64 protein-coding genes and 1 pseudogene (2 of these 65 only partly in view) are annotated in these 57165 nt (G+C 51.1%); 55 read left to right on the top strand and 10 right to left on the bottom strand.

What is annotated here, in order from left to right; all coding sequences use genetic code 11:
* Positions 1-99, bottom strand: the 5' portion of a protein-coding gene (gene rpmB / locus IEW70_RS08790) for a 50S ribosomal protein L28 (RefSeq protein ID WP_188647545.1). Its footprint begins 90 nt before the window's first position; 99 of the gene's 189 nt are visible here — the first part of the coding sequence; its start codon is at positions 97-99; its stop codon lies beyond the left edge, outside the window.
* Positions 100-555: 456 nt separating this feature from the next.
* On the opposite strand from rpmB, the gene IEW70_RS08785 reads away from it, so the two are divergent.
* From IEW70_RS08785 to coaD, 10 genes are all read left to right on the top strand, one after another.
* Positions 556-921, top strand: coding sequence for an Asp23/Gls24 family envelope stress response protein (locus tag IEW70_RS08785; protein ID WP_188647544.1), 366 nt, complete (start codon positions 556-558; stop codon positions 919-921).
* 9 nt (positions 922-930) lie between these two features.
* The gene (gene fakA / locus IEW70_RS08780) at positions 931-2640 is read left to right on the top strand and encodes a DAK2 domain-containing protein (RefSeq protein ID WP_188647609.1); all 1710 of its coding nucleotides are present in this window, start codon (positions 931-933) and stop codon (positions 2638-2640) included.
* Positions 2641-2655: 15 nt separating this feature from the next.
* Positions 2656-3513: a DegV family protein gene (fakB, locus tag IEW70_RS08775; protein WP_188647543.1), complete on the top strand. Its 858-nt coding sequence runs from the start codon at positions 2656-2658 to the stop codon at positions 3511-3513.
* 40 nt (positions 3514-3553) lie between these two features.
* The gene (gene sdaAB / locus IEW70_RS08770; RefSeq protein ID WP_188647542.1) at positions 3554-4213 is read left to right on the top strand and encodes an L-serine ammonia-lyase, iron-sulfur-dependent subunit beta; all 660 of its coding nucleotides are present in this window, start codon (positions 3554-3556) and stop codon (positions 4211-4213) included.
* A 186-nt stretch (positions 4214-4399) separates the two neighbouring features.
* Complete coding sequence (gene sdaAA / locus IEW70_RS08765) at positions 4400-5287, top strand: L-serine ammonia-lyase, iron-sulfur-dependent, subunit alpha (RefSeq protein ID WP_188647541.1); 888 nt, start codon at positions 4400-4402, stop codon at positions 5285-5287.
* A 4-nt stretch (positions 5288-5291) separates the two neighbouring features.
* The gene (gene recG / locus IEW70_RS08760; protein ID WP_188647540.1) at positions 5292-7340 is read left to right on the top strand and encodes an ATP-dependent DNA helicase RecG; all 2049 of its coding nucleotides are present in this window, start codon (positions 5292-5294) and stop codon (positions 7338-7340) included.
* Between the two features lie 645 nt (positions 7341-7985).
* Positions 7986-8300 (top strand): hypothetical protein, encoded by a 315-nt coding sequence (locus IEW70_RS08755; protein ID WP_188647539.1) that lies wholly within the window; start codon positions 7986-7988, stop codon positions 8298-8300.
* 120 nt (positions 8301-8420) lie between these two features.
* Positions 8421-9050 (top strand): chromosomal replication initiator protein DnaA, encoded by a 630-nt coding sequence (locus IEW70_RS08750; RefSeq protein ID WP_188647538.1) that lies wholly within the window; start codon positions 8421-8423, stop codon positions 9048-9050.
* 326 nt (positions 9051-9376) lie between these two features.
* On the top strand, positions 9377-9943 hold the full coding sequence (gene rsmD / locus IEW70_RS08745) for a 16S rRNA (guanine(966)-N(2))-methyltransferase RsmD (protein ID WP_188647537.1): 567 nt from the start codon (positions 9377-9379) through the stop codon (positions 9941-9943).
* Between the two features lie 5 nt (positions 9944-9948).
* Complete coding sequence (coaD, locus tag IEW70_RS08740; protein ID WP_188647536.1) at positions 9949-10431, top strand: pantetheine-phosphate adenylyltransferase; 483 nt, start codon at positions 9949-9951, stop codon at positions 10429-10431.
* Positions 10432-10601: 170 nt separating this feature from the next.
* Here coaD and spoVV read toward each other — a convergent pair whose 3' ends face one another.
* On the bottom strand, positions 10602-11855 hold the full coding sequence (spoVV, locus tag IEW70_RS08735; protein WP_188647535.1) for a dipicolinic acid transporter SpoVV: 1254 nt from the start codon (positions 11853-11855) through the stop codon (positions 10602-10604).
* Between the two features lie 104 nt (positions 11856-11959).
* Between spoVV and IEW70_RS08730 the strand changes: the two genes are divergently transcribed.
* The 26 genes from IEW70_RS08730 (at position 11960) to IEW70_RS08605 (ending at position 33946) form a co-directional block, all read left to right on the top strand.
* Positions 11960-12724, top strand: a complete 765-nt coding sequence (locus IEW70_RS08730) for a patatin-like phospholipase family protein (RefSeq protein WP_188647534.1) — start codon at positions 11960-11962, stop codon at positions 12722-12724.
* Between the two features lie 24 nt (positions 12725-12748).
* On the top strand, positions 12749-13816 hold the full coding sequence (locus IEW70_RS08725) for a SepM family pheromone-processing serine protease (RefSeq protein ID WP_188647533.1): 1068 nt from the start codon (positions 12749-12751) through the stop codon (positions 13814-13816).
* A gap of 70 nt (positions 13817-13886) precedes the next feature.
* Positions 13887-14393: a YceD family protein gene (locus tag IEW70_RS08720; RefSeq protein WP_188647532.1), complete on the top strand. Its 507-nt coding sequence runs from the start codon at positions 13887-13889 to the stop codon at positions 14391-14393.
* Positions 14394-14433: 40 nt separating this feature from the next.
* Entirely contained in the window at positions 14434-14607 is a 174-nt protein-coding gene (gene rpmF, locus IEW70_RS08715; RefSeq protein WP_188647531.1) for a 50S ribosomal protein L32, read from the top strand.
* A 154-nt stretch (positions 14608-14761) separates the two neighbouring features.
* Positions 14762-15322 carry a transcription factor FapR gene (gene fapR, locus IEW70_RS08710; RefSeq protein ID WP_229751899.1) on the top strand — a complete coding sequence of 187 codons (561 nt, stop codon included), beginning with the start codon at positions 14762-14764 and terminating at the stop codon, positions 15320-15322.
* On the top strand, positions 15322-16320 hold the full coding sequence (gene plsX / locus IEW70_RS08705; protein WP_188647529.1) for a phosphate acyltransferase PlsX: 999 nt from the start codon (positions 15322-15324) through the stop codon (positions 16318-16320). The genes fapR and plsX overlap by 1 nt, the downstream gene beginning before the upstream one ends.
* A gap of 4 nt (positions 16321-16324) precedes the next feature.
* Complete coding sequence (locus tag IEW70_RS08700) at positions 16325-17314, top strand: beta-ketoacyl-ACP synthase III (protein WP_188647528.1); 990 nt, start codon at positions 16325-16327, stop codon at positions 17312-17314.
* 32 nt (positions 17315-17346) lie between these two features.
* Positions 17347-18282: an ACP S-malonyltransferase gene (fabD, locus tag IEW70_RS08695; protein WP_188647527.1), complete on the top strand. Its 936-nt coding sequence runs from the start codon at positions 17347-17349 to the stop codon at positions 18280-18282.
* A 46-nt stretch (positions 18283-18328) separates the two neighbouring features.
* Entirely contained in the window at positions 18329-19072 is a 744-nt protein-coding gene (gene fabG / locus IEW70_RS08690) for a 3-oxoacyl-[acyl-carrier-protein] reductase (RefSeq protein ID WP_188647526.1), read from the top strand.
* A 158-nt stretch (positions 19073-19230) separates the two neighbouring features.
* Positions 19231-19464: an acyl carrier protein gene (locus tag IEW70_RS08685; protein ID WP_188647525.1), complete on the top strand. Its 234-nt coding sequence runs from the start codon at positions 19231-19233 to the stop codon at positions 19462-19464.
* A gap of 96 nt (positions 19465-19560) precedes the next feature.
* Complete coding sequence (fabF, locus tag IEW70_RS08680; protein WP_188647524.1) at positions 19561-20802, top strand: beta-ketoacyl-ACP synthase II; 1242 nt, start codon at positions 19561-19563, stop codon at positions 20800-20802.
* A 27-nt stretch (positions 20803-20829) separates the two neighbouring features.
* Positions 20830-21525, top strand: coding sequence for a ribonuclease III (rnc, locus tag IEW70_RS08675; protein WP_188647523.1), 696 nt, complete (start codon positions 20830-20832; stop codon positions 21523-21525).
* A 251-nt stretch (positions 21526-21776) separates the two neighbouring features.
* Complete coding sequence (locus IEW70_RS08670; RefSeq protein WP_188647522.1) at positions 21777-22112, top strand: tRNA-binding protein; 336 nt, start codon at positions 21777-21779, stop codon at positions 22110-22112.
* Between the two features lie 195 nt (positions 22113-22307).
* On the top strand, positions 22308-25898 hold the full coding sequence (smc, locus tag IEW70_RS08665) for a chromosome segregation protein SMC (RefSeq protein ID WP_188647521.1): 3591 nt from the start codon (positions 22308-22310) through the stop codon (positions 25896-25898).
* 13 nt (positions 25899-25911) lie between these two features.
* Positions 25912-26895, top strand: a complete 984-nt coding sequence (ftsY, locus tag IEW70_RS08660) for a signal recognition particle-docking protein FtsY (protein WP_188647520.1) — start codon at positions 25912-25914, stop codon at positions 26893-26895.
* 224 nt (positions 26896-27119) lie between these two features.
* Positions 27120-27449, top strand: coding sequence for a putative DNA-binding protein (locus IEW70_RS08655; RefSeq protein ID WP_188647519.1), 330 nt, complete (start codon positions 27120-27122; stop codon positions 27447-27449).
* A gap of 36 nt (positions 27450-27485) precedes the next feature.
* Positions 27486-28835, top strand: a complete 1350-nt coding sequence (ffh, locus tag IEW70_RS08650; RefSeq protein ID WP_188647518.1) for a signal recognition particle protein — start codon at positions 27486-27488, stop codon at positions 28833-28835.
* A 35-nt stretch (positions 28836-28870) separates the two neighbouring features.
* Positions 28871-29143, top strand: a complete 273-nt coding sequence (gene rpsP / locus IEW70_RS08645) for a 30S ribosomal protein S16 (protein ID WP_188647517.1) — start codon at positions 28871-28873, stop codon at positions 29141-29143.
* A 40-nt stretch (positions 29144-29183) separates the two neighbouring features.
* Complete coding sequence (locus tag IEW70_RS08640) at positions 29184-29414, top strand: KH domain-containing protein (protein ID WP_188647516.1); 231 nt, start codon at positions 29184-29186, stop codon at positions 29412-29414.
* A 40-nt stretch (positions 29415-29454) separates the two neighbouring features.
* Complete coding sequence (rimM, locus tag IEW70_RS08635) at positions 29455-29982, top strand: ribosome maturation factor RimM (protein WP_188647515.1); 528 nt, start codon at positions 29455-29457, stop codon at positions 29980-29982.
* Between the two features lie 9 nt (positions 29983-29991).
* Entirely contained in the window at positions 29992-30741 is a 750-nt protein-coding gene (gene trmD / locus IEW70_RS08630; protein WP_188647514.1) for a tRNA (guanosine(37)-N1)-methyltransferase TrmD, read from the top strand.
* A 107-nt stretch (positions 30742-30848) separates the two neighbouring features.
* Complete coding sequence (rplS, locus tag IEW70_RS08625) at positions 30849-31196, top strand: 50S ribosomal protein L19 (protein WP_188647513.1); 348 nt, start codon at positions 30849-30851, stop codon at positions 31194-31196.
* Between the two features lie 95 nt (positions 31197-31291).
* Positions 31292-31846 (top strand): signal peptidase I, encoded by a 555-nt coding sequence (gene lepB / locus IEW70_RS08620; protein WP_188647512.1) that lies wholly within the window; start codon positions 31292-31294, stop codon positions 31844-31846.
* Positions 31847-31867: 21 nt separating this feature from the next.
* Positions 31868-32770: a ribosome biogenesis GTPase YlqF gene (gene ylqF, locus IEW70_RS08615; RefSeq protein ID WP_188647511.1), complete on the top strand. Its 903-nt coding sequence runs from the start codon at positions 31868-31870 to the stop codon at positions 32768-32770.
* The gene (gene rnhB, locus IEW70_RS08610) at positions 32745-33548 is read left to right on the top strand and encodes a ribonuclease HII (protein ID WP_188647510.1); all 804 of its coding nucleotides are present in this window, start codon (positions 32745-32747) and stop codon (positions 33546-33548) included. The genes ylqF and rnhB overlap by 26 nt, the downstream gene beginning before the upstream one ends.
* A gap of 5 nt (positions 33549-33553) precedes the next feature.
* Positions 33554-33946, top strand: coding sequence for a YraN family protein (locus IEW70_RS08605; RefSeq protein WP_188647509.1), 393 nt, complete (start codon positions 33554-33556; stop codon positions 33944-33946).
* A gap of 157 nt (positions 33947-34103) precedes the next feature.
* On the opposite strand, the gene IEW70_RS08600 is transcribed toward IEW70_RS08605, so the two are convergent.
* The 3 genes from IEW70_RS08600 to IEW70_RS08590 all read right to left on the bottom strand — a co-directional run bounded on the left by IEW70_RS08600 (position 34104) and on the right by IEW70_RS08590 (position 36162).
* Entirely contained in the window at positions 34104-34784 is a 681-nt protein-coding gene (locus tag IEW70_RS08600; protein ID WP_188647508.1) for a hypothetical protein, read from the bottom strand.
* Positions 34785-35079: 295 nt separating this feature from the next.
* Positions 35080-35664, bottom strand: a complete 585-nt coding sequence (locus tag IEW70_RS08595; protein WP_188647507.1) for a hypothetical protein — start codon at positions 35662-35664, stop codon at positions 35080-35082.
* A 237-nt stretch (positions 35665-35901) separates the two neighbouring features.
* Entirely contained in the window at positions 35902-36162 is a 261-nt protein-coding gene (locus IEW70_RS08590; protein WP_188647506.1) for a hypothetical protein, read from the bottom strand.
* A 433-nt stretch (positions 36163-36595) separates the two neighbouring features.
* Between IEW70_RS08590 and IEW70_RS08585 the strand changes: the two genes are divergently transcribed.
* From IEW70_RS08585 to IEW70_RS08560, 6 genes are all read left to right on the top strand, one after another.
* Positions 36596-37423: a sugar phosphate isomerase/epimerase family protein gene (locus tag IEW70_RS08585; protein ID WP_188647505.1), complete on the top strand. Its 828-nt coding sequence runs from the start codon at positions 36596-36598 to the stop codon at positions 37421-37423.
* A gap of 23 nt (positions 37424-37446) precedes the next feature.
* Positions 37447-38520: a Gfo/Idh/MocA family protein gene (locus tag IEW70_RS08580; protein ID WP_229751898.1), complete on the top strand. Its 1074-nt coding sequence runs from the start codon at positions 37447-37449 to the stop codon at positions 38518-38520.
* Between the two features lie 34 nt (positions 38521-38554).
* The gene (locus tag IEW70_RS08575; RefSeq protein WP_229751897.1) at positions 38555-39388 is read left to right on the top strand and encodes a helix-turn-helix transcriptional regulator; all 834 of its coding nucleotides are present in this window, start codon (positions 38555-38557) and stop codon (positions 39386-39388) included.
* A 76-nt stretch (positions 39389-39464) separates the two neighbouring features.
* Entirely contained in the window at positions 39465-40301 is an 837-nt protein-coding gene (locus tag IEW70_RS08570; RefSeq protein ID WP_188647504.1) for a sugar phosphate isomerase/epimerase family protein, read from the top strand.
* A gap of 55 nt (positions 40302-40356) precedes the next feature.
* Positions 40357-41847, top strand: a complete 1491-nt coding sequence (locus tag IEW70_RS08565; RefSeq protein WP_188647503.1) for a sulfatase family protein — start codon at positions 40357-40359, stop codon at positions 41845-41847.
* Between the two features lie 711 nt (positions 41848-42558).
* Positions 42559-43641, top strand: coding sequence for a YifB family Mg chelatase-like AAA ATPase (locus tag IEW70_RS08560; protein ID WP_188647502.1), 1083 nt, complete (start codon positions 42559-42561; stop codon positions 43639-43641).
* Here the strand turns inward: IEW70_RS08560 and IEW70_RS08555 are convergent.
* Both IEW70_RS08555 and IEW70_RS08550 read right to left on the bottom strand, forming a co-directional pair.
* Positions 43583-45199 carry a recombinase family protein gene (locus IEW70_RS08555; protein WP_188647501.1) on the bottom strand — a complete coding sequence of 539 codons (1617 nt, stop codon included), beginning with the start codon at positions 45197-45199 and terminating at the stop codon, positions 43583-43585. The genes IEW70_RS08560 and IEW70_RS08555 overlap by 59 nt on opposite strands.
* Positions 45196-45666 carry an ImmA/IrrE family metallo-endopeptidase gene (locus IEW70_RS08550; protein ID WP_188647500.1) on the bottom strand — a complete coding sequence of 157 codons (471 nt, stop codon included), beginning with the start codon at positions 45664-45666 and terminating at the stop codon, positions 45196-45198. The genes IEW70_RS08555 and IEW70_RS08550 overlap by 4 nt, the downstream gene beginning before the upstream one ends.
* Before the next feature lie 129 nt (positions 45667-45795).
* Between IEW70_RS08550 and IEW70_RS08545 the strand changes: the two genes are divergently transcribed.
* Positions 45796-46062 (top strand): hypothetical protein, encoded by a 267-nt coding sequence (locus tag IEW70_RS08545; RefSeq protein ID WP_188647499.1) that lies wholly within the window; start codon positions 45796-45798, stop codon positions 46060-46062.
* Positions 46063-46169: 107 nt separating this feature from the next.
* Here the strand turns inward: IEW70_RS08545 and IEW70_RS08540 are convergent, their stop codons facing one another.
* Positions 46170-46499: a helix-turn-helix domain-containing protein gene (locus tag IEW70_RS08540; protein ID WP_188647498.1), complete on the bottom strand. Its 330-nt coding sequence runs from the start codon at positions 46497-46499 to the stop codon at positions 46170-46172.
* A 162-nt stretch (positions 46500-46661) separates the two neighbouring features.
* On the opposite strand from IEW70_RS08540, the gene IEW70_RS08535 reads away from it, so the two are divergent.
* From IEW70_RS08535 to IEW70_RS08490, 11 genes and pseudogenes are all read left to right on the top strand, one after another.
* Positions 46662-46898 carry a helix-turn-helix transcriptional regulator gene (locus tag IEW70_RS08535; RefSeq protein ID WP_188647497.1) on the top strand — a complete coding sequence of 79 codons (237 nt, stop codon included), beginning with the start codon at positions 46662-46664 and terminating at the stop codon, positions 46896-46898.
* A 435-nt stretch (positions 46899-47333) separates the two neighbouring features.
* Positions 47334-47585 carry a hypothetical protein gene (locus tag IEW70_RS08530; protein ID WP_188647496.1) on the top strand — a complete coding sequence of 84 codons (252 nt, stop codon included), beginning with the start codon at positions 47334-47336 and terminating at the stop codon, positions 47583-47585.
* A 19-nt stretch (positions 47586-47604) separates the two neighbouring features.
* A complete protein-coding gene (locus IEW70_RS08525; RefSeq protein ID WP_188647495.1) occupies positions 47605-48435 on the top strand; it encodes a hypothetical protein in 831 nt (276 codons plus the stop codon).
* A gap of 640 nt (positions 48436-49075) precedes the next feature.
* Positions 49076-50026 (top strand): phage replisome organizer N-terminal domain-containing protein, encoded by a 951-nt coding sequence (locus IEW70_RS08520; RefSeq protein ID WP_188647494.1) that lies wholly within the window; start codon positions 49076-49078, stop codon positions 50024-50026.
* 3 nt (positions 50027-50029) lie between these two features.
* The gene (gene dnaB, locus IEW70_RS08515; protein WP_188647493.1) at positions 50030-51361 is read left to right on the top strand and encodes a replicative DNA helicase; all 1332 of its coding nucleotides are present in this window, start codon (positions 50030-50032) and stop codon (positions 51359-51361) included.
* A 457-nt stretch (positions 51362-51818) separates the two neighbouring features.
* Complete coding sequence (locus IEW70_RS08510) at positions 51819-52046, top strand: hypothetical protein (RefSeq protein ID WP_188647492.1); 228 nt, start codon at positions 51819-51821, stop codon at positions 52044-52046.
* A 107-nt stretch (positions 52047-52153) separates the two neighbouring features.
* Positions 52154-52303, top strand: a complete 150-nt coding sequence (locus IEW70_RS17870; protein ID WP_229751896.1) for a hypothetical protein — start codon at positions 52154-52156, stop codon at positions 52301-52303.
* Between the two features lie 5 nt (positions 52304-52308).
* Positions 52309-52887, top strand: a complete 579-nt coding sequence (locus tag IEW70_RS08505; protein ID WP_188647491.1) for a sigma-70 family RNA polymerase sigma factor — start codon at positions 52309-52311, stop codon at positions 52885-52887.
* 114 nt (positions 52888-53001) lie between these two features.
* On the top strand, positions 53002-53505 hold the full coding sequence (locus tag IEW70_RS08500; protein WP_188647490.1) for a Mic19 family protein: 504 nt from the start codon (positions 53002-53004) through the stop codon (positions 53503-53505).
* 454 nt (positions 53506-53959) lie between these two features.
* Complete coding sequence (locus IEW70_RS08495) at positions 53960-54580, top strand: LysE family transporter (RefSeq protein WP_188647489.1); 621 nt, start codon at positions 53960-53962, stop codon at positions 54578-54580.
* A 338-nt stretch (positions 54581-54918) separates the two neighbouring features.
* Positions 54919-55167, top strand: a pseudogene (locus IEW70_RS08490) (Tn3 family transposase); the annotation flags it as partial.
* A gap of 57 nt (positions 55168-55224) precedes the next feature.
* Here IEW70_RS08490 and IEW70_RS08485 read toward each other — a convergent pair.
* Both IEW70_RS08485 and IEW70_RS08480 read right to left on the bottom strand, forming a co-directional pair.
* On the bottom strand, positions 55225-55896 hold the full coding sequence (locus IEW70_RS08485; RefSeq protein ID WP_188647488.1) for a phosphotransferase enzyme family protein: 672 nt from the start codon (positions 55894-55896) through the stop codon (positions 55225-55227).
* Positions 55874-56152 carry an aminoglycoside phosphotransferase/kinase family protein gene (locus tag IEW70_RS08480; RefSeq protein WP_188647487.1) on the bottom strand — a complete coding sequence of 93 codons (279 nt, stop codon included), beginning with the start codon at positions 56150-56152 and terminating at the stop codon, positions 55874-55876. The genes IEW70_RS08485 and IEW70_RS08480 overlap by 23 nt, the downstream gene beginning before the upstream one ends.
* Before the next feature lie 140 nt (positions 56153-56292).
* On the opposite strand from IEW70_RS08480, the gene IEW70_RS08475 reads away from it, so the two are divergent.
* On the top strand, positions 56293-57165 hold the 5' portion of the coding sequence (locus IEW70_RS08475; protein WP_188647486.1) for a tyrosine-type recombinase/integrase. 222 nt of this gene lie beyond the right edge of the window; 873 of the gene's 1095 nt are visible here — the first part of the coding sequence; its start codon is at positions 56293-56295; its stop codon lies off the right edge, out of view.

Here is a 57165-nt window from a genome sequence, read left to right as displayed (position 1 = left end):
GACGTTGGCTCCCCATTTCCGTTTGTTTTTCCGGTTGGAGTGGCTCACTTTGTTACCGGTGTGCCCCTCTTTGCCGGTGACGTAGCAACGACGTGCCATTGATTTCCACCTCCTCGTGCGTGCTGCCGAGAAAAAGACAGATGACTCTCCGATGGAGAATCCTTCGGCAGAAAATGCCCGTTAACACCGATCCGCCATCCGGCGGCGATACCTAAACATTGTAGCATACGTCTTTCTCCCTTGCAAGAATGGGAAGGCTCAAGTAAGATAAGTGTGGATTCGTTTTTCTGTTGCAATAATATACTAGTAGAATCACCTTCACACCCCTAGGTGATCATAAGGAAATGATTAGCGCTGTGTAACTGGTAAGGGCTTTCTTTAAAAAGCTTTTTGTCCTGCGGTACATCTTTCTCGCAGGCGCTTACCGTCCGGTGATTGTACATCGCGTAGACAAACAAACGGGGTATAGCAGGAAGTTCGCTTAAGGCGGATAACCGGGGCACTGTACAATAAGTGCCGAACGATGAAAGCTATCGCTGTCAGGGAGGAATGGAAATGGCGATGGATGTTTCAACATCTTATGGTCAAATTGAAATCACGGATGAAGTGATCGCCACGATCGCCGGAATCGCAGCAATGGATTGCTACGGGCTGGTGGGTATGGCATCCCGCAGTCAGTTGAAAGACGGGATTGCGGAACTCTTGGGCCGTGAAAAACTGACCAAAGGAATTGAAGTGCGCACCAATAACAATGATGTGGAAATCGATATGCATATCATTGTCGGTTACGGGACCAAAATCTCGGAAGTAGCGCACAATGTGCAGTCCAAAGTAAAGTACACCTTAGATCAAATGGTGGGTATTAAAGTAAGCGATGTCAATATTTTTGTCCAAGGTGTACGGTTGGTGAACGAAGAGTAAGGGGGACCACTGTTGGTAAAGCAGATTGACGCTAAAGGATTTTCACAAATGATCCGCGCCGGCGCTGAAAGATTGAACAATAACGTGGACGCAGTCAATGCACTCAATGTTTTTCCTGTGCCGGACGGAGACACCGGAACCAATATGAACCTGACGTTGACGTCGGGAGCAGGTGAGCTGGAAAAGGCTTCCGCTTCCCATGATCATGTGGGACAGTTGGCACTGGCCTTGTCCAAAGGACTGTTGATGGGGGCCCGGGGCAACTCGGGTGTGATTTTATCTCAGCTGTTCCGCGGTTTCGGGAAATTCCTTTCCGATAAGGAAACGGTGAATGCCCGCCAACTGGCAGAAGCGTTGAAGCGCGGAGTGGAGACCGCTTATAAAGCGGTGATCAAACCCGTGGAGGGAACTGTGCTGACGGTTGCGCGGGAAGCAGCGGAAAAAGGGGTTTCCGTCTCTCGGCAGATAGAAGATGCCGCGAAGGTGATGGAGGCGGTGTTGGAAGAGGCGCGAGCCTCTTTGGCAAGAACGCCGGAGCTTCTTCCGGTACTGGCCCAGGCGGGAGTAGTGGATGCCGGAGGACAGGGACTGGTCTTTATTTATGAAGGGTTTTATGCGGCTCTCTCCGGAGAGGAAATTACGTATACGGTATCCGATACTCGGTCAAAAGGGAAGGAAGAAGAGTCTCTGGGTGAAATCGCCCACCGCAAAAGCGCCCAGTCGCAGTTTGAAACAGGTGACATTGAACACGGCTATTGCACCGAATTTATGGTCAAGCTGAAAGTGGTCGAAGACGAGGCTCCAGCTTTTGATGAAGAGAGCTTTCGCAAAGAGATCGGGGTTTTCGGAGATTCGCTGCTGGTCGTTGCAGACGAAGATTTGGTCAAGGTACATATTCATGCGGAACATCCGGGTGATGCCTTGAACTACGCCCAGAAATACGGGGATTTGACCCGCATCAAAATTGAAAACATGCGGGAGCAGCACACACACATTCTGGAGCAGGAGGCGGGCGGCGAAGCCGGCCAACCGGACAAATCCACGAAAACTCCGGAAGAGAAAAAGCCCTACGGGATCGTAGCGGTAGCCTTTGGGAAAGGTGTGGCTGAAATCTTTCGAAGCCTGGGTGTAGACGTGGTAATCGAAGGAGGGCAGACGATGAATCCCAGCACGGAGGAAATCGTGCGGGCTATCGAATCGGTCCATGCAGATCACATTATCGTCTTGCCGAACAATAAAAACATTATTTTGACCGCGGAACAGGTGGTCGATCTGGTAGAAGTTCCGATCACTGTCCTGCCCACCAAAACCATTCCGCAAGGATTGTCTGCCCTGTTGGCCTTTAATCCCGAGTCGGATCCGGAAGCAAACCGGGAACGGATGCTACAAGCGGTTCATCACGTCCAATCGGGTGAAGTAACTTATGCGGTGAGAAATTCCCAGTATGAAGGCGGAGAGATCAAAGAAGGAGACTTCCTCGGAATCCGCGAAGGAAAAATTGAGACGGTGGGTGACAGCCTGCTGGCGGCGTCCAGTGACTTGCTCACCAAGATGTTGGCGGATGGGGCTGATGTGGTCACGGTGATTTACGGACAAGATGTAACCGATGAACAGGTGAAGGAGTTGACGGATTTCCTGGATAAGGAGTATCCGGATGTAGAGTGTGAAGTTCACTATGGCGGACAGCCTTTGTACTTCTTCTTATTCTCAGTGGAATAAAATGGGGGTGCTCCAATGGCAAAAGTACATGTGGTAACGGACAGCACGGCTGACATCCCTGCGGAGTTGGCAGCGGAACTCGACATCACCATTGTACCGCTCAAGGTACATATGCAAGGGAAATCGTATTTGGACGGCGTAACGATTCAACCGGAGGAATTTTACCAGCGTCTGAAAGAAGTGAATGAGATGCCGACCACGTCCCAGCCTTCTCCCATCGATTTTGTGGAGGCTTACCGGGAAGCGGCGAAAGATGGAGATACGGATATCCTGTCCATCCATCTCTCTTCAGCCTTCAGCGGAACTTATCAATCGGCCCTGCTGGCACAATCGATGGTGGAAGATGAGTTTAAAGTGACAGTGCTGGATTCCAAAACAGCCACATATGCTATCGGATCGATTGTGGTAGCTGCTGCCCGGGCGGCCAAAAACGGCAAGTCCCTAGATGAGTGTGTGGCCATCGCCCAGAACATGATAGAAAAAGAGCGGGTCTTTTTCCTGGTGGACACCTTGGAATATCTGCAAAAAGGCGGCCGGATCGGTAAGGCTTCTGCCGTGGTCAGCTCCTTATTGAATATTAAGCCGATTTTGTCCATTACTCCGGAGGGAGAAGTATACGCAGTAGACAAAGTTCGGGGCAAAAACAAGGCGACCGTCCGTCTGTTTGAATTGCTGCAGGAAAATGTACCGGATGAGCCCTATGAGATCGCGGTATGTTATACGGACAATCGCGAGGAAGCAGAAACATGGGCAAAGCAGATTCGAGAACGTTTCGGTGTCGAGGAGGTCATGGTGACGGAAATCGGTCCGGTCATCGGCACCCATGTGGGCCCGGGTACCATCGGGGCTATCTGTTATCCCAAGAGTTCCTGAGTATGAGGTATCAGGCCTTGTCTGATCGGGAGGGATGAGTATGAAGTATCGCTCGGTTTTTGATATTATCGGCCCGGTTATGATCGGCCCTTCCAGCTCCCATACCGCCGGTGCGGCGAGGATCGGCCGGACTGCAAGAGCACTGTTCGGCAACAAACCGGATAAAGTGACCATTACTCTCTACGGTTCCTTTGCCAAGACCTACCGCGGCCATGGGACGGACATCGCGATCGTCGGCGGTTTGCTCGATTTTGAACCCTTCGATGAACGCATCGTCCGTTCCCTGGAGATCGCCAAGAATGAAGGAGTAGACGTGACCTTTGTGGAATCGGAAGAGGTTCCCGATCATCCCAATACGGCGAAGATTCGGATGGAAGACAGCTCGGGTCACGTCATGGAAGTGACAGGGATCTCCATTGGCGGCGGGAAGATGGAAATCGTGGAGCTGAACGGGTTTGATCTGAAATTGTCCGGGAGTGCTCCCGCCTTATTGATCCTGCACAAGGACCGATATGGTGCGGTGGCCCAAGTCGCAACCGTACTTGCCCGCCATCAGATCAACATTGCTTATATGCAGGTGTCCCGGAAGGAAAAAGGATCAGAAGCTCTGATGATCATTGAAACGGACCAAACCGTGGAAGAACCGGTTCAAAAAGAATTGTCCGATCTGGATGGAATTCACGGTGTAACGGTCCTTTGACCGGCAAACATAGCTGTCGGTAATCAGACGCCGCCAAGCTCACTTGGTTGGCGTTTTTCTTTTTGCAGCGAATTTACGATGGTGTATTTTTCTGTGATACAATAAGGGTTGCAGGATGCTTTTTGTCCTGCTGGAGAGGATATGCAATGTTTGAAGGAGATACAGTATGTCAAAGGAGCCGGTGCTATGGATTTTCGAACGGTAGCTGAACTGGTGGAGATCGCTGAATCAGAAAACCTTAAAATTTCCGAAGTGATGATTCGCAAAGAAATAGAGACGACTGGACAAACGCGGGAAGAAATCTTCCGCCGGATGGCGGAACAGTTGGATACCATGGAGAAGGCCGTTCAGAGGGGGCTTACGGAAGAGATCCGCTCTCAAAGCGGACTATCCGGCGGGGATGCCCGCCGGATTCGCAAATATATCGAGGAAGCAGAGGTGTTGCTTTCCGGTGCGGACGTGCTGGATGCCGTCTCCCGCTCCATGGCTACTTCGGAAGTGAATGCGGCTATGGGGACCATCGTGGCAACACCGACCGCAGGTGCTTGCGGTATTTTGCCCGGCTGCCTGTTTACCGCTGCGGACCGGCTTGGATCGGATCGGGAAACGATGGTGCGGGCCTTGTTTGTAAGCGGCGCCATCGGCTATTGTATCGCAAACAATGCATTTATCGCCGGTGCAGCTGGAGGCTGTCAGGCGGAAGTGGGTTCCGCAACAGCCATGACGGCGGCTGCGGTGGTGGAGATGGCGGGAGGGACGCCTTCCATGTCAGCGGAAGCCGTATCCATCGCATTGAAAAACATGCTGGGCTTGGTATGTGATCCGGTAGCGGGCCTGGTGGAGGCTCCCTGTGTCAAACGAAACGCGATGGGCGGCGCTATCGCCATGGTAGCGGCGGATATGGCCATGGCTGGGGTGAAGAGCGTCATTCCCACCGATGAAGTGATCGCAGCCATGTACCGCATCGGCCGCGATATGCCCGTCTCCCTCAAAGAAACGGCGTTGGGAGGCTTGGCAGCCACTCCCACCGGTCGCGCCCTGGAACGTAAAATCTTTGGGAAGACGAAAGAGTAAAAAGATGGACTTAACAGCGGTACCAGTAACCAAAGTGGACGGGGTGGGAGAAAAGCGGGCAGAGGACCTTGCACAGTTGGGAATCACCACGGTCGCCGATCTATTGGAACATTACCCCTATCGTTACGAGGATTATCGACTGGTCAGCCCAGCAGAAGCGGTTCATGAAGAAAAAGCAACCTTTCGCGGACGGATACAGGGATCTCCCAGCGTTCGTTGGTACGGGAAAAAGAAATCCCGCATGTCGGCACGACTGGATGTGGATGGCGTAATTGTCCAGGTGGTTTGGTTCAACCAGACCTTTTTAAAAAACAAATTGAAACCGGGGCAGTCCTTGATAGTGTCCGGTAAATGGGATGCCCACCGTCTGCAGCTGACAGCCGATCGGACGTTTGTATCGGAAGCGGAACAGCAAAAGCAGGCGGGCCGTCTGGAACCGGTCTACTCAGTAACCGGATCGTTGAGCGTATCTTGGATGCGAAAAACCATTTACCAGGCATTTGTTCAATATGGCCGGGAAATCAAAGAAGTGCTGCCCGAATACCTTCTCCAGAAGTACAAGTTGATCGAGCGACCCAAAGCCATGTATTTTCTTCATTTCCCAAAGGGGAGAGAGGAAGGCCGGCAAGCCCGGCGGCGAATGGTGTATGAGGAGTTCTTTTTATATGAATTGAGGCTGCTGAAACACCGCTTGGAGACGAAGGAAAAAGGAAAAGGAACTCCTAAGAACTTCGACAGACAGAAAGTGAACGATTTTATCGATCAGCTGCCTTTTCCTTTAACAGGAGCGCAACGGCGGGTGGTAGACGAAATTCTCGGAGATATGGAAGCTGCAGGTCAAATGAACCGTCTCTTGCAAGGGGATGTGGGATCCGGGAAGACGGTAGTGGCAGCGATTGCTCTGTATGCCAATTATTTGGCCGGGCATCAGGGAGCGTTAATGGTACCTACGGAAATCTTGGCGGAACAACACGCCCGCTCTATTCGGCAGTTGCTGGAACCGACGGGACTGCAAGTGGCATTGGTAATTGGTAGCTTAACGGCCCGCGAGCGGAGAGAAGCACTGGGACAAGTGCAAATGGGTCTGGTTGATGTGGTGATCGGAACCCATGCCTTGATTCAGGATGGAGTGGTGTTCCACGATCTCGGTTTGGTCATCACCGACGAACAGCATCGTTTTGGCGTAAAACAGCGGGGAATGTTGCGGGAAAAAGGACGGGCTCCTGATGTGTTGCACATGACTGCCACCCCGATTCCCCGGACGATGGCAATCACGGCTTTCGGGGATATGGATGTTTCCACCATTGACGAACTTCCTGCCGGCAGGCAGCCGATCGAGACGCATTGGGTCAAAACGGATCTGTGGCCTCGGGTGATCCGTTTTATACAAAAGGAATGCCGGAAGGGAAGACAGGCCTACGTTATCTGCCCCTTGATCGAGGAATCGGAAAAAGTGGATTTGCAAAATGCCCAAGATGTTTTTGAAGAGCTGACGGTAGAACTGGCTCCCCTTCGCGTCGGCTTGCTTCACGGCAAGATGTCGCCGACGGAAAAGGAAGAAGTGATGCGCCTTTTTGCAGAAAACGAAGTCCAGATCCTCGTATCGACGACGGTGGTGGAAGTGGGAGTCAATGTACCGAATGCCACGGTGATGGTGGTTTATGATGCGGATCGGTTCGGGTTGGCGCAGCTCCATCAATTGCGCGGCCGTGTGGGACGGGGACAACATGCTTCTACCTGTATCCTGGTGGCCGATCCCAAGTCGGAAACAGGGATTGAGCGCATGCGTGTAATGACGGAGACGACGGACGGTTTTGAAATCGCCCGGCGCGATTTGGAGTTAAGAGGTCCCGGAGATTTTTTTGGCGTAAAGCAAAGCGGGATGCCTGACTTTAAAGTGGGGGATCTTGTGGAAGATTATCACGTATTGGAAGTGGCACGGGCCGATGCTGCCGAATGCTTAGCTTCCCCCGGCTTCCTGGATCACGAATCCTATGCAGGTTTGCGCCGGTTTTTGGATTCACAAATATCCAACGGGTCCAATTTGGATTGACAAGTTCTTATTTCCGAAGTGGTACATATAATGGTTTGTGTGTGAGCAACCGAAAAACCTAGAGGAATGGTGGTTCCTCTAGGCTTAGTTAAGATGGTTGTATGAGCCCTGCTAGAAGTAGGGGGTTTTTTTTCTGCCTCTTCTCTTGCACCTCCGTCCGTACCGCTGTGACAACTGCATTAACGTCTCGACCAGTCTGACGACCGCAGAGAATAACAGTACCCATCTCTCCACGTTCGCGTCCTCCTTTCAAAAGATTTCGACGGTCGAGCAACAGTCCAGCCAACTCCGGTTCAGCGAAGAGATCAATCCGTACAAGGTGCGGAGGAGATGGTAATCATTGTTAGCCGGCGGTTTACTGAGGCGAAGATGTACGCTTGGGCGGTTGTTGTCCAATCTTTCGGAAAATTGGGGTACTCCTACACTAGGTAGTTGGCCTAATTCTAATATACCAAATAAGCCTAATGATGTAAATACATAACAAATGAATTTTTGCTTTTTTCGCATATCCGGAAAAATTTTTTTATCTGCAAAAAAGTTGTTTTATGATGTGGATTTGCCTGTTTCAACCTAAAGAAAATCAGTCCTTTTTTGAAAAAGATGCATAGGTATAAATGGAATCGATTCAATCAGGAGGAAACGAAAGTGAATCAAAAACAACTCCTTTATCACGACTTTGCACGAACAGTCAACCGGACTTTGGGACGGACTGCGGTCACTGTGGAACGCATTCATCGTACGGTGGAAGAAGCCAAACGGGTACGGCAAACGGGGGGGACCATGGCTTTGTTGCAATATGTGAACGGGTTGAGTGAGCGGTTGTTTTCACCCGTAGAAGTTGAAAAATTAAAGCAATCTCCCCGTAGAACGGAGTTATCCAATCGTATGTTGGATTTGTTGGTAAAGGAAAAAGTGTTGACCCCCAGTCAAGCCATGATGCTGAAAGGAATGGTCCGCTGAACTCTAAATTGGGTGGCCTTCTGGGCAGATGCCGAGGACAGGCAAAAGGGCAATGACATATGGTATTAATGTATCTGTGATAGGCATCTGATTCTGCCCTCTGAAAGGAGGATTCACCCTTTGAGGAAACGACCTCACCCCCCAAAAACTTCATCTTCCGACAAGGAAGAAAAACGGGGTCTGTCAGAGACCAAGGAAAACCAGGGTCGGTGGAATTGGCTGAGAAACCGAATGGAACAATGGATGAAACAATTTCCACAATCAAAAGAAGGCGCTCAGCCGCCGGAGCCGCCCCGCGGTTTTTCCCCTTATCCGCCGGAACCACCTCGAGAAGGGTGGGCAAGGGACCCCTTTGGACCGCCGCCATGGCTGGAACCGCCTCGCAGCAGTGGGGACAACAAATACGGAGAAACAAAACGACAGCCGCATCCGGTACCTTGGATGGACGGTATGGGATTCTGGGATCCTCCCTTTGCCGATGAGTGGATGGAGGCTCCCCCATGGGAACGTCGGGATACCGGCCGACAAGGAGGTTCTTCCCATACGCAACAAGATGCGCCCATTGAGAAATCCCGCCAAATGCCGTCGGAAAAGCTGCCGCAAACTTCTCCATCCCAATCAAAGCCGTATCGGGATTGGGAAGATTTATCCACCCAAATGGATGAGACAGAGACCATTGAAAGTGCTCGTGTGCGCCAATTTCGATCCGGCAAACGGAAAGAGCGGAGGGTTACCCGAAGAAAAAAGTGATTTCATCCACCTGCGGTATATTTACCCGCAGGTTTTATTTTTTAAACCATAAAAAAGAGCCCGCGGGCTTGGCCAGCGAGCTGATGGTATTCGCCATTGGCGAATACTGAATGGGAGAGGAGAAACCGGAGGAAGAGCTTATGGGGAAACGTAAGTCTTCTCCGCGGTTTGACAGCATCTCCCGACGCCGTCACCCCTATCCTTTCCCTTGATAAAAAAAATATACCTGTTTGTCCAGTATTTTTTTCAGCTTGGGACAGATTTTCAACCAAAAGCCCTTTATGGTAGGATTAAAAAGGTTCTATCGTTTGAGACGAGGTGGCAATATGCGGATCATCGCCGGGATGGCTAAAGGGATTCGGTTGAAAACCGTTCCCGGTACCAAAGTACGTCCGACCACAGACCGTGTGAAGGAATCTCTTTTTTCCGTCATAGGCCCTTTTTTTGACGGAGGGTGGGTGTTGGACTTGTTTGCCGGTTCGGGATCACTGGGGTTGGAAGCTCTCAGCAGAGGAGCTGAACACGCTGTGTTTGTGGACCAATCCCGGGCGAGCATCGAAGTGATCCGGGAGAATATCCGGGCAGCCAGAATGGATGAAAAAAGCGAGGTGTACCGTAAGGATGCACGTGCAGCCCTGCGGGTGCTTATCCGGAGAAATGTCCGGTTTCGGTACATATTCCTCGATCCGCCTTATCATGAACCGGTCTTGAACCAAACATTGCAGATGATCGGGGAAAATGATCTGTTGGAAGGAGGCGGAGTGGTGGCAGCCGAGCATGCCTCGGATCATCGATTGCCGGAACAAACGGGGGAGTTACAAGTTGTGCGTACCCTTACATACGGAGACACCACGATTGACCTGTATCAACAAGAGGAAAATGGCAGGGGGTGAAGCGGATGAGGCTGGCGGTGTATCCCGGCAGTTTTGATCCGATTACGAACGGACATCTGGATATTATTCGAAGAGGAGCCCGGGTGGTGGACAAGCTGGTAGTAGCCGTACTCCACAATTCACAAAAAACCCCGCTGTTTACGGTGGAGGAACGGACGGATTTGATTCGCCGGGTAACGGTGGATATGGACAATGTGGAAGTAGACAGTTTTGACGGTTTGCTGGTCAATTACATTCACAAACGCAATGCCAACGTCATTTTGCGTGGACTGCGAGCAATTTCTGATTTTGAATATGAATTGCAGTTTGCATCCATGATGAAAAAAATGGATGAAGAAGTAGAGACGCTGTTTATGATGACCAATAACCGTTATTCCTTTTTAAGTTCAGGTATCGTCAAAGAGGTGGCCCATCACGGCGGTGATGTGTCCGACCTGGTTCCGCCCTTGGTGGACGAAGCGCTGAAGGAGAAATATCAAAATAGCTGAACAATATGGTGAAGTGGTAATGATGAGTAGTCATCTCTTTTCGGATGACGCACCTGTACCGTTCTGGTGACAGAGCTCTTCTGCAAATAAGCGGCTCTTAAACGACGTTCTACGGATATCTTCGACGTCGGAAAGTGCTCCGCGAGCAGAAGAGCTTTCGTTTTCCGTTTTTACGGGCTGCTTTTCATTCGTGCATATCGGACCAAGTGAATCACCACAGCTACAGCCAAGAGGGTCCCCATGAAGGCGAAAAATCGGATACCGATAAAATCGGTCCACTCCCAAAACTGAGCCCAACCGCCAGAAGGGGCATCCCGGAAGATAGCGGGGATGGCGGTGTTTGATTGTGCCATGTACTGTTGCACGGGCTTATGAATGACCAGTGTGATGACAGCGGCGAGACACCCGTGCATCAAGCGGGCTATACAATAGGGTGTGTACCGGATGTCCGTTTTACTGAGAATACTGGCAACCTGGGCATGAACCGACAAGCCGCTCCATGCAGTAACTGCACTGACCACGGCCAGTTTGTGGAGCAAGTTGACGGTTTCCGGGGCTTGGCTGGCGGATTGGGCCCCCAAAGTGGTCTCCAGGGTGCCGGCAATCAATGAAGGAGCCAATTCTACGGGGAGATGGAGGAAGGTAAACAACACCCCGATTCCGGCGGTTAACATGCGGGTGATTCCTACTTGCCCCAGAATGGACATCAGGACAGAAAATAAGACGATAAAACCACCGACAACCAGCAGGGTCTGAATGGCGGAAGAGACGGCATTTCCCATCAGTTGTCCAACGCTGCGGCCATCTTTCAAACGGGCGCGATGCATGGCTTGCAATGCCCGGAACAAAAAAAAGCGGGAGTCGACGGCAGCTGTCTCCGTTACGGGTGCGGCCGGGTCATGAAAGCGCATGAGCAGCCCGACGATCAAGCTGGCCGAATAGTGGGCGACAGCAATCGTCACCCCTAGGGTGACGTCGTGGAAAAAGCCCACAGCGATGGCTCCGAACAGAAATAAAGGGCCGGCCGTATTGGCGAATGAAACCAACCGCTCTCCTTCTGAACGTGTGATCAGTTTTTGCTCCCGGAGCCGGACAGTCAGTTTGGGACCGACCAAATAACCCGAAGCAAAAGCCATGGCCATGACAAAGGCACCTGTCCCGGGCACACGGAATAAGGGGCGCATCAGAGGTTCCAACAGAACGCCGAAAAAGTGTACCATCCCAAATCCCAGCATGATTTCCGAGGCGATAAAAAAGGGCAGCAATGCAGGGAGGACGACATCCCACCAAATTTTTAACCCTTTAAGAGAAGAGTGGAATACTTGTTCCGGGAATATGATAAGAGAACATAAAAGAAAAAGGGAGACGGTACCCAGTGCGGCAGATTGTAATCGAGCACGGAGGACTGGGGGTCGAGGTTTCATGGACATCCTCCCGTTCATTGAAAGGGTTGGTACATGTCTACGCTGTCCCGCGCATAAATAGACCGCCTGTCTCACTGTGTCGCGTGGCGAGAGGAGGAATCAACATGAACAGACCCCGTGTCGGCCTTGCTTTGGGTTCCGGAGGAGCTCGGGGAATCGCCCATATTGGTGTATTGAAGGTGCTTCAGCAACATGAGATCCCGGTTGATTTCGTCGCTGGAAGCAGCATTGGCAGTTTGGTGGGCGTGTTATACGCCAACGGGTTGGATCTGGACATGTTGGAACAGCTGGCGACACACCTTCGCCGGAAGCATTGGCTGGATTTGACCGTGCCCAAGCGGGGATTTGTGCTGGGAGAGAAAATAAAGGAGATGATTCGGCTTTTGACCCAGAATAAGGCGTTGGAACAGCTGAACATCCCCACAGCGGTTGTGGCGACGGATTTGGTAAAAGGAGAGCGGGTAGTCTTCACCTCGGGTCCGATCGATATCGCTGTTCGGGCCAGCATTTCCATTCCCGGCATTTTTGAGCCGGTGGAATGGGAAGGGCGGACCCTGGTCGATGGTGGCGTGATTGACCGTATCCCCATTACAGTGGTAAGGGATATGGGTGCCGACATCGTGATTGCGGTTGACGTGGTCCCGCGTACTTCCGTGTTAAGAGTAGAGAGTATTTTTGATGTGATTACCCAGACGCTGAGCGTGATGGAACGGGAAATTTTGAGCCAGCGCCTGCTGGAGGCGAATGTACTGATTCACCCGGACCTGGCGGATATTAGCGCGACAGCCTTTACCCGGGTAGGAGAATGCATCCGGCGGGGAGAAGAAGCAGCATTAACGCAAGTGGACCGGATTCGGGAGATGATCTGAAGCCGGAGAGGGGTGGAAAGCGCGATGATGAACAAATCGAATCCTAGTCGATCTTGGCGGCCGTGGTTGATTGCAGGAATCGTGACCGTACTGCTGGCGGGTATCCTTTTTTTTATCCCGGTTCCTTACTATGTGTTTCAACCGGGTTCGGCACTGGAAGTGGGACCGATGGTGCATGTAGAGAAACTCTCGTATCGGGAAAAAGGAAGTTTTCTGTTGACAACGGTGGCCGTGCGGGAAGGCAATATCTATGGCTATCTGGCCGGACAATGGAATCCCGAGATTGAGCTGGTACCTAAAAAGGAAGTTCTGGGGGAAGGAGAAAACTCCCGGGAATATTATGAACGACAGGAAAAAGTGATGAAGCAGTCGGAAGAAAATGCGGTTATTGCTGCTTTTCGGACAGCGGGACGCCCTGTGAAAGTGAAAACGGTGGGTGTGGAAGTGTTTCGGACGCTGGAAAAGATGCCGGCCCAGGGCGTACTTCAAAAAGGGGATCTCATCCAGCGGATCGACGGTCAACAAGTAGAGACAGCGGAGGAATTGGTGAAAAAGCTGTGGGATCGGAAGCCCGGCGATCAAGTACGAGTCACGTTTTTACGAAAAGGGAAGGTAAAGACCCGGACGTTGCGACTCGCTGTGTTAAACGGGGAGGAAAGGGGAATCAAACGGGCAGGGATCGGAGTCGTTCCGGTTACCAAACGGAAAGTGGAAACAGATCCTCGTGTCCAGGTAGATGCGGAGCGCATCGGCGGTCCTTCCGCGGGGTTGATGTTTACCCTGGAAATCATGAATCAGTTGCTGTCGAAGGATCTTACCCATGGACACCGGATCGCAGGCACTGGTACCATTACGCCTGATGGGGAAGTAGGGCAGATCGGCGGTGTGCAGCACAAAATTGTCGCTGCAGACAAAGCCGGAGCAGAGGTGTTTTTTGTGCCGGCGGATACCCATCCTTTTGATCAAAATGAGAAGCTGGCCAAAGCAACGGTAAAACGAATCGGAAGTAACATGAAGGTAGTCCCGGTTCACGATGTGAAGGAAGCGGTCCGCTTTTTGGACAGCTTAAGTAGAGTGAAAAAAGCGGCCTAGCCAGGAGAATCATTGACAGGACCCTCTTTTTTGGCATATAATTACCCTGTTTTGATAAGGAGTAGAAAACATGCTGATTTCCTTTCGGAAGTTGAACCGAGGCACCGATATCATCGAACAGGAAGATCGCGTGGAACTGAAAGGTGCGGAGCGGGAACACCCCGACCTGGTTCATCTGGAACCGGTGAAGGTTCGGGTGCAGGCATGGAAAGATGGGGAGACCTATCACGTACATGGTAGGCAATCCACTGAGGCAGAGTTTCGCTGTTCTCGTTGCCTGACGACATTTTCCCGGCCCCTGTCGATGGAGTGGCATCGCATATTGACAGACGCGGAGCCGAAAGAGGACGAAGAGGACGCGGTGCAGGTCGATCCGGACCAACCGGTGGATGTAACCCCGTTTATTCGGGAAGCATTGTTGCTTGAATTTCCTCTGGCTCCTGTTTGCAGAGAGGATTGTAAGGGGCTGTGTCCCGCATGCGGTGTCAACCGGAATGAGCAGACATGCCAATGCGATACCCGCCCTGTTGATCCGCGCCTGGCGAAATTACAAGAACTCCTAGACCGTGAGGAATAACTTCTCCGGCTGTGATAAAATGGACGAGGGGGTGAGATTCATGGCAGTACCTTTTCGGCGGACTTCGAAAACCCGGAAGCGCAAGCGCCGCACCCACTTCAAACTGGCAGTGCCGGGGATGGTGCGTTGCCCGCAATGCGGTGAAATGAAACTGTCCCACCGGGTATGCAAAGAGTGCGGTTATTACAAAGGAGAAGAAGTCGTGAACGACTGATTCTTTGCGGGGCGGAAACCTTTCGTTTCCGCCTTTTTCACATTCCTCGGCATTCAAACGTCAACCCCCGGTTGCTTTTTGCCGGGGAGTTCTTTTATACTGAATTAGTACTTGGTATTAAAATGTGGTGTTAAAAGGTGGTGACGACACCGCTGTGCGTCTGCCAAAAAAAGAAAGACAAAAACAATTGCAACTGTTTCTGGAGGCCGAACCGTTTCTGACAGATGAAGAAATGGCCCGGCGCTTCGGTGTCAGTATTCAAACGATACGTCTGGATCGGATGGAATTGGGGATTCCGGAACTTCGGGGAAGGATCAAGCAGATGGCGCAGAAGAATCTGGACCGTGTGCGCTCCCTTTCCCTGGAGGAAGTGATCGGCCAAGTGGTGGAGCTGAATCTGGATCACAGCGGTATTTCCGTCCTGGAGATCCGGGAGGAGCATGTCTTTGCCCGAAATCAGATCGCACGGGGACACCACCTTTTCGCACAGGCGAACTCGCTGGCGGTCGCCGTTGTGGATGCGGAACTGGTCTTGACGGCTACGGCAAGTATCCGCTTTGTGCGTCCGGTACGTTTGGGCGAAAAATGCGTGGCGAAGGCGCTGGTTACCAGACAAACTCCCCATCGCACCCAAGTGGATGTTCAAACTGTTGTCGAAAACGAGACCGTCTTCCAGGGTGTGTTCGATGTTTATCGCTCAAAGGAGGACAAATGATGCGCATTGCATTGGACGCTATGGGGGGAGATCACGCCCCCGCCGCCATGGTGGAAGGTGCTGTCCGGGCGGCAAATGAGTGGTCAGATGTGGAATTCCATTTGCTGGGGATGGAGGAGCGCATCCGCCCTTTGCTGGATGGGCAAGCTCCTGCCAACCTCAGGCTTCACCCCGTATCGGAAGTGATCGGTACGGGAGAGGAGCCGGTGCGGGCAATCCGCCGGAAAAAAGATTCTTCCATCGTGGTCGGTTGCCAACTGGTGAAAGAAAAGAAAGTCGATGCGTTTATCAGCGCGGGCAACACGGGTGCCTTGATGGCGGCCGGCCTTTTGGTGACCGGACGCATGAGCGGGATAGACCGGCCTGCATTGGCGCCCGTCTTTCCCACCATGGACGGGAGAGGAATGCTGGTCCTCGATGTAGGCGCCAACCCGGAAGCCCGGCCGGAGCATTTGCAGCAGTACGCCCTGATGGGCAGTATCTATGCGGAAAAAGTGCTCGGCATGAGACAGCCGCGTGTCGGATTACTCAATATCGGCACTGAGGAGGGCAAAGGAACCGCCCTGACCAAAAAAGCCTTTGAAATGATTCAGCACTTGCCTGTTCATTTTGTGGGCAATGTGGAAGCGCGGGATGCATTATATGGTGTGTGTGATGTGCTGGTTTGCGACGGCTTCAGCGGGAATATTTTGTTGAAGAATACCGAAGGGGTTGCCAAAGCCATCCTTGAACGGCTGAAGGCGGAATTCACCCGCACCCTCTGGACCAAATTGGCGGCTGCCGTCCTTCGCCCGGGTTTAAAAAGCTTTGCTTCTGTCATGGATTATAAAGAGCATGGCGGGGCTCCGCTCTTGGGGCTGAGCGGTCCGGTGATCAAGGCGCACGGTTCATCTGACGCCCGCGCTGTATTTCATGCGGTCCGGCAGGCCCGGCTGTTTATTGAGCGGGAAGTGATTTCTCATATTCATGAGGATTTAGAACGCGTGGAGAGGGGTTAATGAGATGGCATCGGTGGGGATCATCGGCACGGGCGCTTATCTGCCCGAAAAAGTCTTGACGAATGCCGAGTTGGAAAAAATGGTTGACACCAGTGATGAATGGATTCGCAGCCGTACGGGGATCCGGGAGCGCCGAATCGCAGCTGAAAACCAGGCATCTTCCGATTTGGCGGTGGAAGCGGCGCGGCGGGCCTTAGAATCGGCGGGGATCTCGGCAGAGGAATTGGACTTGATTATTGTCGCCACTGTCACTCCCGATATGATGTTCCCGGCTACCGCTTGCTTGGTGCAGGAAGCAATCCAGGCCAAGAAGGCGGCTACCTTCGATTTGTCCGCGGCTTGCACCGGCTTTTTGTACGGAATCACCACAGCTGCCCAGTTTATTCAAAACGGTGTGTATCGCCATGCTTTGGTGATTGGAGTGGACTGCCTGTCCCGGATCGTGGACTGGACAGACCGAAACACCTGTGTCCTGTTCGGGGATGGAGCCGGTGCCGCCGTGTTGGGTCCGGTAGATGAGGGCGAGGGCTTCTTGGCTTTCGATCTCGGAGGAGACGGTTCCGGCGGCCATCAGTTGAAGCAGCCGGCAGGGGGATCCCGGTTGCCCGCCACGATGGAAACAGTGGAGAAACAGCTGCACACGATTTCCATGAACGGACGGGAAGTGTTCAAGTTTGCCGTGCGGGTACTGGGTTCTTCCGCCGAAGAAGCATTGCACCGCGCTGGGTTGACCAAGGAAGATATCGATTTTCTGGTACCCCACCAAGCCAATACGCGGATCATTGAAGCGGCGGTGAAGCGGTTGGGGTTGTCGGAAGATAAAGTGATTGTCAACCTGGACCGCTACGGCAACATGTCCTCCGCCTCCATCCCTGTGGCGCTGGATGAGGCGGTCAGAGCCGGAAAGGTTCGCAAAGGGGATACCCTTGTTTTGGTAGGCTTCGGCGGAGGTTTGACTTGGGGATCCGCTGTCCTGAAATGGACAATGAGCTGATTCGATCATCACGCTAGAAGAGGGGTGAAAAGATGGGAAAAACCGCGATTCTCTTTCCCGGACAGGGCTCGCAATCGGTTGGGATGGGTCAAACGGCGTTCCAGGCGGATGAGCGTGCTCGGCAATGTTTTGAGAAAGCAGATGATATCCTGGGCTACTCTTTGTCCCGCCTGTGTTTTGAAGGACCGGAGGAAGAGCTTCGTCTGACGGCCAATGCCCAGCCAGCCATCCTAACCACCAGTGTGGCACTGTTCCGGATGTTTCAGGATGCGGACATCCGTCCCGACTTTGTCGCGGGTCACAGTCTGGGGGAATATTCCGCCCTCGTAGCGGCGGAGGCTCTTTCCTTTGAAGAGGCTGTACTGACCGTACATCGTCGGGGACTCTATATGGAAGAGGCTGTTCCTGCCGGCCAGGGGGCAATGTCTGCCGTCATCGGCCTGGATCGGGAACAGGTGGATGCGGTCTGCCGGGAGGCTTCCACGGAGGAACAAAGCGTGGAACCGGCCAACTATAACTGTCCGGGACAATTGGTGATCTCCGGCCATGCCGAAGCGGTAAAACGGGCAGGGGAAGAAGCTCAGGAAGCCGGTGCACGGCGGGTGATCCCACTGTCGGTAAGCGGTCCTTTCCATTCCCGCTTGATGCGTCCTGCTGCCGAGCGTCTGGAAAGTGCCTTGAATGAAGTGACGATCAGGGACGCCGCCGTCCCGGTAGTGGCCAATGTAACCGGTCAAGCTGTACAATCTGCGGAGGAAATCCGCAGGTTGCTGGTGAAACAAGTGGTGTCTCCAGTCTTGTGGGAAGACAGCATCCGTTGGATGCTGGATCAGGGAGTGGACACGTTTGTGGAAATCGGCCCGGGCAATGTGTTGACCGGGTTGGTTCGCCGGATTGAACGGCGGGCCAAGGCTGTCTCCATTCAAGACCCCGCTTCTTTGGAAAAGGGGCTGGATTCCCTTCAATGACATCATGGTGGCTGGAAAATGAACCGTTTTTGAGAGGAGGAGTTCGATGCTTACTGGAAAAGTAGCCATGGTGACCGGCGGATCCCGAGGTATTGGCCGAGCCGTCTCCCTGGAGTTGGCAGAGGCGGGAGCCGATGTGGCAGTGGTGTATGCCGGTAACCGGGATGCTGCGGAAGATGTGGTGAACCGCATCCAGGACCTGGGACGCAAAGCGGTCGCCATCCAGGCGAACGTCTCGGATGCGGAACAGGTGGATGCGGCGGTAAAGCAGGTTGTATCCGAATTTGGCCGGGTGGATATCCTGGTGAATAATGCCGGTATCACTCGGGATATGTTGCTGATGCGCATGAAGGAGGAAGACTGGGATCAGGTGGTCGATACCAACTTGAAAGGGGTCTTCCTCTGTACCAAAGCCGTCAGCCGTCCCATGGTGAAGCAGCGGTTCGGACGGATTATCAATATCAGTTCTGTGGTGGGTCTGATGGGTAATCCGGGACAAGCCAACTATGTCGCCGCCAAAGCCGGTGTTATCGGCTTGACCAAAACCACGGCCAAAGAACTGGCTGCCCGCGGGGTTACTGTGAACGCCATCGCCCCCGGTTTCATCGAGACCGATATGACTTCGCAGTTGGGCGAAGATGTACGCGGGGAGTTGTCCAAACAAATCCCCCTCGGACGATTGGGCGCACCGGAAGACGTGGCCAAGGCCGTTCGGTTTTTAGCCTCTGATGACGCGGCCTATATCACCGGGCAGACGCTCAATGTGGATGGCGGCATGGTGATGGCTTGAGAAAGCCTCACTGCGGTGTAGGCAAGCGATAGAGAATCAGCTCGTGAACCGTTTCTCATCGAGCTCCTTTGGCAGTACAGAAAGAGAGCGAGAGGGAAAAAGACGCTGCTAGTTTTTTTATGATACATTTCGTATAATACGAAAGGGAGGTGAAGGAAATGGCAGATACATTGGAACGCGTGCAACGCATCATCGTGGATCACCTGGGTGTAGATCCTTCCGAAGTAACGCCGGAAGCTTCCATCAAGGATGACTTGGGAGCCGACTCCCTGGCAGTGATGGACTTGATCATGGAATTGGAAGATGAGTTCCAAATGGAAATTTCCGATGAGCAAGCGGAAAAAATCAACACCGTGGGAGATGTAGTCAATTACATCGAATCTCGTTCGTAATAGTGGAGTCAAGTCCCGTTGTGCAAGACGGGACTTCTCTCTCCCACTTACAAGTAACCTCCCATTCTCGTTATGGATAAAAGGCGGTGAATTCTCGTGAACAAACGGGTAGTCATCACCGGTATGGGTGTCATATCGCCAATCGGCAGTGATATATCCACGTTTTGGAACAACTTGATTACGGGTGTTTCCGGTGTGGGACCGATCACCCAGTTTGATGCCAGCGATTTCGCAACCAAAATTGCGGCAGAAGTGACTGATTTCGATCCGCTGGATTACATGGACAAAAAGGAAGCCCGGCGCATGGACCGGTTTGTCCAGTTTGCCGTGGCTGCGGCGAAAATGGCGCTGAAGGATGCGGAGCTGGATATTGAAAAAGAAGATCCGGATCGTGTCGGTGTCTATATCGGTTCAGGGATCGGCGGTCTCCGAACTTGGGAAGAGCAGCACAACATTTATCTGAAACGCGGCCCGAGACGGGTCAGTCCTTTCTTTATCCCGATGATGATCGCCAACATGGCTGCGGGGCAAGTCTCCATCCAAACGGGGGCCAAAGGGCCGAACAGCTCGGCGGTTTCCGCTTGTGCGACTGGGACTCACTCTATCGGTGATGCGATGAAAATCCTGCAGCGCGGCGATGCCGACGTGATGATGGCCGGCGGTACCGAGTCCACTATTACACCGATGGCTGTTGCCGGGTTCAATGCTCTTCAGGCTCTGTCCACCCGCAATGACGAGCCGGAAAAAGCCAGCCGTCCCTTTGATAAAGATCGCGACGGCTTTGTCATGGGTGAGGGAGCTGGTGTGCTGATTCTAGAAACCCTGGATCACGCCCTGGCCCGCGGAGCTGATATTATCGCCGAAGTGGCCGGTTACGGCATGAGCGGAGATGCTTATCACCTGACCAGCCCGGCACCGGAAGGAGAAGGTGCGTCGCGGGCGATGCTGCGGGCGATCAAAGATGCCGGTCTGCAGCCGGAGGACATCGACTATATTAACGCCCACGGCACGTCCACCGAGCTGAATGACAAGTTTGAAACCCTGGCCATCAAGAATGCCTTTGGAGATCATGCACGCAAACTGGCGATCAGCTCCAGCAAGTCCATGTTTGGTCACTTGTTGGGCGCGGCAGGTGGAGTGGAAGCCATCGCTACGGCGCTGGCATTGAAGGAACAGATTCTTCCGCCGACAATCAATTATGAGACACCGGATCCGGAGTGCGATCTGGATTATGTCCCCAATGAAGCACGGAAGGCCCCGGTCCGCGCGGCGTTGTCCAATTCCCTCGGATTTGGCGGACATAACGCGACCATTGCGTTGAAGACATACGATGACTGAGGCCCAATAAGCAGGTGGTGAAAGCGGATGAACCTGGCCGAACTGGGAGAGAAGATCGGCCTCGCGTTGGAAAACGAGAAACTCTATTTACAAGCATTCACCCATACCTCGTATGCGCACGAAAAAAAGGGCGATCGTTCCCAAGAGGACAACGAACGGTTGGAGTTTTTGGGGGACGCTGTGTTGGAGTTGACGGTTTCCGAGTTTTTGTTCCACCGATACCCTCAGCTGAATGAAGGGGATTTGACGCGAATGCGTGCCAGGGTGGTGTGTGAGCCCTCCCTGGCCGCATTTGCAAAAGAATTGGATTTTGGCAAGCATGTTCGTCTTGGAAAAGGAGAGGAGTTGACCGGGGGCAGAAACCGGCCCGCCCTGTTGGCCGATGTGTTTGAAGCTTTTATCGGCGCTTTGTACCTCGAAAAAGGATTGGACGGAGTCAAAGGGTTTTTGCAATCGGTCATCTTCCCTCGTATCGATGACGAATGGTTGGCACAGGCCACCGATGCCAAGAGCCAGCTGCAGGAAGTGGTGCAGCAAGAACGGCTTGGCAGCTTGGAGTATCAGATCGTGGATGTCCAGGGGCCCGCACACGACCGTCAATTCGTAGCGGAAGTCTGGCTCAACGGACGCAAACTGGGGCGGGGCTCCGGCCGCAGCAAAAAAGAAGCGGAACAACGGGCAGCCGCCGAAGGGCTGCAACAGTTTCAAAAACGGAACACCTGACAACCATCGGCGCCTGCCGGTGGTTTTTTTGTTGACTACAGGGATATGACCGGGGGAAGAAGAAAACGGTAAAGCATAGGAGTACCGTCCATTGAATGGTTTTTATAGAGGTAGTGCCTGAAACAGAAACGGACTGAGGGCGCTAACTACCCAAAAATCCCCCGGCGCCCGAAGGAAGTGCCCCTTGGGGTAATTACAAGACGTCACTTTTGACGACGATCTCTAGGATGTGTCTGAAAGGAGAGGTTCGAATGTCCCAAGCTGACTATGAAGACTTTGCAAAGCTGGAAATCCGCGCTGGAAAAGTGATCCATGCCGAGGCGTTCCCCAAAGCACGGAAACCGGCGTTTAAACTGTGGATCGACTTTGGGGAGTACGGTGTGAAAAAGAGCAGTGCACAGATTACCAAGCTGTATTCACTGGAAGAGCTGCCAGGAAAGCAGGTGTTGGCAGTAACCAACTTTCCGCCCCGTCAAATCGCCGACTTCATGTCGGACGTGCTGGTGCTGGGAGTCATGCTGGAGGGCGGGGAAGTGGCATTGATCCAGCCTGACCGTGAGGTGCCGCCTGGCAAACGAGTGTTGTAATTTTAAATGGATGACGGGAATAGGGTCCCGTTTTTTCTTTGACGAGAGATCAAGAGGAGTCGGGATCGATGAAAGGATACAATTTGTTCACAGGATTTCCTTTTTCATAGGGGGAAATGTTTCCTCTCAATGGATTGCAACTATGTTAAAATTATTTATTGCCTTTTACGGCTGGATTGAAAGGAGGGAAGCAGGATGCATCTCAAACGGTTGGAACTGAACGGATTTAAATCCTTTGCCAACCGGACCGAGTTGGAGATCGTTCCAGGGGTAACGGCTGTGGTGGGCCCCAACGGTAGCGGTAAGAGTAATGTCACCGACGGAATCCGCTGGGTACTGGGGGAACAAAGTGCCAAGTCCTTGCGGGGAGCCAGCATGCAGGACGTGATTTTTTCCGGGAGCGACTCCCGCAAGCCGGTGGGTTACTGTGAAGTTTCCATTACGTTTGACAATACTGACCAGCGCTTGAACCTGGATTATTCGGAAGTTACCGTGACACGTCGGGTATACCGGTCCGGGGAGAGCGAGTATTACATAAACAAACAGGCTTGCCGCCTCAAAGATATCACGGAGCTTTTTATGGATACGGGGATCGGGAAAGAAGCCTACTCGATGATTGGACAAGGGCGGATTGACGAGATTCTGAGCACGAAGTCTGAAGACCGCCGGGCGATCTTTGAAGAAGCGGCAGGGATAGTAAAATACAAAACCCGCAAGCGGGAAGCGGAAAAGAAGCTGGATACCACCGATCAGAACTTATCCCGTATTTATGATTTGATCAGCGAGCTGGAAACGCAGGTGGAACCGCTGGCGGAACAAGCGGAAAAAGCGGAGAAGTACAAACAATTGAAAGAAGACTTATCCCGTACGGAAGTCGGGCTGTATGTCCATCGGATTGAATCCTTGCACCAGGCATGGCAGGAAGCGACGGAACAGTTGAAAGGACTTTCCGGGGAACGGGAACACTGGACGGAAGAAGTTCAACAACGGGAAAAGCTGTTGGAAGAACTTCAAGCCCGGATCAAACATCAGGAACAAGAGTTGGAACGCCTGCAGGTAGTTTTGCTCCAGGTCAGCGAAGAGCTGGAGAAAGCGGAAGGGCAGCGGGAAGTGTTGCTGGAACGGGCGAAAAACCGTACCGAATCCCGGGAGCAGACCCGGCGCCAACTGGAAGAACTACAAGGGGAGAAAGAGCGGGTAGAAGCAGAGCATACCCGTCAGTTACAGCAATGGGAAGAAACGAAGAAGCGCTTGAGCGAGGTGGAATCCCAGCTGCAGGAGGCAGAAGCGAAACTGGCCGAGGCGGGTGCCGCCGAGAGCGGCAGTCTCGATGAGTTGAAACAGCGTCTGCAAGCCTTGATCAATGAAGAAACGGCCCTGAAAAGCGAAGAGCGCCACCTTGCCGAGCAGCAGGAGCTCCGTACAGATCGGGAGGAAGTGCTGACGGAAAAGGAAGGGGACCTGGAACGGAAAGAACGCGTCCTTACTCACAAGATGGATGATTTGATCAAAAAAAGAGACGAAGTGGAAACAGCGCTGCAAAAAAGCATCCAATCGTATATGGAGAGCGAGGCGCGGCGACAGCAGCTGGAACAGAAATCGGCTGCCCTTTCCAGGGAATTGCGGCAGGCGGAGCAGCGCTTGGATGCGCTTCGGTCCCGCCGGGAAATTGTGAAAGATATGGAGGCGGATCACGCCGGTTTTTTGCAAGGGGTGAAAGAGGTCCTCAAGGCACGGGACCGCGGAAATCCCCAGTTGAAGGGCATTCACGGCGCGGTGGCTCAACTGATTCAGGTGCCGGCGGAATTTGAAGCGGCGATGGAAACCGCATTAGGCGGAGCGATGCAGCATTTGGTGGTGGAAGATGAAGAAACCGGCCGCCGCGGGATCCGCTTTTTGAAAGAATCGCGGGCCGGGCGAGCCACGTTTTTGCCGCTGGATGTCATCCAAGGCCGATTCATTCCCGCTTCCGAGCGAGACAAACTGGCATCGGCGGAGGGGTTTGTCGGGATTGCGGCGGATCTCGTGAAAACCGAAGAGCGCTACCGCAAGGTGGTGCAAAGCCTGCTGGGTCAGGTGATCGTTTCCCGAACCCTGGAGGATGCCAACCGGATTGCCCGCAGGGTGGGGTACCGTTTTCGCATTGTCACCTTGGACGGGGATGTCGTCAATCCCGGCGGCTCAATGTCCGGCGGAAGCCGCCAAAAATCGAAATCCAATCTGTTGGGACGTTCCCGTCAAGTGGACGAGTTGGATCAGCAGATTGCCGAAGCGGAACAAGAGTTCCAGCGGGCCCGTGCTGCAATGGAAAAGCAGTCGAAGGAAATGGGGCAGTTGGAGAATCAGCTGGAGGCTCTGCGCAAGAAGGGGGAAGAGCTTCGCCTTCGGCAACAGGAGCTGAAAGGCAGCGAACGGGAGCTGGCTGCGGAGAAACGTTCTATCGAGGCGCAGTTGGAATCGGTGCGGAGCGATCTGGAAACCTTGTTTCAAGAGGGAGAGCGAACCGATGAGAAGCGGGCGGAGCTGGCGAATCGGCTGGCCCGCGTTCGGGAAGAACAGCGAGAGGTCGAGGCGCAGATCGCCGCTTCCCAGGAAGAGTTGGAACAGCAGGCTACCGAAAAGGATGCCGCTCACCGGGTGATTACCGACTGGAAAATCGAGGCGGCCCGTTTGAATCAGGAGCGGGATCATCTTGAAGCGGATTGCCGCCGCTTGCAAAAAGAGCTGGACCGTATCAACCGGCAGATTGAAGAGACCCGGGAACAACTTGCCCAGTTGGAAACTGGCGTGGCGGACAACGATAAGGAAACGGAACGTCTGGCTGAATCGGCGCATCGTCTGCGGGAGGAAAAGGCCCGGATACTGGAACAGCTGCAACAGGCCAAGCAAGGCCGGGATCAGTTGCAGGCGGAACGGAGCGAGAAAGAGAAGCATTGGCGTGAAGCGCAGCAACACCTTCGCAAGCAAGAAGAAACCATTCATCAGCAGGAAGTGCAGGTCAACCGGATGGATGTGGAGCTGAACCACTTGTTGGAGAAGCTGGCGGAGGAGTACGAAATCAGCTTTGAACTAGCCCGGGAACGATATGAAAAACCGGCGGATGCCAAAGAGGCGGAACGGGAAGTGCGGTCGCTCAAAAGCCGGATCGCCGCACTGGGCGAGGTGAACCTCGGCGCGATCGAAGAGTTTGAGCGGCTGAACGGACGTCTGGACTTCCTCAAAGGTCAACGGGATGATTTGGTGGAAGCCAAAGAATCCCTCTTTGACGTGATCCACACCATTGAATCGGAGATGTCCCGCCGTTTCCAGGAAACCTTTGATGCGATCCGCGCGGAATTTCAGGATGTTTTTGTTAAAATGTTTGGGGGAGGACGTGCGGACCTCCGCTTGACGGAGCCGGAAAATCTGCTGAACACCGGCATTGAGATCGTGGCGCAGCCGCCGGGGAAAAAACTGCAAAACCTGGGTCTCCTCTCAGGCGGAGAGCGGGCATTGGCCGCCATTGCCCTGCTGTTTGCCGTCCTGCGGTACAAGCCGGTTCCTTTTTGCGTGTTGGACGAGGTGGACGCTGCATTGGACGAAGCCAACCTGACCCGCTTTACCCGGTATCTGCGGGAGTTTTCCCAAAACACGCAGTTTATTATCATCACTCACCGCAAGCGGACCATGGAAGGTGCCGATGTCTTGTACGGGGTGACGATGCAGGAAGCGGGCGTGTCCAAAATCGTTTCCGTAAAACTGGAAGACTACGAGGAGCAAAAGGAAGCGGCAGCGGCACGGGAGTAAAGGAGGACGAGCGATGAGCTTTTTTAAACGGCTGAAAGAAAAAGTATCCCAAACGACGGGTTCGGTGACGCAAAAATTTGTTTCCGGATTGAGCAAGACCAGCTCTTCGTTGGTGGGCGCGGTGGGAAGCGTCCTCAACCGCAGCAAGATCGACGAAGAGATGTATGAAGAACTGGAGGACATCCTGATCGGCGCCGATGTCGGAGTAAACACCACGCTGGAGATCGTGGACCGCTTGCGGCGGGAAGTGAAAGAACGCAAAGTGAAGGAACCGGCGGAGTTGCAGCCGATCCTCTCTGAAATCCTGGCGGACCTACTGCGCGGGGAAGATGGACAGCAGGGGATGAACATCCAAGCCGAAGGCCTGACCGTGATTCTCTTTGTCGGGGTAAACGGGGTGGGCAAAACCACTACCATCGGCAAGCTGGCCAATAAGTATAAACGGGAAGGGAAAAAAGTGATCCTGGCTGCCGGGGATACCTTCCGGGCCGGTGCCATCGAGCAGTTGGAAGTGTGGGGAGAGCGCGTCGGTGTCGATGTGATCCGGCATCAGGCAGGTTCCGATCCTGCGGCGGTGGTTTTCGACGGCATCCAGGCCGCCCGTGCCCGCGGGGCTGATATTTTGCTGTGCGATACCGCCGGCCGCCTGCAAAATAAAGTGAACCTGATGGAAGAGCTGAAGAAGGTGCATCGGGTTGTGAAGCGGGAGATACCGGATGCCCCCCATGAAACTTTGCTCGTGCTGGACGCCACCACCGGGCAAAATGCCTTGCAGCAAGCCAAGATTTTCAGTGAAGCGGTGGATGTGAGCGGGATCGTCCTCACCAAGTTGGACGGTACAGCCAAGGGTGGAATCGTCATCGCGATCCGGCACGAGCTGGGCTTGCCGGTGAAATGGGTCGGTCTGGGTGAAAAAGTGGACGACCTGCAGGAGTTCGACCCGGACCAGTATATCCATGCCCTGTTCCAGCAGGAGATCGAGAAAGCGGAAGAGTGAAGTGATGGACACAGGTGCCGGCCGGTGTACGTCCTTCAAAGGCCGTGCATTCTTTTTCTGTACACAGACTGGAGAGTATGCTGCAAACGAGAGCTTGTGTTCTGCAGCGACTTTTTCGAATTTGACCCTTTCAAGGTAAATCCCTTGACACTGACTCCGCGATCCGATATGATACTCATTGTGTAAAGCGGTTTTCCTTGACGCCTGTTTGCGAGGTGGCCCGAGTGCTGGACAAGACGACACGCGTCAATTTGCTCTATGACTTTTATGCTCCGCTTTTGACCGATAAACAGCGGATGATGATGGAGCTGTATTATCACGAAGACTGGTCATTGGGTGAGATCGCCGAACATTTCGGGATCTCCCGCCAAGCCGTGTTTGAAGCTGTCAAACGGGCGCAAACCGCTTTGGAAGACCTGGAGAACCGACTCCATTTAGTGGAGAAACATCGGCGCCGGCAAGAGATCGCCGAACAAATCGCAGCCAAAGTGGACGGAACAACAGTAGCAAAAGATGTCCAAACATTGCTGGATGGGCTGATGGATCTGGATTGACCGGCGGCACGAAAACACTCCAAGGGAGGCGGCACGATGGCATTTGAAGGTTTGTCCGAAAGGCTCCAATCTGCCTTGCAGAAATTGCGCGGCAAAGGCAAAGTGAGCGAAGCGGATGTAAAAGAAGCGATGCGCGAAGTGCGTCTCGCACTCCTGGAGGCTGACGTCAACTACAAAGTGGTGAAGGATTTTATCGCCAAAGTGCGGGAGCGGGCCGTCGGACAGGAAGTGCTGAAAAGCTTAACTCCCGGTCAGCAAGTAATCAAGGTGGTCAATGAAGAGTTGACCCGGCTGATGGGCGGCGAGCAGAGCAAACTGGAGCTCAAGTCTAAGCCTTCCGTCATCATGATGGTGGGTCTGCAAGGGGCCGGTAAAACGACCACCACCGGGAAGCTGGCGCATTATCTCAGTAAAAAGCAAAACCGCCGTCCGCTGTTGGTAGCGGCGGACGTATACCGCCCGGCAGCGATCCGGCAGTTGGAAGTGTTGGGTGAGCAGATCGGGTTGCCGGTTTTCTCCCTAGGGGATAAAGAAAACCCTGTTCGGATCGCCGAAGAAGGGGTTGCCCGCGCCAAAGAGGAAGGCCACGATGTGGTTTTGATCGACACTGCCGGACGCCTTCATATCGATGAGAACATGATGGACGAGTTGAAGGCGATCCGTGAAAAGGTGAAACCCGATGAAATTCTGTTGGTGGTAGATGCTATGACGGGTCAGGATGCCGTCAATGTGGCGGAGAGCTTCAATCGGGAGCTGGAGCTGACCGGTGTCGTGCTGACCAAGCTGGACGGCGATACCCGTGGTGGTGCAGCACTCTCCGTCAAAGCGGTCACCGACCGTCCGGTGAAGTTTGCCGGGATGGGCGAGAAAGTAGATGCGCTGGAGCCGTTCCATCCGGACCGGATGGCTTCCCGGATTCTCGGCATGGGTGATGTGCTCACCCTGATCGAGAAGGCCCAGGCCAACGTGGATGAAGAAAAGGCGCGGGCCCTGGAAAAGAAAATACGCACCCAGCAGTTTACCTTTGATGATTTTCTGGATCAGCTGGAACAGGTGCGCAACATGGGGCCGCTGGATGAACTCCTCGGCATGATGCCGGGCATGGGGCAGATGAAAGGAATGAAAAACCTGCAAGTGGATGAAAAGCAGCTGACCAAAGTGGAAGCGATCATCCGCTCCATGACCAGGGAGGAAAAACAGCAGCCTGAAATCATTAACGCCAGCCGCAGAAAGCGGATTGCGGCGGGAAGCGGGACGACGGTTCAGGACGTCAACCGCCTGATCAAGCAGTTTACGGACATGAAGAAGATGATGAAAAAGTTTTCTGCCATGTCCAAGGGCGGCAAGAAAAAGCGTCGCGGATTTCGTTTTCCGTTTATGCAATAGATAAGATGTTCATCCTGATAGGGAGGTGAAAGCAAATGGCAGTAAAAATTCGTCTGAAGCGCATGGGTGCCAAAAAAGCGCCTTTCTACCGCGTGGTCGTGGCGGATTCCCGCGCACCCCGTGACGGTCGTTTTATCGAAGAAATCGGGTACTACAACCCGTTGACCCAACCGGCTCAGGTGAAAATCGACGAAGACAAGGCCCTGAAATGGCTGAACACCGGCGCTCAACCGTCGGATACCGTCCGTAACCTGTTCCGTAAAGAAGGGATCATGAAGAAACTGCACGAAATGAAAAACCAGAAATAAAACCCTGCCTGATTCCCCTCAGGCGTAAGGGGGACTGGTTGTGAAGGAACTGATCGAAGTGATCGCCAAAGCACTGGTGGATCACCCGGAACAGGTTCGCGTCCGCGAGCGGGCCGGGGATCAAGCCATCGTGTTTGAGCTCTCCGTCGCACCGGAGGATATGGGCAAAGTGATCGGCAAACAAGGCCGAATCGCCAAAGCGCTCCGTACGGTGGTGGGAGCCGCGGCGGTAAAGGAAAAGCAACGGGTCGTGGTGGAGATTGTTTCCTGAACGGGCGCGGTCCCTGATTTGCGGAAAGGAGGACGGGGGCTTGCGTGAACCGGACTGGTTGATCGTAGCAGACATCAACAATACCCACGGAATTCGCGGGGAGGTTCGGGTCACCCCCCGGACCGATTTTCCCGAGATTCGTTTTGCCCCCGGTGCCAGGCTTCTTTTAAGGCATCCCGGCTTAAACGAGCCGATTCCGCTGACGGTGGAACACTGCCGCAATCATAAAAAAGGGTTGCTTCTCAAGTTCCGGGAGTGGGATAACATCAACCAAGCAGAGCCTTACAAAGGAGGCCAGTTGGTGGTGGACCGCTCGGACACCGTGGAAAGTGAAGAAGGGGAATATTATTTCTTTGAAATCATCGGTTGTGAGGTCGTCACCACAGAAGGTCGAAGCCTCGGTAAAATCACCGATGTCCTGGAAACGGGAGCCAATGATGTCTGGGTGGTTCGCCCGGAAAAAGGCGGCCGTGAGCTCCTCATCCCCTACATCGATGATGTTGTGAAAGAAGTCGATGTGGATGCCAAACACGTGGTGATCCAGTGGATGGAGGGGCTGGATAGCTGAGGTGAGACCATGCGTTTCGACGTTCTGACATTGTTTCCAGAGATGTTTGAGGGGTTTCTTTCCTCCAGCATCATGAAGCGGGCGATTGACCGGGGATTGGTCGAAGCTCATATCGTCAATTTCCGGAAATACAGCACCGATAAGCACCGCACGGTAGACGACATGCCTTACGGGGGCGGCGGCGGCATGGTGCTCAAACCGGAACCGTTGTTTCGTGCCGTAGAGGATCTCGTCGGCGGTGAAACGGAGCGGCCGCCCGTGGTGTTGATGAGCCCCCAGGGAACTACCTTGACTCAGCAAAAAGCGGAGCAATTGGCCAAGCATCCCCGGATCATACTGATGTGCGGCCACTATGAAGGGTTTGACGAACGTGTCCGTCAGCATCTGGTGGATGAAGAAATCTCCATTGGGGATTATGTGCTGACGGGCGGCGAGCTGCCGGCAATGGTGGTGATGGACAGTGTGATCCGTTTGATTCCCGGCGTGCTGGGGAATCAAACGTCTGCTGAGGATGACTCCTTTGCCACGGGGTTGTTGGAGTATCCGCAATACACCCGCCCGGCGGAGTTTCGCGGGATGAAAGTTCCGGATGTTCTCCTGTCGGGACACCATCAACAGATCGAAGAATGGCGTCGTAAGGAATCTCTTCGCCGTACCTGGGAGCGCCGTCCGGATCTCCTGAAGACCGCTTCCCTCACCCCGAAGGACCGAGCGTTTTTGCAGGAACTGGAGAAACAGGCGAGGGGGCTTGACCGCTGATTGTTTTCACTTCGGGCATGTGTTACAATGTTTTTTGTGCTCGATGGGCTCGAGGGAATTGAAATCATGCGGATAAATGAATATAGCTAGGAAAGGAGGAGAACGCTATGCATCCGGTAGTACGTGAAATCACCCAAGAACAACTGCGCAATGACATTCCCGAGTTTCGTGCGGGGGACACTGTGCGTGTTCATGTGAAAGTTGTGGAAGGTCAGCGTGAGCGGATTCAGGTATTTGAGGGCGTGGTAATCCAACGTCGCGGCGGTGGCATTTCCGAGACCTTCACCGTTCGGAAAATGTCCTACGGTGTCGGTGTGGAACGTACCTTCCCGCTGCATTCCCCCCGGATCGACAAGATCGAGGTGGTGCGCCGCGGGAAAGTGCGCCGTGCCAAACTGTACTATCTCCGCAAACTGCGCGGGAAAGCCGCTCGAATTAAAGAAATCCATCGGTAAGACTTTCAAGGGCTTGGGAAACAAGCCCTTTTGTCGCTTTCTTTCTGAAAACTCTCCATTGTGGTGTTGGTATTGCGATAGTCAGGAGGAGCTTCATGAGCGAGTTCATCCCCCGTTCCGCCAGACACGGACGACGTCGCAGGCGGGACCGGAACGAAGCGTGGGAATGGGTTCAGGCGCTGGCCATTGCGATCGTACTGGCAATGGTTATTCGCTATTTTGTGTTTGAGCCCTTCAGCGTTTCGGGTCCCTCGATGTTGTCCACCTTGCATGACGGCGATTTGGTCATCGTCAACAAGTTGATCTATCAGTTTCGCGCACCGGAAAAAGGTGAGATTGTGGTTTTTCACGCCACGTCGAAAAAAGATTACATCAAGCGTGTGATCGCTTTGCCCGGACAAGTCGTATCTGCGCAGAACAACATAGTGCGAGTGGACGGAAGGAGTATCGACGAGCCCTACGTGGATGAGGGAAACCGGACGGCGGACTTCGGTCCGGTTGAGGTTCCCCCCGGGCATATTTTTGTCATGGGGGATAATCGGATGAACAGCAGCGACAGCCGGGAGTTCGGACCGGTGTCGATGGACCAGGTAGTCGGCCGGGCCGATGTCATCTTCTGGCCGCTCAGTGACTTTTCGTTTTTGTGGTAGCAGTCGAAGCAGGTGAAAATCATGGCGATTCAATGGTTTCCCGGCCATATGGCCAAAGCACGCCGACAGGTAGAGGAAAAGCTGAAGCAAGTGGATATGGTATTCGAGTTGCTCGATGCCCGTTTACCTTTGTCCAGCCGCAATCCGATGATTGATGAGCTGGTGCGTCGCAAGCCGCGCGTCATTTTGCTTACCAAAAGCGATCTGGCAGATCCGGAAGCGACCCGGGCATGGAGCGAGCATTTCCGTGCCAACGATATCCAGGTGCTTCCCATCGATACCTTGTCGGGAAAAGGAATCAAAAAGATCACTGCGGTCAGCCAGGATCTGATGAAGGATAAGTTTGAAGACATGGAGAAGAAAGGGATTCGGCGTCGCCGGATCCGGGCGATGGTGCTGGGGGTGCCCAACGTGGGCAAATCTGCACTCATTAACCGGTTGGCGGGAAGAAGTGCCGCCAAAACCGGCGACCGTCCGGGCGTAACCCGCTCTCAACAGTGGATTCGGGTTGGAAATGGGTTGGAGTTGCTGGATACCCCGGGAATCCTGTGGCCCAAGTTTGAAGACCGCCGGGTAGGTCTGCGTTTGGCCGTCAGTGGTGCTATCCGCGAGGATATCCTTCCAGTGGAGGAAGTGGCCTTGTTTTTATTGGAATACTTGGCTAGTCGGTATGGCTCCCTGCTGGAAGAGCGTTATAAACTGAAGCCGACAGCCGAGTCGGATCCATTAGCCCTGCTCGAAGAAGTGGGCAGCCGCCGGGGCTGCATGCGCAAAGGCGGCGAACTGGACTTGGAAAAAGCGGCGGAAGTGGTGTTGCGGGATCTCCGCTCCGGCCGGATCGGGAGGGTTTCCTTGGAGCTGCCGGAAGACTGGGAGCAGGATGAAGAGGAGGAAGCCCATGAAAGTCAAGGGGACGATACGTGAGATTAAGGAGCGCCTGAACCAGGGAATTGGAGTGACCGACGACTGGATTCAGGCGTTGCTCCGCGACGAACGGGCCGGTGTGCAAAAACTGGCTCAGGGCTATTTGCGACAACAGGAACGACTGCGTCGGGAAACAGCCCGAATCGAAGCCATGTGGCAGTTTGAACGTACATACCGACAAAAGGGATTTCAGGCGATTGCAGGAGTGGATGAAGCGGGACGCGGTCCGCTTGCCGGTCCTGTTGTCGCTTCTGCTGTCATATTGCCGGAAGATTTTGATGCTTCCGGACTGAACGACTCGAAAAAGCTGACCGAAGAAGAACGACTGGCTCTTCGGGAGCGCATTTTACAAGAGGCAACAGCCGTCGGAGTGGGAATCGTGGACGCGGTGACGATTGACCACATCAATATACTACAAGCCACCTATGAGGCGATGCGACGTGCAGTGGCAGATCTTCAGCCGGCGCCGGACATACTTTTGCTGGATGCGGTACAGGTGCCGGGGCTGTCCATGGCGCAACATCCCATCGTCAAAGGGGATGCCCTCAGCCATTCCATCGCGGCAGCATCCATTATCGCCAAAACGACGCGGGATGAGTGGATGCGGGAGGCGGCACAGCAGTTTCCAGAGTACGGGTTTGACCGGCATATGGGGTATGGCACGCCGGATCATTTGGCGGCCTTGGCCAAATGGGGCCCTTGCCCTTTGCACCGGAAGAGCTTTGCGCCGGTGCGCGCCCTTATGGACGGTGAGAAAAGTCAGGAATCCACGGGGTGATGCAGGTGAAAAGGCAACAGGGCCGGGAAAGACGGCCGTTGGATCGGCGCAAAGAGACAGGTAGGATCGGTGAGGAGATCGCCCGCCGCTTTTTGGAGAACAAAGGATGGCATATCCTGGATACCAACTGGGCCAGCCGATTAGGAGAGTTGGATATCATTGCCCAATGTGAGGCCGGCCTGGTGATCGTAGAAGTGCGCACCACTCGGGGATCACGATTCGGCTATGGGTTTCAATCGGTCGGAATGCAAAAGCAGCAACAGGTGCGAAAGCTGGCGTTGCAATATGTCCAAAGCCGCCGGCTCTTCCATCTGCCCCTTCGGCTGGATGTGATCTCGGTGCTGTTGTCTTCAGAAGATACTCCCATCCGCGTGGATCATATTGAAGGCGCCTTTTAATAAAAAAAGCTTCCCTTTTGGGAAGTGAGCCTGTTGACAAAGTAGTAGGTCAACAGATTAGGATTGAATGTTTCACACGGAAACCATCACCAGGGAACATTGTACATTGTGAATATAGATGAGTAGGTGTTGGTTGAGGAAAGTCTTCAACGGATCGTTAGCGATTAGGTGGCAGAGGTTTAAAGGAACGGAGGATATGGAAGAACTCTCGCTCACCCTTTTTTTTATCCGAGTGAAGGTAAAGTTCATTGATAGTAACCGAGTAGTTCAACCCCTGATGGGTAAATTGAGCAGTATAGATTCTATGTTCCAAATGTTCTTCGTTTGGCTCTTCAAGTTCCCAGTGGACTTCGATAGGTTTGCCGGCGATCGTAAGCGTCTTTGTGTGTTTGCTGTATGGTTTATAACCATTATTCGGGAAGTTATCCACTATGATTCTTCCATACTCTAAATCCTCCATTTTATTATCAATATATGGATTTGGTTGGTTGTCATATACCATGATCAACTGGGTTCTAGTTTTAGATGGATTCGGCCACAGTGTCACATTAAGAAAGTCGGGATTAAAAAAGGTGGTAGGAACGAGCAATCTGTCCCGGTACGTTAATTGATCCAGCTTCTGAAGATCTTTGGCGTCCTCGCCTTTGAAGTCATCACGTTTATCTTTCGGTATGGTATGAATTAACCGTTCGTTGAGAGGGACATGGTCGTATTTTCCCGCGTGGAGGGGGGCACTGTCGTGTTTTCCTGAGCCCTGAGCAAAGGTCCAAACGACATAAGCCAACGTACCAACTAAAAGCGCCGTGACACCGAAAAAAACAACCCGACCTTTTGTCAAATGAACCAATCCCTTCGTGCGGATTCTGTTTCCACCCTTCCCTTATTACGACCATCAGGGGCTCACGTAGGTTCCCATTCTGCTTTGTTATTCGTAAGAGTAAAAAAATTTCTATCCACTTCACCTTGTTCCTGCTTCGCCATCGGAAGGAGCAGGGGCTCGAAAACGGGTCGCGACTTCTTGTTTTCTCGACAAATTTCATTTTTCTTCCAAACCAAACACCCCAGCGGACCGAATTCCTTTTGGTTCGCTGGGGTTTGTCATTAACCTCGCTTCCCTTTTGGGAAGTCTTTTTTTATGATGCGGTTTCCGCGTGGGATTCCAACAGTTGTTGGTATAAATGATCGCCTCCGATATGGATCCGCAGCGAGACCCGGTCAGCCTGTTGTTGCTGCCATTGGTACAATTGTTGAAACACCAGGTAGATGCATTTTTTGACCTCAATATGGGGATACAGCTTCAGGTCGACAAATAGACTGTAGACTTCTCGCTCTTCTACCCGGTGGGTGTGAACTTTCAGCATCTCAAAGGTGTTCTCCAACCCTTTCAACACATAGGTCAGCCATTCCGGGCGGTGTTTTTGTGACTGTTCGTCGAGAAAATGAAAGGTAAATCCCATCATGGGAAAACGATGAATGTCTTCTGCGGAATAGGAGGTTTGATCGTGATTTTTCGCATCGTACAAGAAAAACTCGATATGTATGTGATGATGGACATCCTCGTGAGAAGACAGGCGCTTCAGCTGTTCGGATAGTTCGGCATTCTCTTTTTGCAACCGTGAAACCTCCGTCAACAGCTGTTTTCGTTCTTCATCCCGATCGTTTCCCCTGGTCGCCGAAGTGGGATCGGGATCAAAAAAGCGCTTGATTTTTGAAAACATCCGCTCTCCTCCTTCACCCTACTATGAGAATTATACTAGATTCCACCGACAGAAAAAACCATCATCACGAACGACAAAAAGTGATGTCGATCGTAACGGATTTCATGCGCTGTTTTCATACAAATTGGCAGTCCTTTGAACGAGGAAACAAACAGGCCTGACCCTGTTAGAGGGACAGGCCTGTTTATGTATGGACCACCGGGCAGGTGAGTTCCACCGAATGATCAAAAGAGCAACTTACTTTGGAACAGCTTTGATATGGGAATCAGAATCCAGTGTGCGGTGCAACCGTTCTTTCAGTGAACGGGTCTCTTGCAAGGCGTGCCAATCATTAAAAATGCCGCGGAGCATTTTTTCCACACGGGAAGCTTTTTTTTCATTGGCAATCTGGTGCAGATAATCTTCCATTGATTGCAAAATCTTTGTCTCTCGGGCGTTTAAACTAATGACTAACGTTTCTCTTTCTTTTTGGGTGAAGTCCATTTGCTTGGAACTCATGGCGGTTAGACCTCCTTCGTATCCATCGATACCATTGTAACTGATCCACGATACTTGGACAAACAAGGATCCTGAAAAAAATCCATTAAATGGTTAGTGTTGCGCAATTCTCCGCCACGTCACATTATAACATCTGCTGAGCTTCATAACCGAAGATTTTACAGGGATTTTTAAGGGGAACGGTGAAACAAGGGGATCCGATCTTGACAATCGGGTACTTCATTTCGTTAGCGGGTTTATCATGGATTTCCCGATGGAGAAACCCCTTGTACCGGGCAAGAAAAGCATCTTGACGCTATCGGTTAAACAAGCGGCAGACGAAAGGGTTGAGCAATCAGAGTTAAATATTCCAGTGGATGGAACAAATCAGGTAAAGATATTTGCTCCGGGTTGGGGTACGATGGGGATAATCCACTATGGGAGGTTCCGCGCTATGGTCATCTTGTCTGCACTGGCGGACGAAATTTCCCCCGACCTGAAGACCCAACTGGACGTGCTGGAGTCGGAAGGGATCCGGCATATTGAGCTTCGGGGGATCTGGAACAAAAATATACTGGAGTTAAACCATAATGAATTAACCACCGTAAAGAACAGGATCTATGGTCGCAATTTTCGAATCTCTTCGATTGCGACTCCGATTGGCAAGATCGGAATCACTGAGGACTTTGAAAGGCACCTAATGTTGTTTAAACGGGCGATCCATGTGGCAAAGTGTTTCGATACCCCTTATATCCGGATTTTTTCGTTTTTCATTCCGCCAGGGGAGAATCCGGAGGATCACAGGGACGAAGTTCTGAAAAGGGTGAGGATCCTGGAGGAGAAAGCCAGGGAGGCCGGTGTAGTTTTGCTTCATGAAAATGAAAAAGAGATCTACGGCGATACAGGGAAGCGGTGTCACGACCTGCTCTCTTTCTGTCCATCCCCCCATTTACGTGCCGTGTTTGATCCAGCCAACTTTGTACAGTGCGGGGTGCAACCGTTTTGTGAAGCCTACCCGCTGTTGAAGGATGATATTGAGTGCATCCATATCAAAGACGCCTTGTTTGAAGGGGGTAAGGTGGTTCCCGCGGGACAGGGAGACGGGGAAGTGGAGGATTTATTGCGAGCGATCACTTCCAGAGGTTATCGGGGATTTCTTTCCCTGGAACCTCATCTGTCAACGACGGGTAAGTTTGACGGATTCAGCGGTCCGGAGCTGTTTCGGGTGGCTGCCCGTGAACTGAAAAAGTTACTAAAAAAAACGTCCATTGAATGGTATTGATTTCATAAGGAGGACAATATTCGATGGCGAAAGAGATGGGATTTGCGATTATCGGCGCCGGTGTCATCTGCCATACACACGCGAAGGAAATCAGTGAAATGGAAGGGGCCCGACTGGTGGCAGTGGCCGATGTTTCGGAGGAAAAGGCCCGGAAGTTCGGGGAAATGTACGGTGTGGACTGGTACCGGGATTATCGTGATATGCTGAAACGGGAAGAGGTAGATATCGTCAATATCTGCACACCGAGCGGTTTACATGCGGAGATGGCGATCGACGCGGCTAGGGTGGGAAAACACGTGATCGTGGAAAAACCGATGGACATCACCCTGGAAAAAGCGGATGCCATGATTGAAGCATTCAGGAAGGCCCGCAAGAAACTCTCGGTCATTTCACAACACCGATTCGATTATGCAACTCAAAAAGTGAAACGTGAAATCGCGGCGGGCTCCCTGGGACGGCTGGTAATGGCCGAAGCCGCGGTGAATTGGTATCGGCCCCAGGCCTACTATGACAAAGATGCATGGAGGGGGACCTGGGAGCTGGACGGCGGGGGATCCCTGATGAACCAATCCATCCACACGATCGATCTGCTTCAGTATCTTATGGGTCCGGTGGAAAGCATTTTCGCGCAGGGAGGGACTTTAACCCACAAGAGAATTGAAGTAGAAGATGTCGCGGTTGCCACGGTGAAGTTTAAAAATGGCGGAGTGGGATCGATCGTGGGAACGACCTCCGCTTATCCAGGGTTGACCACGCGTCTAGAATTGTTCGGAACGGAAGGTTCCGCAGTCATTGAAAATGATCGACTTACCCACTTCTATCTCCGGGCGAAGGAGGAAGGGGGGAGACCCGTAAACCTGGCAAGGGTTGGTCAACCGGCGGGTGAAACCGGGGCCTCCGATCCAGCAGCCATTCCGGGACGGTCCCACCGGGAACAATTCATCGATATGGTACGGGCGATTCGGGAGGACCGGGAACCATCGGTTAACGGAGTGGAGGGACGAAAGCCCCTGGAGATCATCCTGGCTATCTATCGGTCGATCGAAACGGGCCGTCCGGTTCATTTACCTTTGGTTGCGGAAAGAGGACGGCGTTGAACTTGTGACTGGGACGGATAACGGGGGGAATCAGGTGATTGAGCTGTTTTACAGGAATCGATCCATGGAGGCGAGAGATTTTGAGTTTCATTCCCATGATGCCTTTGAAATCTATTATTTTCACGGAGGAAGCTGTACCTATTTGATTGCCGACAGAATTTATACTTTATCCCCCGGAGATTTAATCATCATGCACGGAATGACTCTGCACCGCGCAAACCCGGACCCCTCGGCGGAATATATCAGGTCCATCATCCATTTCGATCCCCGTTATGTGGAAAATTTCCTCCGGCAACCAGGTATGATCGATTTGTTAGTCCCCTTTCGCCGTTTGAAAAACTACCGGTTCAAACTGTATGGAAAAAAGAGGCGACAAACCGTTGAAGACGTGTTAAGGGAAATGGCCCGGTGCAATCATTCACCGGACCTGTTGGCCAGTCAGCGTTATCTGGTTTGGTTTCTTCAGTTGCTGATTGAAATCAACGAAGAATATTTGATCCTTGACGAGGGAAGTGACCGTTCCACCGAAAAGGAAGGTATCGTTCAGCAGGTTATCTCTTTTATTGAAAGGCATTATTCCGAGGATCTGAACCTTGACCGCATCGCCGGAGAACTACATCTTAGCAAGTTTTATCTTTCAAGGGTGTTCAAAGAAGTGACGGGTGTGACCATTATGAACTATCTCATGAACCAGAGGATCAACCAGGCCAAGGTATCCTTTCTTCTAAACCGGGAGCTTACGGTAACGGAAATGAGTTATCGCACAGGGTTTAAGCACCCGGCCCATTTCAGCCGGGTATTCAAAAAGCAGGTAGGCATCACCCCCGATCAGTATCGGAAGCGTCTTCGCGACCAGGAAGAAGGGTAGCGTTGACTCCGCGATTGAAAGAGATAAGGCGGTTTAACAAGCGGGGGAGAGAAAACGAAACAACGGGGGGAGCTGGATGAAATTCTCCGTCTTTACCGTCATGACACCGGAACTGACACCAGAGGAGCTGGTAGCCGCTCTGAAGGAATACGGCTATGACGGAGTGGAATGGAGGATGAAGGATGTTCCGGAAAGCGCGGTGAAGGAAGCGCCTTCTTTTTGGGGAAACAACCGCTGTTCCATCGGTGAAAGCGCATCCGATTGGGAGCTTGGCCGGATTCGTGAATGGACCCGTCAAAGAGGACTTTCGGTTGTGGGTGTCACTCCGTATCTAACCGCCGGCGACCTGGAGGGGACGGAGCGGGTGATGCGGGTGGCCAAAAAACTGGGAGCCAGGCAAATCCGTGTGGGTGTTCCGTGGTATGGGCCGGGAGCGAAGTATGACGAACTGTTTTCCCAAGGGGTGGAATATCTCCGAGGTGTGGAAGCCTTATCCGGGAAGTACGCAGTGAAAGGATTGGTGGAAACCCACCACGGAACAATCGCTCCCAGTGTCGGTCTGGCTTACCGCCTGGTTGACGGATTGGATCCCGACCGCGTCGGAGTCTTGTTGGATCCCGGAAACATGGTGCATGAAGGGTATGAAGCTTACCGGATGGGGATGGAATTGCTCGGTCCATATCTTGCCCATGTCCATGTGAAAAATGCCTGCTGGGTACGGAGGGATGGCGGGAAGTCGTGGCATGTCTCCTGGTGTTCGCTTGCCGACGGAATCGTGGATTGGAAGCGGGTGTTGGCGGACTTGAAGTCCGTCGGATACAACGGTTACCTCTGCTTCGAAGATTTCAGCGACGTTCAGCCGAGCCGTGTCGTGCTGAAACAAAACATTGAATATCTCCGCTCTTTGTTGTGATTGATTTTGTAATATTCTATTAACTGTAACCATCTCTTGAAGGGAGTAGTGATGCATGCGTATCCTCTATATCGACATCGACTCGCTCCGACCCGATCACCTGGGATGTTACGGGTATCACCGTAACACTTCTCCGGTGATTGACCAACTCGCCAAAGAAGGGGTGCGTTTTACTGAGGTTTATGCGAGTGACGCCCCCTGCCTACCCTCTCGAACGGCTTTGTTTAGCGGCCGATTCGGGATACACAACGGTGTCGTCGGCCACGGAGGGACTGCCGCGGAACCTTTCGTGCAAGGAGCGGGGCGGGGGTTCCGCAGTCGCCTCGGAGAAAAGGGTTGGCTCGCCACCCTCCGCCAAGCCGGATTGCTCACGGCAACCGTCTCCACTTTTGCTGAACGCCACTGTGCCTGGCATTGGTATGCCGGTTTTAATGAAGTGTACAATCACGGGACATGCGGAGATGAAGTGGCACATGAAGTCCTGCCCTATGCTCTTCGGTGGATTGAGGATCATGCCAGTGATGAACACTGGTTCCTTCACGTTAATCTGTGGGACCCCCACACTCCTTACCGCAGTCCGGCCGATTATGGCAATCCGTTCTGGGAGGAGCCGGCTCCCACTTGGTTGACAGAGGAAATCCTGGAGAAGCACCGTGCCGGCTTCGGTCCGCACAGCGCTCGGGAACCGCACGGTTTTGGCGGTGAAAACACCGACCGTTGGCCGCGCGTGCCGCGGGAAATCGGATCGTTGGAAGATTACAAACAATGGATCGACGGTTATGATACCGGGATTCGCTATGCGGACCAGCATGTGGGGCAATTGCTGGATACCCTTGAAAAACTGGGTATTCTGAACGATGTGATGATCATTGTCAGCGCGGATCATGGCGAAAGCCAGGGTGAAATGAACATTTACGGCGACCACCAGCTGGCCGACGCATTTACCTGCCGGGTTCCGTTGATCATCAAAGGTCCAGGGGTGAAAAGCGGGGTGGTTGACAAGGAGTTGCATTATCATCTCGACCTGGCGCCGACGATCTGTGAGTGGCTGGGTGTGGACGTTCCGTCGGACTGGGACGGGCAAAGCTTTGCTTCCACCTTGCGTTCGGGGAAGCCGCATGGTCGGGACGGATTGGTGATCAGCCAGGGTGCCTGGGCCTGCCAACGGGGTGTGCGTTTCGGAGACTGGTTGTTTTTGCGGACCTACCATACGGGGCTGAAAGATTTGAAACCGGTGATGCTCTTTAATCTCCGGGAAGATCCGCACGAAACGAAAGATTTGGGCAGCGATCGACCTGAGGTTGTCAGGGAAGGAATGGCCCGACTGGAGAGTTGGCTGACCAAAGCCATGGAGGTATCGCCGCAAAAAACGGACCCCATGTGGACCGTCTTGCGTGAGGGAGGCCCGTTCCATACCCGGAACATGCTTGAGTCGTATGGCCGGTGGTTGAGAGAAACGGGCCGCGGTGAACATGCCGCGTTTCTGGAGAAAAACCCATCTGGATTGCACGAGCGGCAGCGAAAATCCATCTTGCGGGGATCATGATGGATCGCGTTGCTCCTCAACCAGAAGGTAAAGGGAATCGTCGTTTATTGCCAGTGGCGATTTCAGTGGTTGCCAATCGATTTTGTGGTTGCGGATTTTCAAACCGCAATTCGGCAATGAATTGGACAACCTTTGAATTTAAGGGGGATCTTTAATATCAACACTGTTTCATGCACCCTTCGGGGTGTCTTTTTTCTATGGGAAAAACAATGATCGAGAAGGGATTACCATGTACTGGAAGGAGACTGGGTGACGGTTTGGCGGTCGGGACGGGCGGTTGCTGCTGGGATGTGTCCTATTGGATACGGGTACGAGGTACTGGTTCAGCTTCACGACGGGCCACGTAAAACCGGCGGCGTGGTCCAGCCTGATCCAGCCTAACGGATGAAGACCGGGCGGCCCTGGCGGAGCTGGCGCTTTCGGTCAGAGGCCGAGAATTGGTTTAGGGAAATGACAGGGTGGAAGAACCTAGAAAATTATGTTCAAGGGATGATTGCGCAATTCTCCGCCACGTCACATGATAACAGCTGCTGCGTTTCATAACCTGATTTTTATTCGGATGGTTTTCTTCAGCCCCGTGATTCATTTCCCGGGCAATCACATAGATACTTGCAAAAAAAGGAGCAGAATGTTGTCGGAAGTGACAGGAGATCGACAGTACTTGGAAGAAAGATGCAAAAGAAGCGATCATTCTACTACATGGAGGAGACTATGTACGCCAAATTGTTTAGCAGTGCCGTTTTAGGGATTAATGGATACATAGTGGAAGTAGAGGTGGATATAAGCAACGGATTGCCGGTTTTCGATCTGGTCGGGCTGCCGGACTCCGCCGTACGGGAGTCACGAGAGCGGGTCCGTGCGGCAGTGAAAAACAGCGGTGCCCAGTTCCCGTTACAACGGATCACCACCAACCTGGCTCCCGCGGATTTGAAAAAGGAAGGCTCAGGCTTTGATTTGGCCATCGCCTTGGGAGTGATGGCCGCCAGTGGTCAAATCCCTGTGGAAAGGCTGGGTCGGGTGTTGTTTTTGGGAGAGTTATCATTGGACGGCACTTTGCGTCCTTTGACCGGGGTATTGCCGATGGTGATGGCGGGGAAGGAAGCCGGTTTCCAAGAGGTATTGCTGCCCCGGGCTAATGCGGCGGAGGGGGGACTGATCGAGGGAATGGAGGTCATTCCTTTGCACTCCCTGACGGAAGCAGTCCGGTACCTTCGGGGCGAGGAAAAACCGGCGGAATGGAAGGAAGATTTTCGTCATGCGCGACAGGAGCCGGATAGGATCGAGGACTTCGCCGATGTTCAGGGACAAGGGCATGTCAAACGTGCCATGGAAGTGGCGGCGGCCGGAATGCATAACTTGTTGTTCATCGGTCCGCCGGGATCGGGAAAAACCATGTTAGCCCGCAGAATCCCCTCGGTATTGCCGGTGATGAATATGCAGGAGTCCCTTGAAGTGACAAAAATCTGCAGTATCGCCGGTCAGCTGACTCATCGCGGCATGTTGGTGACTCAGCGTCCTTTTCGCTCGCCTCATCACACGATCTCCCAGGCAGGGCTGATCGGGGGCGGAGGAATTCCTAAGCCGGGAGAAGTCAGTCTTGCCCATCGCGGTGTTCTCTTTTTGGACGAGATGCCCGAGTTCTCCAAAAGCGCTTTGGAAGTGCTTCGCCAACCGTTGGAAGACCGGGAAGTGACCCTAAGCCGTGCTCGAGCTGTGATTACCTTCCCCGCTGAGTTTATGTTGGTTGGATCGATGAATCCCTGTCCGTGCGAAGAGTATCATTGCCAAAACTGAATTTCACGAAGACCGTCGCCACTTTTCTCCCCGTTTCGTTCAGGTGAGTATGTACCCGTACCTCTTTGACTAAAGACTTCACGATGGCTCGCCGATCCTCGAATGTCGGTTCCTTCGCTAACTTTTCCCGCAAGTTGTTTAACAATTCTTCAGCAGAGTTGAATTGCTCATCAACCCAGCTTTGAGACTGCCTTTCCTGATCAATCTCGTTGATACGTTTACGCAGTTCCGATTGTTCCTTTCGGATCTTTTGTAGCTGTAGTTCGACGTCTTGGTTGCTGATTAACTGTTTGCGAAATAAATCGAGGATGGATTGTTTCTCTCGGTCCTTTTCCTGTAAGGTCTGTTCAATTAACTCTTTCTCGGATGATAAGTCCGTCTTTACCACACGTTTTTCTTCCATGCTAGCCGACAACTCTTTAATGGCTTCCCCAGGAGATAAGATGAAAGCAACACATTGATTCCAGATTGTATCCTCCAGCCACTGTTGAGGGACATTCTTGGAACGACACTTTTCATTTAAAGGTCCTCTGTAAGCATGTTTTCCCCCACAGACGTAGTACGCTTTAGGCTTTCTTTTGGATCCGGGATAGCTGACTCCTACATATGTCCTTCCACATTGTTCGCACTTGATGAGACTTCTTAAGAGGTATTTTCGACGGCTATTTCTGTCTGCCTCAATATGATTATCTTTTAGAACTTGTTGGGCTTGTTTCCAGACTTCTTCGGAAACGATTGCTGGTACCTCACGAGTGATAAGGTTCCGTTCTTTTGTTGTTCGTTTTCCATAGTGGTGAATCCCCTTATATGTAGAATTTACCACCATGTTACGGATCCGACTGGGGCTCCACATTCCGGCCGTATTTACCTTTCTTTTGCCCCTTTTAACTTGTCGACCGTCTTTTTTGTAGGAAGGAGGGATTCCTAGGGAATTTAGGTAATCGGCTACCTTGATGGTGGAATATCGTTGGGTTGTTATCAGGCGGTATATGAGGCGAATGACATCCGCCTCACTTATGTCCATATCTGGTAAAGGATCTTCGTTCACTTCAAGGTAACCTTCTTGATTGGTTCGATATCCGTAAGGAACAATCCCACCTAACCATTTTCCACTGCGAGCGGCACGGTTCGCTCCATGCCACATACGTTCCAAGATTGTTTCCCTTTCAAGATCGGCTACACCAGCCAAGATGGTCAACATAAAACGGCCATTGGGATTGCCTGTATCAAAGGGTTCGGACATGCTACGGATCGTTACACCATGTTGTTCAAGCTCATAGACCGAGTTAAGGATAATTCGAGCGGATCGTCCCAACCGATCCAAACGATAAACTAGGAGGAGATCAAACTGGCCAGCGTAGGCATCTTTAAGTAGCCGAGCACCGTCTTCTCGTTCATCCAAGGGGATAGTTCCTGTGATGCCATTATCTTTGTACCATTCCACGACATTTAGTTGATGTAGGTCACAGTACTTTCGAGCAAACTCCAGCTGATTTTCAATTGTTCCGCGATCTTGTTGATCTTCCGAAGAAACCCTGGCATAGACGGCGACTTTCATATTTCTCCTCCTGTGCGGGTTTGTTCACATAACTTCTCCCATTCCCCTTGAAGTTGAAATATCCTTAATCGAACGGTGACAATCTCCTCAAGCACATTAAAATGCTCAGCTAATTCCCATGGATTATCTATCCCATTCATCCGAGCTTTAACCAGCTTTTTGAATGGGATGAGATAGGAAGCCGCCCAGCGAAGTGCTCTTTCTTCGCACTGGCTTACATTCAAGCGATCACTGTAACGGTAATGGGTTTTACAAATGGAATAGGTAGTTGAGGTAAAGTGATGACCAAGTTCTTCGGCTAGGATTGAACGTAATGCAGCATGTTGATGTTGAAGTGAGCTACTAAGTCCGATAACAGGATAACCGCTTTTGGTTTGCCAATAATAGCCGACTAAAGGAGTGCGAAACGGATACCATTCAACAATAATGTTCTCTTCGTGGGCGAGATGAAAAAGGCCAAGTGCCAATCCATACCCCCCTTGCATTTGTCTATGAAGTTGTCATAAAAAGATCGCCGATGCGAACGTATGTTCCCTTTTTATTATAATTTAGGTACAATGGTAAAACAACATTTCTTTTTTCAGGTGTTAAACCAAATGGGAGGAAGCTTTTTAAAAAGTAGTTCAATAAGGAGGGATACCATCATAGACAAAAATATTGCGGGATCATGGGAATGGGATGAACAATTGGAGAAATGGATTAGCCAACTGGTATGGTTATCAACCAAGCATGTAGAGGTCATTGTACACAATGAAGTGACCCCGCAGAGATTAGAAGATATCGAACGGCAACTGAAATTATTGAGTAAACGGGAGCAAGAACTGAAAAAAGGAAGCTGCTCAACATCTTCTTCAACTACATAACGATTCACGTTCTTGGAACGGGATTATTAGTACTTATTTTTGTTTAAATGTTTTGCGTTTCCTTTAATTCAAAGTTCGATTGAAATCGCAAAAGAAGTTATGAAAGTTCAATCAATCCCGTACTTCTTCCGTATAAACTCCTTAAAGTTCTCGACATCCTCCCGCGCTTCCTTAGGCCAATCTGCCATGGGGTCATCGCTTCGATGGGCGGCTTCGGTTTCAATTCGGGAAGGGATGTCAGTACGACCGAGGAGGTAATCAACGGAGACATCAAACAGATCAGCAAGTTGTTGGAGAGATTTATAAGGAGGTTCACGTCGACCTTGCTCGTAATATCCATAGGCGCTTTCAGTGATGCCTAATTTTTTAGCGACATCACTTTGACGTAAACCATGTTGTTGTCTTAATTCTCTGAGGCGAGTAGCAAAAATGTTCACTTAGACTACATCCCTTCCGTAGCAACTTCAAGTTAAATTCATTATACAACTGAATGTTGGGTAAAAAAATAAACACAACAAATTGTTGTGGTTGCTATTGACAATCCAACAGTTAGTTGTGTTATGATATACACAACAAAACGTTGGGGGGTGATAACGGACATGAAACGGCGCTACCAATTAATACGTTTCCGTAAAGAACGAAATTGGTTTCAAAGGGATGTTGTTACTAAGTTAAATAAGGAGTATGGATTCAACATTAGTGTGAGTTATTATGGGATGATTGAGCAGGGGACTAGGACTCCTAAGCTGAACTTAGCTTTTGCCATTGCAGATGTCTTTGATAAGAGTATTAGCGAAATTTTTTTTTGCAATCAACACAACAAAATGTTGGGTTAGATCGTTGATTTAAAACCTACTGATCCGAAGGGAGGTAAAACTAAATGTCCCAACAGCTTAACGTTAAGCACCCAAGAGGTATCAAATTCGAAGCGAGTTATGAACCAGACATGAAAAGGATGGTTAAGGCACTCAAGATCGTACTCGAATCCCAGCCGACTAAGAAGATCGAAAAGAAAGCTGCTAACTCTTGAGAGGAGGTAAATCGGTGCACTTCGAGGGAGTGGAACGAATCGTTGGCAAAACTGACTACGGTATTCCAAAGGTCCTGATTTATTGGAAGAGTCCTAGTGGTAAGGATTGCGGGTACATGTCCATCCCTAAAGCAATAACTCTCCTGGAAACAAAGAAAAAGCCCATTGAAAAGGGCCGATAAAAAACTCTTGACAAGATCAGTTTATCATACCCGGAGACAAACCGGAAGGAGAGCGATCCATGGGCACTTTGACGCTGGTTAACCACGAAAAAGAAGTGACGCTGTACCACCTTTACAAACACAAGGCCACGGTGAAGACGAACGAAACAGTCAATCCAGATGATCTGGACTCGGTGTATGAGGTGGCATATAAAGCGGCAGTCCAGTCGGGTTTCCACCCCTGCGGTTACGATCTACTGAATCCTCAAGTCAAAACCATCGACAAGAATGTTCACGAAGTGATCTGGATATCTGCCGTTCATTGCGACTGATCCAGAAAGGAGAGAGAATATGGCCCAAGTTAAACAATTGCCGCAGGATCGGCCCCAACCTAAGGGACTTATCACTCCCGCGGCTTCAGTTGAACAGACCCTGGAGCAGTTCCACATCTACCAACAGATGAAATCCCGATTGGGAACCACAGATGACTTTCAGAACATTAGCGGCAAGCAACATCCCAAGAAGAGCTTTGTCCGTAAGGTACAACGGTTTTTCAACGTTTCTTGCGAAATTATCCAGGATGAACCACTGATTGATCCCAAGACAGGAAAGATGATTGCTTGGTTGGCGAAGGCTCGGGCGACTCATGTGGAAACCGGGGCCTATCAGGAAGCGGACGGATCTTGTGGGTTTGAAGAGAAAGTTGAAAAACAGCGAACTCTCCATAACGTTCGCGCCCATGCTATTACGCGAGCGAAAAACCGGGCCATCCTGGACTTAGTTGGATTCGGGGAAGTTTCCGCCGAGGAGATTGCCGAACGGAGCGAACATCATTGTCCACCGCAACAGAGTTTCCGAGAGACGGGACAACGAGCACAAGGGCTTGCAACGGAGGCTCAGCGGCGGAAAATATTCGCCATGGGTCAAAAAGAAAAAGGCCTGACAGAGAATCAGCTTCGGAAGCTGGTGAAGTATCAAACTGGAAAAACATCCACTTCGGAGATGACCAAGAAAGAAGCCAGTGAACTGATCAAACTGATGATCGAAATGAGCGGAGCGGAGTTGGTTCAATTAATTGGTGAGAAAGCATTGGGTACCAAGTTGGATGATCTGCCCGAGGCGGAAGTGATAAACGGGAGCGAGATTCAGGACGATGAGCTAAAGGAGTTGGGGCTGGCATGATGATGAATGATCAAGTTCCTGTGTGGCTTTAGTGCGATGATGAAGACTTGGTGGCGGATCTGAGGGCTCACCGTCAGATCTTGAAAGAGGAGAAAAAAGCCCTTCGTTATGCGAAAGAGGCTGGAGACTACAAAAAAGCATGCCGGGTTCAAGCCGACATGCTTTGGAGAGAATCTGAAATTCGCAAGTTGGCAAACGAATTATACGATTCGTCCAAAGTTTACCATAACGCAATTTAAAAAACAAACGGCCCACCGGGAGCCGCAATCCCGGACACATCATCAAAGGAGGAAAAAGCCCATAGGAACGATCACCCGAGAAACCCGGAGAATGGCTTATGAGCGAGTTATAGAAACAGCGGAAACCAGACGTCAAATTGTGTTGCGGGAGTTACGGAAATGTCCTCGACTAACCGCTCGTGAACTTGCGATGAGGTTGTGGAAACAGGGGATCATCCCGACACCGGAACGGAATTTCGTCCATCCGCGCTTTACAGAGATGGTGAGGATGGGCGAGTAGCAGTGATAGGGAAACGGACATGTAGCAAATGCGCGGTATATGTTGCGGTGGATCCACGAGAGAGGGCGCAGGGAGTTTTAGATTTGTAAGGCAGGAAAGGTGTCTTGAAGGAGGTGAAAAAATGGCTGGTGTGCCATGGATACGAATTTCAACCAGCATGTTTGAAGACGAGAAAGTGAAATTGATTCAAGCATTGCCTGAAGGGGATACTCTCGTTGTTATATGGATACGGTTGTTGACGATGGCCGGAAAAACGAATGATAACGGTTATATCTATTTGAGTGAAGGCACCCCGTATACTCCACAAATGCTTTCGGTTATCATGAACAAACCTCAACCAGTAATGGACTTGGCACTTCGAACCTTTACTGACTTTCAAATGATAGAGGTAGACGAAAAAGGTATCTGCATTCTTAACTGGGAGAAGCACCAGAACATTGAGGGATTGGAGAAGATTCGAAAACAGACTAAAGAAAGGGTTAAACGCTATAGAGAACGCAAGAAAAAAGAACAACTGCTATTACCTAAGGGAAAATCCCAAAACGAAGATTGTAACGTTACAGGTAACGCTACAGAAACGCCCGGTAACGCAATAGATAAAGAAGAAGATAGAGATAAAGAAAAAGAGAGAGACAGGAGAGAGAAAGAAAACCTCTGCTTCAAAGAAGACATCGAAGCCTTTGTTGAAACCCAAATGGCTTCCAACCCCTTATTGGTAAGTCCAAAACTATTAGTAAAATACATCGATTGTATCAGACTGACGCGAAAAACCACCCGGATATCCCGAAACATTGTCTTAAAACTCTGGGAGAAGTGGCAACAATACAGTCCAGCAGTGGTTACTTACGCCATGTGGGTACACGTGGAGAAGCACGATGACAAACGAGAAGAGTACACGCTAGGAATCATGCGGGGAACCGATGAACATGAAGCGAACCGTAAGCTCATCATGCTGAAAAACAGACGACAACCTGCTTATAATCAACCGCCTTCACGACGTGTAGACGAGGAAGAACCAGAGGTTATTCGACGGATTCGCGAGATGGAAAAGGAACTGCAAGCGGAGGGATAATCCGTGGAGTTAACGTTGCCCTGTAACACCCAGATCGAAAACGAATTAATCGGCGCCATGATCGTGGACTCGGAATGTATTCCCGATTTAGTGGAGCTATTGCAACCCGAGGACTTTTATCAGAGAAGTCACCAGCAACTGTGCCGGAAAATCTTTGAGTTGTGGCGGAAACACAAACGGATTGAACTGGCTTCTGAGTTGCAACTGTTAAGTCAGTTCAGCGGACTTGCCATCAGCGCTCTAACGGAGATTTGTGGGGCAGTGATCACCACCGATCCGGAAACCCTTCGGTATCGGGCCGACCGACTTAAAAGCATTGCCACCCATCGACGATTTGTCCAATTCGGAGCGGAAGTGGCGGGCATGGGTTATCTGAAGGGCTCTGAAGAGATTCGGGAGATGATCAATCGTGCGGAAGCCAAACTCTCCCGGATTGCGGAAAACCAGCTCTGTGTTCAGACGATGAGCACCGCCCAAGAGGCCGTGATGCGGTACGCGGATCGGTTTGATGAGCGAATCAAGAATAAATCATTGATTACAGGAGTACCGTCGGGGTTGTTGGATTTGGATCGGTATACGGCGGGGTTCCAGCCGTCGAGCTTGGTGGTTATCGGTGCCCGCCCTTCGATGGGGAAAACCTCCTTTGCCATGCAAGCTGCCTATCACATGTCCGGTGTTAAGCAATTGCCCACCCTGGTTTTTTCTCTGGAGCAGCCGGAAGAGCAATTGATGGATCGGATGGTGGCCAATGTCGCCCGGGTGGATCTACACCATATTAATACGGGCTTGGTTAAGGACTCGGAAATTCAACGGTGTACTGATGCCATGGCGAAGATTGCGGAATGTAAACTGACTATCGACGACGAGGGCGGGGTCTCTGCAGCAGAGATCAAAGCGAAGACCCGGCGAGCGATGCGGGAAATGGGTGAACTCTCCTGCATCATCATCGACTACCTAGGGGAGATGGCACCACCGGAGCGTGGCATGAGTCGATATGACGCGATCTCTGAAAATGTTCGCCAACTCAAAGCCATGGCAAAGGAGCTGAAAGTTCCGGTCATTGTTTTGGCTCAACTCTCTCGCGCTGTGGAACAGCGACAGGATAAACGACCGGTAATGTCCGATCTTCGGGAATCCGGAGAGATTGAGCAGGCCGCTGACGTCATCCTGTTCCTCTACCGTGACAAATACTACAACTCCGAGACAGAGATGGGGGATTTGGCGGAAGTGATCATTGCGAAAAACCGGAATGGCCCGAAAGGTACCACGAAATTTTACTTTCATGAATCCTACACGCGTTTTGATCCCATCCAGAAGGGAGCGGTAAACCAATGAATATCAAGATTGGAAAGTACACATTGACGTCAGACGGAAAGTACAACCTGACTGCCAATTTTTTTGTCAAATCAAAGCCGAAAAAACGGCGGGGAACCCTATCAAACATTAAGGCCTGTATCACTAGAGGATTTCTGCAAGTGGGTACTGGATCGAAAAGGTTATAAAGAGCCAAGCGCAGAGTATCGAAGAGCTTCGGATGGAAATTCTTACGGCCAAGGCAGGATTGTTGAAGCGATTCAAGCGATGGAGGGATCAAATGATGATTTGCTGGTTTAAACCAACCAAAAAAGCCCGGATCACTTGCAAAAAGTTTTATCAATAAGAAATAGGATTGCAGACACCGCGATAGAGGTCAAAAAGATATGTGGTCGGTACTAGACCCCTCAAACAAATTTAAAAGTCCGCTATCAAAGTCACACAGGCTGAGAGAGGGTTGTTAAGGAGGGGAGTTAAGATGAAGCAAATGGATAATCAGAAAAAGCAGTTACACATTGCTCAAGCGGATGAGTGTTCTACTGATCACAAGCTGTCTATTGATGAACAACTGGATGAGATCAACGACTTGGCGGTATTGGCCCGCTTGTTTCCAGAAAATATGTCAGAATACCATGAACGACGGGAGAAAGTGAAGGATAAGTTGTCAGCGACCGTTACGAGACAGGGCGATAGAGACGAAAAATAAACGGTCAGGTATTTAGACCCCTAAAAAAGAGATTGGAAGGCGTCAGCGGCCTCACAACAGCCGAGAGGGGATCTATAAACGGAGAGAAGGAGCAAGTAGGAAGTCTGATGAATGATCCGCTTTTGAAGGCATTGGAAAACCTTCAAGAGGCCAGCGTCAAACTACTCCAACGAAGTCTAAAAGAAAAGATACGTATAGCGATGGATGCTATTTGCGATTCCATCCAAGAAGCACATCAAGAAGAGAAAGGAATGTGATTTTGATGGCAAAACCAATGGAATATACAGTAGACCAAGAGATTCGGAGTAACTTTGTGAAACGGCATCAACAACTGGTTTACTTTGTCGCTCATCAATACAAACGGTCGGGAATCGAGTGGGAGGACCTAGTACAGATCGGTTATATGGGACTTGTGAAAGCGATGGATCGGTACAATCCAGCAGTAAAGCGGGTTAAATTTAATACCTTTGCGATCCATTACATTCAAGGAGAGATTCTTCACGAGCTTCGGTATCGGAAACGACATAACCCAGCCGTGGAAATCTCCGTTGAACAAACCATCAAAGGAAAAGAAGACGGAGAAGAATTACGATTAGTCGACACCTTGGGAACGGAACCGGATGTGGTGGAGTCCCCGGCGATGAACCACGTGGATTTGGAAGAGGGGCTTAAACATCTGACCCTGGTGGAACGGGAAGTCATCGAGCTACGGTATGGGTTGAAGGACAGAATAGTACGGAAACAAGAAAAGGTGGCAGAGATTTTCGATGTTTCGCGCAAAAGAATTAGTCAATGGGAGCAAAAAGCCATGTGGAAGTTACGCCGCTGGATGATAAGATAACCCCTTTATCCTTGTGGGGAGGATGAAGGGGAAAAGAGAGGGGTCGACACCCTCAACCTGAGTTTACAACAGAATCAGGAAGAGGGCTATCCTTTCAACAGGGAGGATAATGTGATGATACGGGCCGTAGATAAACAACTAACGATATTTGGAGAAGAGTCACGGAAAAGGGTGCGGGATCGGCTCCGTGGATGGTACGATCTGACCCGCAAAATTGATCGTTTGAAACGTCTTATCGCAAAAGATAAGGAAACACTGAAATACCTGGATGATCAGATTGAAGCATCCCTCGTTCCCAATTACGAAATGATGGATATGCCACGGGTTTCCGGGACAAGTGATAAAGTGGGGAACCTGGCGGTCAAGCTAGCGGATAAACGGGAAGAACTTCGGCTGTCTATTTTGCACAATGAGTTTGAGCTCAACGATCTGGAACGACAGCTTCGTGAGATTGAAACGGCTGTAACTGAGTTGAGCCCCCGTCATGCAGAAATCGTAAAACGATATTATTTGTATAACGAGAACTGGGGAACTATCTGTATACGGATGCACATCCAGAAAAGCAGGCTTTATGAGATGTTGGCCGAAGTGTTGGATGTTCTTGGGGATCAGTTATAATTACGTTATGCATGCAACTCTGTATCATCAAGGATAAAAACGCCGATACTACGGAATTTAGCGTAGTATCGGCGTTTTTACTATATTTACAAATAAAGAAGGAGCATTTATCCGCTGATTCATAAATATGCTACTCGTTTTCCGAGAGGGAAAAACAGAGAGGTAAGGAAATGACAAAGAGTGAAGTTTATCCACCAGTCAACTTCTCAAGAAAAAAGAGCCCGAATAGTCCGCCACAGCCTTTCCCTTGGGTTCGTGGTGGTTTTTTAAGTCGGCCCGCCAGGGTGTTTTTTTAGCAATGTCAGGAAAAATTACTCATCTCGGGGGTTTTGTATAGGGGGGCTAATGTAACATGACACGTTAAACTGATTCCCAATCAAAACTCTAGGAATGTAATTATATAATAAAGGATATTCTCTGCTTGGCGGTAGATTGAAGGGAGGCTATGAATTATATGGACTTTGGTATATGGATCACTGTTTTAACTATTGGTGTTCTTGTTGTCCTATCCCCTGGTCCCAATTGGGCGGTTACAATCAAAAATAGTTTACATTCAAAGAAAACAGGTTTTTCAACAGTGTTTGGAATGGCTGCCTGGACACTTATCCATATCTTTTATTGTTTAATTGGGATAGGGATCGTGGTTACCAAGTCAATTATTTTGTTTAACTGTATAAAATGGGCAGGTGCAATTTATCTTATCTACATTGGAATAAAATCTGTACTAACGAAAAAGAGTAATAACAACGTACTGGGAACTTACAAAGCTATATCAGTAAGAAAGGCATTTGTAAATGGTTTTCTGACAGATCTACTAAATCCTAAAGCTACGTTATTTTATCTGGCACTGTTTACTCAAGTAATTAATCCAGAAACTCCTGTAATAGTTCAGTTTTTCTATGGCTCTACTGTGATGATAATCGAATTGGTTTGGTACTCAATGATGGTGATTTTCCTTACACATAAGGTAATTCGTAACGGATTCCTTTCTATATCCCATTGGGTGGAACGTGTTACAGGAACAATCCTGATTGTTTTGGGATTTCGCTTAGCACTTTCAAAAGTAAACAATTAAAGTAGGAGAAATTCTAATCTCCGATTCACCCTAACTGAGGCGTAATTTTTTATAAGGTACCAAATCTCTGTTATGTAACGTTAAATGCGCTTCACAAGAGAAACAGACTGTATATTGTATTCACTCTGGAAAAGGGTATGAAAACGCAAAAGTCCCCATGTAAGCCACAGGGAATTTTACGTATAGGGAAATGCGAAAGGGATATGAATTTCGCGGCATACACCCACAATATGCACCTGCATGGTTTTGGTTCCTTGTTCCAAAACAGCCCGTGCTATTTACACGGGCTGGGAAACAGGGTAAGTCATATAAGGAGGTGTAAGTAAAACCGACGCTAAACCAATCAATTGGAGGATCAGGAAGTGGCGGTATTATCTTTGCACTTGTTGCAAAACTGCTTGGTCTTTATCAATACGCTGATGATCCAGGAAGTCTTAATGGAGGATAATCACAAACTGTTGAGTCGGCTAAACCCGGAGGACTTCCGTGCTTTAACGCCGTTGATCTATTCCCATGTGAACCCATACGGGACTTTCCGGTTGAACATGAGGGAAAGATTGTCTTTGGGCGATAAAAATGTGTCTTAAGTGTTAAGGCCCCTTAGTAAAGGGGCCTTGATTTCAGGAATACAGGGTATACAGAAGCTATCCCGTTATCTCATCATTAATGAATCGCATATAGCGCCGTATTCGTTCGGCTGGTTCTCTTCGAACCATTTCAATATCTTGGCGAATCGGGATTTTCCCACTCATATAAAATATGCGGAGGGCTGTTCCTAACCGAATTTCTTCTTCGGACAGTTTTTTTCCATACCCCTGGGAGAAGAATGGCCACATTTTAGCTAAATGATCCGCTGCACGCATATGTAACCGAACAGTACCAATATCGAAGCTTCTGGGTCCCCATCCGCACTCGTCAAAATCTAAACAAACCCATTGATCATGAGTAACAAGAATATTACCAACATGGAAATCCCCATGTACAAATTGTCGTTTACCTAGACCAATTTGTTTTAATTGGCCTTTGATCTGTTTTGCCGTTTTTATACAACACGCTCGATCCTCTTCCGTTAAAAAGGAAGCACTAATTAACTGTTGAAGGGGCTTTTCTATTAATGTAACAGTGTCGTACAAAGGTCTGGACCATCCTGGCCAATCTTCTGCTACTTTTTCCTGTACTTGATCAGCAACATCGTGAAGGCGGCGCATCAAAAAACCAAGTTTGCGATAATCTTCGGCTGTCGGGAGAAGAAGGGTATCACCTTTAATAAATTGAAATACCGCATATATCTGTTTAAGAGAGCCCTGTACATCCATTGTTAGTAGCTCTCCATTTTGATTTCTCAGGGATTGATGGGACTGGGAAATGCGGTCTTAAAGTATTAATCCACGCCAACTCAGCTTTAATTTGAGGTACATCATAACGATTTTGGCGATACTTTCTTAAAACCCAATTCCCGCTTGAAGAACATACCTGGTAAGTTTTATTTTCTCCTTCCTGCATTAATGTAAAGGATGTTGATTTATCCCAACCGTAACTTTTCCGCAAAAAATGTTGCTCTTCTGCTTCCAATGTTCTCACCGCTTTTTCAGAATTGACCAATTATATTCTATCAATTTTGATACTTATATGATATGAATGTTGTAGTTTGAATCACTTCACAGAATGTCCCTTCTGTGAAGTGATTGGTACATAAGGAGGGGAATATTCGGGTGAAAAATGTCCATTATCTCGAACATTTCACTTCACGAAAGGAAAAACCTGCATTGGACGACCTTCCAGACAGTTTGGAATCCTGGATGGAGCAATACATGCAACTGGCGGTTGTCGGGGTTCGCTCCGAAGAAGTCACCCAAAAGATTGGGCTCCACTTAAAGCGGTTCCTGGAATTCTTTTTGGTTTCGTACGGACACGATCGGATCTCCGCCTGTTTGCAACGAGATGTATTGGCCTGGCGGCGATCCCTCCAAGAACAAGGGCTATCACCATCTACCGTGAACAGCCATATCGCTTCCCTGTCTGCTTTCACCACCTGGGTCCATATCCAGGATCCCTACCGGTTTCCGGCCGGTGATCCGGCGAAAGGGATCCGGGAACTGGGATTGCCGCCATTGGAACCCCGGGCGCTGTCGGAAGACCAAGTCCGTTCCCTCAAAAACCTTTGCGATCGGCTGGAACGGTTCCATCAACGCAAGGGACGGCGGTGGAAGGGAAAGAAAGCTCCCCTGAAAGCTCACAGCCGTCCGTGGAGGGACCGGGCGATTGTTTTCGTTTTGCTCTCCACTGGTTTACGACGACAAGAACTCGTTGGTCTCAATGTCAGCCAGTTGGAACCAAACATTCCGGAAGAACTAAGGAAAGCCCGCCGTGCCCGGATTCGTCGCGTCAAGGGAAAAGGGGGAACAGAACGGACCGTTTTCCTTTCAGCGGATGCCCGCTTGGCTTTGGCCGATTATTTGGAGGAAGAACACCAGAAGAATACAACCGAGGAAACGTCCGCGCTCTTTTTAAGTGCGACGGGATTACCTGCGCGAAAACCAGACGGACGGCTGTCTTCACGGGCAATCAATGGGATATTGGAGCAG

It is taken from the genome of Marinithermofilum abyssi (assembly GCF_014641195.1).
Taxonomy (GTDB): Bacteria; Bacillota; Bacilli; order Thermoactinomycetales; family DSM-45169; genus Marinithermofilum; species Marinithermofilum abyssi.
This window is presented reverse-complemented; position numbering and strand designations above follow the sequence as displayed.

Excerpts from the sequence above, each read along its gene's own strand:
- IEW70_RS08560 (WP_188647502.1), top strand. The coding sequence starts at position 42,559 with ATGTACGCCAAATTGTTTAGCAGTGCCGTTTTAGGGATTAATGGATAC.
- IEW70_RS08570 (WP_188647504.1), top strand. The coding sequence starts at position 39,465 with ATGAAATTCTCCGTCTTTACCGTCATGACACCGGAACTGACACCAGAG.
- IEW70_RS08530 (WP_188647496.1), top strand. The coding sequence starts at position 47,334 with ATGGGCACTTTGACGCTGGTTAACCACGAAAAAGAAGTGACGCTGTAC.
- sdaAB (WP_188647542.1), top strand. The coding sequence starts at position 3,554 with ATGAAGTATCGCTCGGTTTTTGATATTATCGGCCCGGTTATGATCGGC.
- rnc (WP_188647523.1), top strand. The coding sequence starts at position 20,830 with ATGAACCTGGCCGAACTGGGAGAGAAGATCGGCCTCGCGTTGGAAAAC.
- lepB (WP_188647512.1), top strand. The coding sequence starts at position 31,292 with ATGAGCGAGTTCATCCCCCGTTCCGCCAGACACGGACGACGTCGCAGG.
- IEW70_RS08670 (WP_188647522.1), top strand. The coding sequence starts at position 21,777 with ATGTCCCAAGCTGACTATGAAGACTTTGCAAAGCTGGAAATCCGCGCT.
- rplS (WP_188647513.1), top strand. The coding sequence starts at position 30,849 with ATGCATCCGGTAGTACGTGAAATCACCCAAGAACAACTGCGCAATGAC.
- coaD (WP_188647536.1), top strand. The coding sequence starts at position 9,949 with ATGAGGCTGGCGGTGTATCCCGGCAGTTTTGATCCGATTACGAACGGA.
- IEW70_RS08505 (WP_188647491.1), top strand. The coding sequence starts at position 52,309 with ATGGCAAAACCAATGGAATATACAGTAGACCAAGAGATTCGGAGTAAC.
- spoVV (WP_188647535.1), bottom strand. The coding sequence starts at position 11,855 with ATGAAACCTCGACCCCCAGTCCTCCGTGCTCGATTACAATCTGCCGCA.
- rpmF (WP_188647531.1), top strand. The coding sequence starts at position 14,434 with ATGGCAGTACCTTTTCGGCGGACTTCGAAAACCCGGAAGCGCAAGCGC.
- IEW70_RS08595 (WP_188647507.1), bottom strand. The coding sequence starts at position 35,664 with ATGTTTTCAAAAATCAAGCGCTTTTTTGATCCCGATCCCACTTCGGCG.
- IEW70_RS08520 (WP_188647494.1), top strand. The coding sequence starts at position 49,076 with ATGGCTGGTGTGCCATGGATACGAATTTCAACCAGCATGTTTGAAGAC.
- IEW70_RS08555 (WP_188647501.1), bottom strand. The coding sequence starts at position 45,199 with ATGAAAGTCGCCGTCTATGCCAGGGTTTCTTCGGAAGATCAACAAGAT.
- IEW70_RS08525 (WP_188647495.1), top strand. The coding sequence starts at position 47,605 with ATGGCCCAAGTTAAACAATTGCCGCAGGATCGGCCCCAACCTAAGGGA.
- IEW70_RS08720 (WP_188647532.1), top strand. The coding sequence starts at position 13,887 with ATGCTGATTTCCTTTCGGAAGTTGAACCGAGGCACCGATATCATCGAA.
- recG (WP_188647540.1), top strand. The coding sequence starts at position 5,292 with ATGGACTTAACAGCGGTACCAGTAACCAAAGTGGACGGGGTGGGAGAA.
- IEW70_RS08495 (WP_188647489.1), top strand. The coding sequence starts at position 53,960 with ATGGACTTTGGTATATGGATCACTGTTTTAACTATTGGTGTTCTTGTT.
- plsX (WP_188647529.1), top strand. The coding sequence starts at position 15,322 with ATGCGCATTGCATTGGACGCTATGGGGGGAGATCACGCCCCCGCCGCC.
- IEW70_RS08725 (WP_188647533.1), top strand. The coding sequence starts at position 12,749 with ATGATGAACAAATCGAATCCTAGTCGATCTTGGCGGCCGTGGTTGATT.
- rnhB (WP_188647510.1), top strand. The coding sequence starts at position 32,745 with ATGAAAGTCAAGGGGACGATACGTGAGATTAAGGAGCGCCTGAACCAG.
- IEW70_RS17870 (WP_229751896.1), top strand. The coding sequence starts at position 52,154 with ATGAATGATCCGCTTTTGAAGGCATTGGAAAACCTTCAAGAGGCCAGC.
- IEW70_RS08700 (WP_188647528.1), top strand. The coding sequence starts at position 16,325 with ATGGCATCGGTGGGGATCATCGGCACGGGCGCTTATCTGCCCGAAAAA.
- IEW70_RS08585 (WP_188647505.1), top strand. The coding sequence starts at position 36,596 with ATGGTCATCTTGTCTGCACTGGCGGACGAAATTTCCCCCGACCTGAAG.
- rsmD (WP_188647537.1), top strand. The coding sequence starts at position 9,377 with ATGCGGATCATCGCCGGGATGGCTAAAGGGATTCGGTTGAAAACCGTT.
- ftsY (WP_188647520.1), top strand. The coding sequence starts at position 25,912 with ATGAGCTTTTTTAAACGGCTGAAAGAAAAAGTATCCCAAACGACGGGT.
- IEW70_RS08590 (WP_188647506.1), bottom strand. The coding sequence starts at position 36,162 with ATGAGTTCCAAGCAAATGGACTTCACCCAAAAAGAAAGAGAAACGTTA.
- IEW70_RS08730 (WP_188647534.1), top strand. The coding sequence starts at position 11,960 with ATGAACAGACCCCGTGTCGGCCTTGCTTTGGGTTCCGGAGGAGCTCGG.
- IEW70_RS08485 (WP_188647488.1), bottom strand. The coding sequence starts at position 55,896 with ATGGATGTACAGGGCTCTCTTAAACAGATATATGCGGTATTTCAATTT.
- ylqF (WP_188647511.1), top strand. The coding sequence starts at position 31,868 with ATGGCGATTCAATGGTTTCCCGGCCATATGGCCAAAGCACGCCGACAG.
- fabG (WP_188647526.1), top strand. The coding sequence starts at position 18,329 with ATGCTTACTGGAAAAGTAGCCATGGTGACCGGCGGATCCCGAGGTATT.
- IEW70_RS08535 (WP_188647497.1), top strand. The coding sequence starts at position 46,662 with ATGAAACGGCGCTACCAATTAATACGTTTCCGTAAAGAACGAAATTGG.
- rpsP (WP_188647517.1), top strand. The coding sequence starts at position 28,871 with ATGGCAGTAAAAATTCGTCTGAAGCGCATGGGTGCCAAAAAAGCGCCT.
- smc (WP_188647521.1), top strand. The coding sequence starts at position 22,308 with ATGCATCTCAAACGGTTGGAACTGAACGGATTTAAATCCTTTGCCAAC.
- IEW70_RS08500 (WP_188647490.1), top strand. The coding sequence starts at position 53,002 with ATGATACGGGCCGTAGATAAACAACTAACGATATTTGGAGAAGAGTCA.
- IEW70_RS08785 (WP_188647544.1), top strand. The coding sequence starts at position 556 with ATGGCGATGGATGTTTCAACATCTTATGGTCAAATTGAAATCACGGAT.
- IEW70_RS08510 (WP_188647492.1), top strand. The coding sequence starts at position 51,819 with ATGAAGCAAATGGATAATCAGAAAAAGCAGTTACACATTGCTCAAGCG.
- IEW70_RS08685 (WP_188647525.1), top strand. The coding sequence starts at position 19,231 with ATGGCAGATACATTGGAACGCGTGCAACGCATCATCGTGGATCACCTG.
- IEW70_RS08580 (WP_229751898.1), top strand. The coding sequence starts at position 37,447 with ATGGCGAAAGAGATGGGATTTGCGATTATCGGCGCCGGTGTCATCTGC.
- trmD (WP_188647514.1), top strand. The coding sequence starts at position 29,992 with ATGCGTTTCGACGTTCTGACATTGTTTCCAGAGATGTTTGAGGGGTTT.
- fakB (WP_188647543.1), top strand. The coding sequence starts at position 2,656 with ATGGCAAAAGTACATGTGGTAACGGACAGCACGGCTGACATCCCTGCG.
- fabD (WP_188647527.1), top strand. The coding sequence starts at position 17,347 with ATGGGAAAAACCGCGATTCTCTTTCCCGGACAGGGCTCGCAATCGGTT.
- IEW70_RS08565 (WP_188647503.1), top strand. The coding sequence starts at position 40,357 with ATGCGTATCCTCTATATCGACATCGACTCGCTCCGACCCGATCACCTG.
- sdaAA (WP_188647541.1), top strand. The coding sequence starts at position 4,400 with ATGGATTTTCGAACGGTAGCTGAACTGGTGGAGATCGCTGAATCAGAA.
- IEW70_RS08545 (WP_188647499.1), top strand. The coding sequence starts at position 45,796 with ATGGGAGGAAGCTTTTTAAAAAGTAGTTCAATAAGGAGGGATACCATC.
- ffh (WP_188647518.1), top strand. The coding sequence starts at position 27,486 with ATGGCATTTGAAGGTTTGTCCGAAAGGCTCCAATCTGCCTTGCAGAAA.